This is a genomic window from Xanthomonas sp. NCPPB 1128, from assembly GCF_001043115.1.
In the GTDB taxonomy this organism is placed as follows: Bacteria; Pseudomonadota; Gammaproteobacteria; order Xanthomonadales; family Xanthomonadaceae; genus Xanthomonas_A.
In genome coordinates this window covers 1-55216 of sequence record NZ_LFME01000025.1, presented here as the reverse complement: position 1 = coordinate 55216, position 55216 = coordinate 1, and the positions used below count along the sequence as shown (strand labels likewise).

Annotated in this window: 54 protein-coding genes and 1 riboswitch (1 of these 55 cut by a window edge); of the genes, 20 read left to right on the top strand and 34 right to left on the bottom strand. The window is 69.7% G+C overall.

The window, feature by feature from the left end; genetic code table 11:
* Both ACP93_RS15135 and gcvP read right to left on the bottom strand, forming a co-directional pair.
* Positions 1 to 1334: the 5' portion of a catalase gene (locus tag ACP93_RS15135; protein WP_048491501.1), read on the bottom strand. 781 nt of this gene lie to the left of the window's left edge; the window shows 1334 of its 2115 coding nt (coding positions 1–1334); the start codon lies at positions 1332 to 1334; its stop codon lies beyond the left edge, outside the window.
* A 230-nt stretch (positions 1335 to 1564) separates the two neighbouring features.
* On the bottom strand, positions 1565 to 4489 hold the full coding sequence (gcvP, locus tag ACP93_RS15130) for an aminomethyl-transferring glycine dehydrogenase (protein ID WP_048491500.1): 2925 nt from the start codon (positions 4487 to 4489) through the stop codon (positions 1565 to 1567).
* A 102-nt stretch (positions 4490 to 4591) separates the two neighbouring features.
* Positions 4592 to 4696, bottom strand: a riboswitch (glycine riboswitch).
* 287 nt (positions 4697 to 4983) lie between these two features.
* On the opposite strand from gcvP, the gene ACP93_RS15125 reads away from it, so the two are divergent.
* Genes ACP93_RS15125 through ACP93_RS15115 form a run of 3 tightly spaced genes read left to right on the top strand, consistent with a single transcriptional unit; the run spans position 4984 to position 7230 of the window.
* Positions 4984 to 6234 carry a multidrug effflux MFS transporter gene (locus ACP93_RS15125; RefSeq protein WP_048491499.1) on the top strand — a complete coding sequence of 417 codons (1251 nt, stop codon included), beginning with the start codon at positions 4984 to 4986 and terminating at the stop codon, positions 6232 to 6234.
* Between the two features lie 50 nt (positions 6235 to 6284).
* A complete protein-coding gene (locus tag ACP93_RS15120; RefSeq protein WP_048491498.1) occupies positions 6285 to 6695 on the top strand; it encodes a hypothetical protein in 411 nt (136 codons plus the stop codon).
* A 4-nt stretch (positions 6696 to 6699) separates the two neighbouring features.
* Entirely contained in the window at positions 6700 to 7230 is a 531-nt protein-coding gene (locus ACP93_RS15115) for a GNAT family N-acetyltransferase (RefSeq protein WP_048491497.1), read from the top strand.
* A gap of 30 nt (positions 7231 to 7260) precedes the next feature.
* Here ACP93_RS15115 and ACP93_RS15110 read toward each other — a convergent pair whose 3' ends face one another.
* The 3 genes from ACP93_RS15110 to ACP93_RS15100 form a co-directional block, all read right to left on the bottom strand.
* Entirely contained in the window at positions 7261 to 9279 is a 2019-nt protein-coding gene (locus ACP93_RS15110) for a M2 family metallopeptidase (RefSeq protein WP_048491496.1), read from the bottom strand.
* Positions 9280 to 9403: 124 nt separating this feature from the next.
* Complete coding sequence (locus ACP93_RS15105) at positions 9404 to 11065, bottom strand: phosphoethanolamine transferase (protein ID WP_048491495.1); 1662 nt, start codon at positions 11063 to 11065, stop codon at positions 9404 to 9406.
* Complete coding sequence (locus ACP93_RS15100; protein ID WP_048491494.1) at positions 11062 to 11841, bottom strand: phosphatase PAP2 family protein; 780 nt, start codon at positions 11839 to 11841, stop codon at positions 11062 to 11064. Before ACP93_RS15100 ends, ACP93_RS15105 begins: the two co-directional genes overlap by 4 nt.
* A gap of 348 nt (positions 11842 to 12189) precedes the next feature.
* On the opposite strand from ACP93_RS15100, the gene ACP93_RS15095 reads away from it, so the two are divergent.
* Both ACP93_RS15095 and ACP93_RS15090 read left to right on the top strand, forming a co-directional pair.
* Entirely contained in the window at positions 12190 to 12891 is a 702-nt protein-coding gene (locus ACP93_RS15095; RefSeq protein ID WP_010340248.1) for a response regulator transcription factor, read from the top strand.
* Entirely contained in the window at positions 12881 to 14176 is a 1296-nt protein-coding gene (locus ACP93_RS15090) for a sensor histidine kinase (RefSeq protein ID WP_048491493.1), read from the top strand. Before ACP93_RS15095 ends, ACP93_RS15090 begins: the two co-directional genes overlap by 11 nt.
* A 292-nt stretch (positions 14177 to 14468) precedes the next feature.
* On the opposite strand, the gene ACP93_RS15085 is transcribed toward ACP93_RS15090, so the two are convergent.
* The 5 genes from ACP93_RS15085 to ACP93_RS15065 form a co-directional block, all read right to left on the bottom strand.
* On the bottom strand, positions 14469 to 14966 hold the full coding sequence (locus ACP93_RS15085) for a hypothetical protein (protein WP_048491492.1): 498 nt from the start codon (positions 14964 to 14966) through the stop codon (positions 14469 to 14471).
* A 126-nt stretch (positions 14967 to 15092) separates the two neighbouring features.
* A complete protein-coding gene (gene minE, locus ACP93_RS15080; RefSeq protein WP_010340245.1) occupies positions 15093 to 15350 on the bottom strand; it encodes a cell division topological specificity factor MinE in 258 nt (85 codons plus the stop codon).
* Between the two features lie 2 nt (positions 15351 to 15352).
* Positions 15353 to 16162: a septum site-determining protein MinD gene (minD, locus tag ACP93_RS15075; protein WP_048491491.1), complete on the bottom strand. Its 810-nt coding sequence runs from the start codon at positions 16160 to 16162 to the stop codon at positions 15353 to 15355.
* A 36-nt stretch (positions 16163 to 16198) separates the two neighbouring features.
* Entirely contained in the window at positions 16199 to 16960 is a 762-nt protein-coding gene (gene minC, locus ACP93_RS15070) for a septum site-determining protein MinC (RefSeq protein ID WP_048491490.1), read from the bottom strand.
* Between the two features lie 2 nt (positions 16961 to 16962).
* On the bottom strand, positions 16963 to 17556 hold the full coding sequence (locus ACP93_RS15065) for a GNAT family N-acetyltransferase (protein ID WP_010341204.1): 594 nt from the start codon (positions 17554 to 17556) through the stop codon (positions 16963 to 16965).
* A 140-nt stretch (positions 17557 to 17696) separates the two neighbouring features.
* Between ACP93_RS15065 and ACP93_RS15060 the strand changes: the two genes are divergently transcribed.
* From ACP93_RS15060 to ACP93_RS15045, 4 genes are all read left to right on the top strand, one after another.
* Positions 17697 to 18887: a sensor histidine kinase gene (locus ACP93_RS15060; protein WP_048491489.1), complete on the top strand. Its 1191-nt coding sequence runs from the start codon at positions 17697 to 17699 to the stop codon at positions 18885 to 18887.
* Positions 18887 to 19528, top strand: a complete 642-nt coding sequence (locus ACP93_RS15055) for a response regulator (RefSeq protein ID WP_048491488.1) — start codon at positions 18887 to 18889, stop codon at positions 19526 to 19528. Before ACP93_RS15060 ends, ACP93_RS15055 begins: the two co-directional genes overlap by 1 nt.
* Before the next feature lie 456 nt (positions 19529 to 19984).
* Entirely contained in the window at positions 19985 to 21154 is a 1170-nt protein-coding gene (locus tag ACP93_RS15050) for a polyketide cyclase (protein ID WP_048491487.1), read from the top strand.
* A gap of 101 nt (positions 21155 to 21255) precedes the next feature.
* Positions 21256 to 21627 (top strand): DUF423 domain-containing protein, encoded by a 372-nt coding sequence (locus ACP93_RS15045; protein WP_048491486.1) that lies wholly within the window; start codon positions 21256 to 21258, stop codon positions 21625 to 21627.
* 198 nt (positions 21628 to 21825) lie between these two features.
* Here the strand turns inward: ACP93_RS15045 and ACP93_RS15040 are convergent, their stop codons facing one another.
* The 11 genes from ACP93_RS15040 to ACP93_RS14995 all read right to left on the bottom strand — a co-directional run bounded on the left by ACP93_RS15040 (position 21826) and on the right by ACP93_RS14995 (position 30000).
* Positions 21826 to 22422 carry a hypothetical protein gene (locus ACP93_RS15040; RefSeq protein WP_048491485.1) on the bottom strand — a complete coding sequence of 199 codons (597 nt, stop codon included), beginning with the start codon at positions 22420 to 22422 and terminating at the stop codon, positions 21826 to 21828.
* Positions 22419 to 23228, bottom strand: a complete 810-nt coding sequence (locus ACP93_RS15035) for a M15 family metallopeptidase (protein WP_048491484.1) — start codon at positions 23226 to 23228, stop codon at positions 22419 to 22421. Before ACP93_RS15035 ends, ACP93_RS15040 begins: the two co-directional genes overlap by 4 nt.
* An 83-nt stretch (positions 23229 to 23311) precedes the next feature.
* Entirely contained in the window at positions 23312 to 24130 is an 819-nt protein-coding gene (locus ACP93_RS15030) for an APH(3') family aminoglycoside O-phosphotransferase (protein ID WP_048491483.1), read from the bottom strand.
* Positions 24131 to 24380: 250 nt separating this feature from the next.
* The gene (locus tag ACP93_RS15025; protein WP_228136061.1) at positions 24381 to 24974 is read right to left on the bottom strand and encodes a hypothetical protein; all 594 of its coding nucleotides are present in this window, start codon (positions 24972 to 24974) and stop codon (positions 24381 to 24383) included.
* Positions 24971 to 26296 carry an alpha/beta hydrolase gene (locus ACP93_RS15020; protein ID WP_048491481.1) on the bottom strand — a complete coding sequence of 442 codons (1326 nt, stop codon included), beginning with the start codon at positions 26294 to 26296 and terminating at the stop codon, positions 24971 to 24973. The genes ACP93_RS15025 and ACP93_RS15020 overlap by 4 nt, the downstream gene beginning before the upstream one ends.
* 1 nt (position 26297) lies before the next feature.
* Positions 26298 to 26474, bottom strand: a complete 177-nt coding sequence (locus ACP93_RS21285; protein ID WP_082143501.1) for a DUF4177 domain-containing protein — start codon at positions 26472 to 26474, stop codon at positions 26298 to 26300.
* On the bottom strand, positions 26471 to 26650 hold the full coding sequence (locus ACP93_RS15015; RefSeq protein ID WP_010341193.1) for a type II toxin-antitoxin system antitoxin: 180 nt from the start codon (positions 26648 to 26650) through the stop codon (positions 26471 to 26473). The genes ACP93_RS21285 and ACP93_RS15015 overlap by 4 nt, the downstream gene beginning before the upstream one ends.
* Complete coding sequence (locus ACP93_RS15010) at positions 26647 to 26937, bottom strand: hypothetical protein (protein WP_048491515.1); 291 nt, start codon at positions 26935 to 26937, stop codon at positions 26647 to 26649. The genes ACP93_RS15015 and ACP93_RS15010 overlap by 4 nt, the downstream gene beginning before the upstream one ends.
* A 13-nt stretch (positions 26938 to 26950) precedes the next feature.
* Positions 26951 to 27823 carry an SPFH domain-containing protein gene (locus tag ACP93_RS15005; protein WP_048491480.1) on the bottom strand — a complete coding sequence of 291 codons (873 nt, stop codon included), beginning with the start codon at positions 27821 to 27823 and terminating at the stop codon, positions 26951 to 26953.
* A 409-nt stretch (positions 27824 to 28232) separates the two neighbouring features.
* Positions 28233 to 28859: a DapH/DapD/GlmU-related protein gene (locus ACP93_RS15000; protein WP_048491479.1), complete on the bottom strand. Its 627-nt coding sequence runs from the start codon at positions 28857 to 28859 to the stop codon at positions 28233 to 28235.
* Positions 28849 to 30000, bottom strand: coding sequence for an aromatic ring-hydroxylating oxygenase subunit alpha (locus ACP93_RS14995; protein WP_048491478.1), 1152 nt, complete (start codon positions 29998 to 30000; stop codon positions 28849 to 28851). Before ACP93_RS14995 ends, ACP93_RS15000 begins: the two co-directional genes overlap by 11 nt.
* Positions 30001 to 30194: 194 nt before the next feature.
* Between ACP93_RS14995 and purT the strand changes: the two genes are divergently transcribed.
* Positions 30195 to 31382 carry a formate-dependent phosphoribosylglycinamide formyltransferase gene (gene purT / locus ACP93_RS14990; protein WP_048491477.1) on the top strand — a complete coding sequence of 396 codons (1188 nt, stop codon included), beginning with the start codon at positions 30195 to 30197 and terminating at the stop codon, positions 31380 to 31382.
* A gap of 93 nt (positions 31383 to 31475) precedes the next feature.
* Here purT and ACP93_RS14985 read toward each other — a convergent pair whose 3' ends face one another.
* From ACP93_RS14985 to ACP93_RS14955, 7 genes are all read right to left on the bottom strand, one after another.
* Complete coding sequence (locus tag ACP93_RS14985; RefSeq protein ID WP_048491476.1) at positions 31476 to 32111, bottom strand: hypothetical protein; 636 nt, start codon at positions 32109 to 32111, stop codon at positions 31476 to 31478.
* Entirely contained in the window at positions 32108 to 32749 is a 642-nt protein-coding gene (locus tag ACP93_RS14980; RefSeq protein WP_228136060.1) for a hypothetical protein, read from the bottom strand. The genes ACP93_RS14985 and ACP93_RS14980 overlap by 4 nt, the downstream gene beginning before the upstream one ends.
* Before the next feature lie 7 nt (positions 32750 to 32756).
* Positions 32757 to 33512: a PhnD/SsuA/transferrin family substrate-binding protein gene (locus ACP93_RS14975; protein WP_048491474.1), complete on the bottom strand. Its 756-nt coding sequence runs from the start codon at positions 33510 to 33512 to the stop codon at positions 32757 to 32759.
* Positions 33509 to 34009: a PAS domain-containing protein gene (locus ACP93_RS14970; RefSeq protein ID WP_048491473.1), complete on the bottom strand. Its 501-nt coding sequence runs from the start codon at positions 34007 to 34009 to the stop codon at positions 33509 to 33511. The genes ACP93_RS14975 and ACP93_RS14970 overlap by 4 nt, the downstream gene beginning before the upstream one ends.
* A gap of 9 nt (positions 34010 to 34018) precedes the next feature.
* Positions 34019 to 34402 (bottom strand): roadblock/LC7 domain-containing protein, encoded by a 384-nt coding sequence (locus ACP93_RS14965; protein WP_202405153.1) that lies wholly within the window; start codon positions 34400 to 34402, stop codon positions 34019 to 34021.
* A 336-nt stretch (positions 34403 to 34738) separates the two neighbouring features.
* Complete coding sequence (locus tag ACP93_RS14960) at positions 34739 to 35971, bottom strand: endonuclease/exonuclease/phosphatase family protein (RefSeq protein ID WP_048491472.1); 1233 nt, start codon at positions 35969 to 35971, stop codon at positions 34739 to 34741.
* Between the two features lie 90 nt (positions 35972 to 36061).
* Entirely contained in the window at positions 36062 to 36823 is a 762-nt protein-coding gene (locus ACP93_RS14955; protein WP_048491471.1) for an arginyltransferase, read from the bottom strand.
* Positions 36824 to 37022: 199 nt separating this feature from the next.
* On the opposite strand from ACP93_RS14955, the gene ACP93_RS14950 reads away from it, so the two are divergent.
* Positions 37023 to 37625: an EF-hand domain-containing protein gene (locus ACP93_RS14950; protein ID WP_048491470.1), complete on the top strand. Its 603-nt coding sequence runs from the start codon at positions 37023 to 37025 to the stop codon at positions 37623 to 37625.
* A 253-nt stretch (positions 37626 to 37878) separates the two neighbouring features.
* Here ACP93_RS14950 and ACP93_RS14945 read toward each other — a convergent pair whose 3' ends face one another.
* The 3 genes from ACP93_RS14945 to ACP93_RS14935 all read right to left on the bottom strand — a co-directional run bounded on the left by ACP93_RS14945 (position 37879) and on the right by ACP93_RS14935 (position 40301).
* Positions 37879 to 38400 carry a putative signal transducing protein gene (locus ACP93_RS14945; protein ID WP_048491469.1) on the bottom strand — a complete coding sequence of 174 codons (522 nt, stop codon included), beginning with the start codon at positions 38398 to 38400 and terminating at the stop codon, positions 37879 to 37881.
* Positions 38401 to 38410: 10 nt separating this feature from the next.
* On the bottom strand, positions 38411 to 39319 hold the full coding sequence (tesB, locus tag ACP93_RS14940) for an acyl-CoA thioesterase II (protein WP_010341175.1): 909 nt from the start codon (positions 39317 to 39319) through the stop codon (positions 38411 to 38413).
* A gap of 202 nt (positions 39320 to 39521) precedes the next feature.
* Positions 39522 to 40301, bottom strand: a complete 780-nt coding sequence (locus tag ACP93_RS14935; RefSeq protein ID WP_048491468.1) for an enoyl-CoA hydratase/isomerase family protein — start codon at positions 40299 to 40301, stop codon at positions 39522 to 39524.
* 34 nt (positions 40302 to 40335) lie between these two features.
* On the opposite strand from ACP93_RS14935, the gene ACP93_RS14930 reads away from it, so the two are divergent.
* Positions 40336 to 40782 (top strand): copper chaperone PCu(A)C, encoded by a 447-nt coding sequence (locus tag ACP93_RS14930; RefSeq protein ID WP_048491467.1) that lies wholly within the window; start codon positions 40336 to 40338, stop codon positions 40780 to 40782.
* A 396-nt stretch (positions 40783 to 41178) separates the two neighbouring features.
* On the opposite strand, the gene ACP93_RS14925 is transcribed toward ACP93_RS14930, so the two are convergent.
* Both ACP93_RS14925 and uvrA read right to left on the bottom strand, forming a co-directional pair.
* Positions 41179 to 41586 carry an acyl-CoA thioesterase gene (locus tag ACP93_RS14925; RefSeq protein ID WP_048491466.1) on the bottom strand — a complete coding sequence of 136 codons (408 nt, stop codon included), beginning with the start codon at positions 41584 to 41586 and terminating at the stop codon, positions 41179 to 41181.
* On the bottom strand, positions 41586 to 44591 hold the full coding sequence (gene uvrA / locus ACP93_RS14920; RefSeq protein ID WP_048491465.1) for an excinuclease ABC subunit UvrA: 3006 nt from the start codon (positions 44589 to 44591) through the stop codon (positions 41586 to 41588). The genes ACP93_RS14925 and uvrA overlap by 1 nt, the downstream gene beginning before the upstream one ends.
* Before the next feature lie 296 nt (positions 44592 to 44887).
* Here uvrA and rplU point away from each other — a divergent pair, with 296 nt between their 5' ends.
* The 3 genes from rplU (at position 44888) to cgtA (ending at position 46764) form a co-directional block, all read left to right on the top strand.
* A complete protein-coding gene (gene rplU, locus ACP93_RS14915) occupies positions 44888 to 45211 on the top strand; it encodes a 50S ribosomal protein L21 (protein WP_017912419.1) in 324 nt (107 codons plus the stop codon).
* A 12-nt stretch (positions 45212 to 45223) separates the two neighbouring features.
* Entirely contained in the window at positions 45224 to 45484 is a 261-nt protein-coding gene (gene rpmA / locus ACP93_RS14910) for a 50S ribosomal protein L27 (RefSeq protein ID WP_010341169.1), read from the top strand.
* A 224-nt stretch (positions 45485 to 45708) separates the two neighbouring features.
* Positions 45709 to 46764, top strand: coding sequence for an Obg family GTPase CgtA (gene cgtA, locus ACP93_RS14905; protein ID WP_048491464.1), 1056 nt, complete (start codon positions 45709 to 45711; stop codon positions 46762 to 46764).
* 121 nt (positions 46765 to 46885) lie between these two features.
* Here the strand turns inward: cgtA and rpsT are convergent, their stop codons facing one another.
* Positions 46886 to 47158, bottom strand: coding sequence for a 30S ribosomal protein S20 (gene rpsT, locus ACP93_RS14900; RefSeq protein WP_010341167.1), 273 nt, complete (start codon positions 47156 to 47158; stop codon positions 46886 to 46888).
* A 116-nt stretch (positions 47159 to 47274) separates the two neighbouring features.
* Here rpsT and murJ point away from each other — a divergent pair, with 116 nt between their 5' ends.
* The 5 genes from murJ (at position 47275) to ispH (ending at position 54879) form a co-directional block, all read left to right on the top strand.
* Positions 47275 to 48867 (top strand): murein biosynthesis integral membrane protein MurJ, encoded by a 1593-nt coding sequence (gene murJ, locus ACP93_RS14895; protein WP_106407116.1) that lies wholly within the window; start codon positions 47275 to 47277, stop codon positions 48865 to 48867.
* A 556-nt stretch (positions 48868 to 49423) separates the two neighbouring features.
* Complete coding sequence (locus ACP93_RS14890) at positions 49424 to 50422, top strand: bifunctional riboflavin kinase/FAD synthetase (protein WP_048491462.1); 999 nt, start codon at positions 49424 to 49426, stop codon at positions 50420 to 50422.
* A gap of 6 nt (positions 50423 to 50428) precedes the next feature.
* Positions 50429 to 53260 (top strand): isoleucine--tRNA ligase, encoded by a 2832-nt coding sequence (gene ileS, locus ACP93_RS14885; RefSeq protein ID WP_048491461.1) that lies wholly within the window; start codon positions 50429 to 50431, stop codon positions 53258 to 53260.
* Between the two features lie 108 nt (positions 53261 to 53368).
* A complete protein-coding gene (gene lspA / locus ACP93_RS14880) occupies positions 53369 to 53872 on the top strand; it encodes a signal peptidase II (protein ID WP_048491460.1) in 504 nt (167 codons plus the stop codon).
* Between the two features lie 56 nt (positions 53873 to 53928).
* The gene (gene ispH, locus ACP93_RS14875) at positions 53929 to 54879 is read left to right on the top strand and encodes a 4-hydroxy-3-methylbut-2-enyl diphosphate reductase (RefSeq protein ID WP_048491459.1); all 951 of its coding nucleotides are present in this window, start codon (positions 53929 to 53931) and stop codon (positions 54877 to 54879) included.
* Positions 54880 to 55216: the final 337 nt, after the last annotated feature.

Here is a 55216-nt window from a genome sequence, read left to right as displayed (position 1 = left end):
CGGTGGCTGACGAAGCCGCGCGCGGTCTCGCGCGGGCTGTCGGCCTGCAGCGAGCTGGGCTCGTAGGCGACGCGGCCCTTGGGCACGCCCATCTGCATGTGGCCGTCGCGCTGCATGTTGGCGAACGGGCACTTCGGCGCGTTGATCGGCAACTGGTGGAAGTTCGGCCCGCCCAGGCGGCTGAGCTGGGTGTCCAGGTACGAGAACAGGCGGCCCTGCAGCAGCGGGTCGTTGGAGAAATCGATGCCGGGCACGATGTTGGCCGGGCAGTACGCCACCTGCTCGGTCTCGGCGAAGAAGTTGTCCGGCCAGCGGTCCAGCACCATGCGCCCGACGATCTGCAGCGGCACCAGTTCTTCGGGAATCAGCTTGGTGGCGTCCAGGTGATCGAACGGGAAGCTGTCGGCCTGCTCCTCGGTGAACAACTGCACGGCCAGTTCCCATTCCGGGAAGTCGCCGCGTTCGATCGCCTCGAACAGGTCGCGGCGGTGGAAGTCCGGATCGGCACCGGCCAGCTTCATCGCTTCGTCCCAGATCGTGGACTGCAGACCGAGCTTGGGTCGCCAATGGAACTTGACGAAGGTGCTGCGGCCTTCCGCGTCGAGCAGGCGGAAGCTGTGGATGCCGAAACCTTCCATCATGCGCAGCGAACGCGGGATGGTGCGGTCGCTCATCGCCCACATGATCATGTGCAGCGACTCGGGCATCAGCGAGACGAAATCCCAGAACGTGTCGTGCGCGCTGGCCGCCTGCGGGAAACCGCGGTCCGGCTCCATCTTCACCGCGTGGATCAGGTCGGGGAACTTCAGCGCGTCCTGGATGAAGAACACTGGGATGTTGTTGCCCACCAGGTCCCAGTTGCCTTGCTTGGTGTAGAACTTGACCGCGAAGCCGCGCACGTCGCGCGGCGTGTCCACCGAACCGGCGCCGCCTGCCACGGTGGAGAAGCGGGTGAACACCGGGGTCTTCACCCCAACCTCGGTGAGCAGCGCGGCGGTGGTGTACTTGGCCAGCGAGGCGGTCAGTTCGAAGTAGCCATGCGCGGCGCTGCCGCGCGCGTGCACGATGCGCTCGGGAATGCGCTCGTGGTCGAAATGGGTGATCTTCTCGCGCAGGATGAAGTCTTCCAGCAGCGTCGGCCCGCGCGGGGTGGCGCGCAGCGAATTCTGGTTGTCGGCGACCGGAATGCCCTGGTTGGTGGTCAGCGGCGGATGTGTGCCGCCGGCGTGCTGGTGCAACTCATCGCCGTGGCCGCGCTGGTCGGCGGGTGCGGCGGTGGAGGCGAGGGCGGTGGACGATGCGGGATCGCTGGGCGTGCGCTTGCGGCTGGCCATGGGGGATCGCGTTGCGTGGCGGAAGAAGGCGTCGCGGTGGGGTGCCCGGTGCGTGAAGGTGCGGGCGTGGCGGAAGCCCCGATCCTGGGCGGCGTGGCGTGAACGAGCCGTGCAACGCGCCGCAGCGCGCGCACTTGTCTACTGCAGTGCGCGCGTTGCGCACGCATAAAAAAACCCAGCCTCGCGCACGAGGCTGGGTCTCGGAGACACCGTCGAACGGTAAACGCGGCTCAGACCACCGCGTCTTCCTTGTACGCATCCACCGGGATGCACGCGCACATCACGTTCTTGTCGCCGTACACGTTGTCCACGCGCGCCACCGGCGGCCAGTACTTCTGCTGCTTCAGCGTCGGCAGCGGGAACGCGGCCAGCTCGCGCGGGTAGGCGTGGGTCCACTCGCTGGCGGTGACCTGCGCGGCGGTGTGCGGGGCATGCTTGAGCGGATTGTCCTCGCGATCCAGGCGGCCGTCCTCGATCGCGGCGATCTCCTCGCGGATCTGGATCATCGCGTCGATGAAGCGGTCCAGCTCGTGCTGCGATTCGCTCTCGGTCGGCTCCACCATCAGCGTGCCGGCGACCGGGAAGCTCAGCGTCGGCGCATGGAAGCCGAAGTCGATCAGGCGCTTGGCGATGTCCTCGGCGCCGATGCCGCTGGTCTTCTCCAGCGGGCGCACGTCGAGGATGCACTCGTGCGCGACCAGGCCGTTGCGGCCGGTGTACAGCGTCTTGTAGTACGGCGCCAGCCGCTTGGCGATGTAGTTGGCGTTGAGCAGCGCGACCTGGGTGGCCTTGCGCAGCCCGCTGTTGCCCATCATGGTGATGTACATCCAACTGATCGGCAGGATCGAGGCCGAACCGAAGCTGGCCGCCGAGACCATGCCGACGTCGCCGTCACCAGAGTTGAATCCGCCGCCATGGATGGCGGCTTTTTGATTTTCGCCGGCATGGATGCCGGCACGGGGAAGTGTCCGCGGCAGGTACGGCGCCAGATGCGCCTTCACCGCGCACGGGCCGACGCCGGGGCCGCCGCCGCCGTGCGGGATGCAGAAGGTCTTGTGCAGGTTCAGGTGCGACACGTCCGAGCCCCACTTGCCGGGCTTGGCCAGGCCGACCAGCGCGTTCATGTTGGCGCCGTCGGTGTAGACCTGGCCGCCGTGCGCGTGCACCGCTTCGCAGATCGCCACCACGTCTTCCTCGAACACGCCGTGGGTGGACGGGTAGGTGATCATCAGCGCGGCCAGGCGGTCCGAGTACTTCTCGGCCTTGGCGCGGATGTCGGCGACGTCAACGTTGCCGTTGCCGTCGCATTTGGTCACCACCACGGTCATGCCGCACATCTGCGCCGAGGCCGGGTTGGTGCCGTGCGCCGATTCGGGGATCAGGCAGATGTCGCGATGGCCTTCGCCGCGGGCGCGGTGGTAGGCGCGGATCGCCAGCAGGCCGGCGTACTCGCCCTGCGCGCCGGAGTTGGGCTGCAGGCTGACCGCGTCGTAGCCGGTGCACTCGACCAGCATCGCTTCCAGTTCGTCGATCAGCTGCTTGTAGCCCACGCTCTGCTCGGCCGGGGCCAGCGGATGGATCGCACCGAACTGCGGCCAGGTCACCGGGATCATCTCGGCGGTGGCGTTGAGCTTCATGGTGCAACTGCCCAGCGGGATCATGGTGCGATCCATCGCCAGATCCTTGTCGGCCAGCGCGCGCATGTAGCGCAGCAGTTCGTGCTCGCTGTGGTGGGTGTTGAACACCGGGTGCTGCAGGAACGCGCTGTGGCGCAGCAGCTGCGGCGGCAGCGCATCGGCAGTGGCGGCGTCGAGCGCGTCCACGTCGGCCTGGGCGCCGAACAGTTGCGCCAGCGCGACCACGTCGGCGCGGGTGGCGGTCTCGTCCAGGCTGATGCCCAGCGCGGTGCTGTCGATCGCGCGCAGGTTGATGCCGGCCGCGCGCGCCTTGGCGTGAATCGCGTCGGCGTCGACGCCGGTGACGTGCAGAGTGTCGAAGAAGCGCTCGCCGACGGCGACGCCGGCGCCGCGCAGCGCCGCGGCCAGGATCGCGGCCAGGCGGTGGGTGCGACGGGCGATGCGCACCAGGCCCTCGGGGCCGTGGTACACCGCGTACATCGAGGCCATCACCGCCAGCAGCACCTGCGCGGTGCAGATGTTGGAGGTAGCCTTCTCGCGGCGGATGTGCTGTTCGCGGGTCTGCAGGGTGAGGCGGTAGGCGGGGTTGCCGGCGGCGTCGATCGACACGCCGATCAGACGGCCCGGCATCGAACGCTTGTAGGCGTCGCGGCAGGCCATGAACGCCGCGTGCGGGCCGCCGAAGCCGAACGGCACGCCGAAGCGCTGGGAGTTGCCGACCACGATGTCCGCGCCCCATTCGCCGGGCGCGGCGATCAGGGTCAGCGCGAGCAGGTCGGTGGCGACCGCGACCAGGCCGCCTTGCGCGTGCACCGCGTCGGCCAGCGCCTTGTGGTCGCCGATGTGGCCGAAGCTATCGGGATATTGCAGCAGCACGCCGAAGCACTCGGCCTGCAGCGCTTCTTCCGGCGTGCCCACGCGCAGCACGATGCCCAGCGGCTCGGCGCGGGTGCGCAGCAGTTCCAGGGTCTGCGGATGCACCGCGTCGTGCACGAAGAAGGTGTCGGACCTGGACTTGGCCGAGCGCTTGGCCAGGGTCATCGCCTCGGCCGCGGCGGTGGCTTCGTCCAGCAGCGAGGCGTTGGCGATCTCCATGCCGGTGAGGTCGGCGCACATGGTCTGGAAGTTGATCAGCGCTTCCATGCGGCCCTGCGAGATCTCCGCCTGGTACGGGGTGTAGGCGGTGTACCAGGCCGGGTTCTCGAGGATGTTGCGCAGGATCACCTTCGGCGTGTGGGTGCCGTAGTAACCCTGGCCGATGAAGCTGCGCAGCACCGTGTTCCTGTCGGCGATGGCGCGGATCTTGGTCAGCGCCTCCTCCTCGGTGATGGCGTCGGGCAGCGCCAGCGCGGCGGGCGACTTGATGTTGCCGGGCACGATGGCGTCGGTCATCGCCTCCAGCGAGTCGTGGCCGACGGTGCGCAGCATGTGCGCGATCTCGGCGTCGTTCGGGCCGATGTGGCGCTCGATGAAAGCCGAGTGGTGTTCGAGGTCGCGCAGCGAAGAGGTGTGAGACATGGCAGTCGTCCGGCAGAGGAAGGCACGAGGAGGCGGGGACGCGCGCAAGGCCGTCGTCGGACCGCGGTGGCGGGCACGATCGACGGGAAGCGCGGGTCCTCCCAATGCCCCTCTGTCCTTTTGCCTGAGAGTTTGGAAGCGGCGGCTGGCGCTGCGCTTCGTGCCCCTTCGGCGCCGGGTTTGACCGGTCTCTCCAGAGTCTTGGTGCGGGTGGTATCGGGCCTGAGCGATTACGGGCGTTTGCGCCTTCGGCAGCGGGTCGCCCCGCTTCTCCCACCATGCTGCGCGGCGATTATAGCGTGGCCGGCGGCGCCCACGGCGGGCCGCTCGCACCCACGCCAGGCTGAATGGGCAAGCCGCGGCGGATGCGCGCATGCGGCCGCAGCGCGTATCATGGCGCCACTCCCTCTCTTGCGCCCGTCCATGCCGGACGGCGTTGTCGCGTGTGCGCCCGTCCCGTGGCCGCCGCGGCCGGCTTTCAGGATGATGTCCCCATGACGCTCCCGTCCGTGTCCACGCGCCGCATGGCCCTGTTGCTGGCCGGGCTGGCGATGTTCGGCCCGTTCTCCATCGACACCATCTTCCCGGCGTTCCCGCAGCTGGCGCAGCGCCTGCATGCCGATCCGGTGGCGATCCAGCAGACGGTGAGCGTGTACCTGCTGGCCTACGCGCTGATGGGTCTGGCCCACGGGCCGCTGTCCGACGCGCTGGCGCGGCGGCGGGTGATCGTTGTCGGGCTGGTCGTGTTCATCCTGGCCTCGGCCGGCTGCGCGCTGTCGCGCGACCTGCCGACCCTGCTGGCGTTCCGCGCGCTGCAGGGCGTGTCGGCCGGGGTCGGCATGATCGTCGGCCGTGCGGTGATCCGCGATCTGTTCCACGGCGACGATGCGCAGCGGCTGATGAGCCAGGTGTCGATGATCTTCGGCATCGCCCCGGCGATCGCGCCGGTCATCGGCGGCTGGATCCTGGGCAGCGGCCGTGGCTGGCCGACGATCTTCTGGTTCCTGGTCGGCTTCTCCTCGCTGCTGCTGGTGGCGACGCTGCGCTGGATGCCGGAGACGCATCCGCCGCAGGCGCGCACGCCGCTGGCGCCGCGCACGCTGCTGCGCGACTACATCGGCATCGCGCTCAATCCGCGCTTCCAGCGCCTGGCCGCGGCCGGCGCGTTCAATTTCGGCGGGGTGTTCCTGTATATCGCCTCGGCGCCGGTATTCATGATCGACCTGCTGGGCAAGACCGAGCGCGACTTCGCCTGGCTGTTCCTGCCCACCATCGGCGGCATGACCCTGGGCGCGTTCCTGTCCGGGCGCATGGCCGGGCGGCTCGGGCCGATGCGGCAGGTGCGCATCGGCTTCGTCTGCTGCGGCCTGTCGATGGCCGGCAACATCGCCTACACCGCGCTGGCGCCAGCCATCGCGCTGCCGTGGGCGGTGCTGCCGATCTTCTTCGCCGGCCTGGGCACCGCGCTGATCTTCCCGATCCTGGCACTGGCGGTGCTGGACATGTATCCGCGCCAGCGCGGGCTGGCCTCGTCGCTGCAGGCCTTCACCCAGTTGATGGTCACCGTGCTGGTGGCCGGGGTGCTGTCGCCACTGCTCAGCGGCCATGCCCTGCACCTGGCGCTGGGCTCGGGCGCGTTCTTCCTGCTCGGTTGGGGCTTCTGGCGCTGGGAGCGGCGCAGCGGCAAGCGCCTGCCGCGGCCGGACGCGCAGGTGCCGCGGCTGGAACCGGCCGACCCGCTGTGAGCATGGCCGCGGTTGGGCTATCGTCGTCGGGTCATCGTTGAGGAAACCGCATGTCCATCCAGTCCAAGCAGCGCCGCGATCTGCGCAAGAAGCTGGCCGAACGCCTGCGCCACCGCGCCGAGGGCGCCGCGCCGGCCGCGCCCATCGAACCGCACGCGGAACTGCGCGACCAGCAGCGCACGCTGCTGGCCGGCATCGTGCGCCGCGACGGCGAGTGGGTGCTGGGCATGGACGGGCGCATCGCCGGGCAGAGCGAGAGCGCTGCGCAGGTGCTGTCGCTGATCATGCAGGCGGCGGAGTTGCACGAGCGCGCCGGCACGCCGGTGCGGCTGATGTACTCGGACGCGCTGAAGGACGCCGCGCACGCCGATGCGCAGGCGCAGGGCCTGAGTTTCGACGAGTTCAAGACGCGCCATGCCCAGGTCATGCGCCGCGACGACGGCGCGGCGGCCCCGGCCTGAGGCCATGGGCCAGAGCGCCGGCCAGGCTGCACAGGAGGCCGTGTCGCTGGCGCGGGTGCGGCGCCGCGACGGCATCGCGCTGATCCAGGCGCACCGCGCCAGCGTCGCCCTGCATCACCCCTGGACCTATCCGTTCACCGATGTGCCCGGCTTCGAGGCCTGGTACGCGCAGACGCTGGACGGCAGCAACATCGCGCTGCTCGCGCGCGAACGCAGCAGCGGCGCGCTCGCCGGCCTGTTCACCTTCAGCCAGTTGGTCGGCGGCTGCTTCCAGAGCGCCTATCTCGGCTACCACGCCATGGCCGGCTGCGAAGGCCGCGGACTGATGACGCATGCGCTGCGCCTGTGCGTGGCCTACGCCTTCGCCGAGCTGGGCCTGCACCGGGTGGAAGCCAACATCCAGCCAGACAACACCCGCTCGCTGGCGCTGGCGCAGCGCGCCGGCTTCCGCCGCGAGGGCTATTCGCCGCGCTACCTGCGCATCGGCGGGGTGTGGCGCGACCACGAGCGCTGGGCGCGACTGGCCGACGACTGAGCTGGCGGTGACCTATGCGGCTGGCAGCGCTCAGCGCCGAGATGGTGGCGTCGTCGGGGCCGGCGTAGGGGATGCGGGCGAGGTGGTTTGCGCCGATACAGGCGCCGCCGGATCCCATCCGCACATCCGCCCCTGGTTCTGTTGCTTGAGCCACTCCTGCATCGGCGCGAAGTATTCCAGCAGCGGGCCGGCGTCGATGCGCTCGCTGCCGGTCAGTTCCTTCAGCGTCGCCTGCCACGGCTGGCTGGCGCCGCGCTGCAGCATCGACCAGAACTTCTGCCCGGCTTCCTTGTTGCCGTAGAAGGTGCACTCGTACAGCGGGCCCTTGTAGCCGGCGGCGTCGCACAGGCTCTTGTAGAACTGGAACTGCAGGATGTGCGAGAGGAAGTAACGCGTGTACGGCGTGTTGGCCGGCACGTGGTACTTGGCGCCGGGGTCGAAGAAGTCCTCGCCGCGCGGCGTCGCCGGCGCCACGCCCTGGTACTTGGCCTTCAGCTCCCACCAGGCCTGGTTGTAGCGGTCCGGGGCGATCGAGCCGTCGAACACGCCCCAGCGCCAGCGATCGATCATCAGCCCGAACGGCAGGAACGCGACCTTGCTCAACGCCATGCGCATCTGTGCATTGATCAGCGCCTCGCGGCCGACTTGCGGTGCGTCGACCAGGCCGATCGAATGCAGGTATTGCGGGGTCACTGCCAGCACCACGGTGTCGCCGATCGCTTCGTGGAAGCCGTCGTTGGCGCCGCCCTGGAACAGCGGTGGCAGCGGGTTGTAGGCCAGGTCGTAATAGAGGTGGCCGAGCTCGTGGTAGATGGTGGTGAAGTCTTCTTCGTTCGGCTTGACGCACATCTTGGTGCGCACGTCGCCGGCCATGTCCATGTCCCAGGCGCTGGCGTGGCAGACCACGTCGCGGTCCAGCGGCTTGATGAACTGGCTGCGCGACCAGTAGCTGTCCGGCAGCTTGGGCATCGCCAGCGAGGTGTAGAAATCCTGCGCGCGCTCGGTCATCTGCCGTGCGCTGAGCAATTGCGCCTCGCGCTGGGCCATGAACCGCGCCTCCGGCGAGGTGTCGCCGTTGCGCCGCGCCAGCGCCGCGCTCAGGTTGCCCTGGTATTGCCGCTCCAGCGCGTCGGTGATGTCCAGGCTGCCGGCGCCGGGGTAGGGCTGCAGCAGGTCCCACAGGTTACTCCAGTCCTGCTGCCACATGTTGCCGAGCAGGTGCGCCGGCAGCAGACCGCCGGCGAGTTCGCCCTTGTCCTTGCCGTATTCGGCGTCGAGCTTGCCGCGCGCGTAGCAGTGCAACTGTTCGTACAGCGGCTTGACCTGGGTCCACAGCCGGTCGGTCTCGGCCGCGAGCTGTGCGGGCGGCATGTCGTAGCCGCTGCGCCACAGCGCGCCGGTGTCGGCGTAGCCCATGTCGCGCGCGCCTTCGTTGACCAGTTCGACGAAGCGTTGATAGTCCTTGCGCATCGGTTGCACGGCGGCGTGCCAGCCCTGCCACGCGTCCAGTTGCTGGTCGTAGTCGCGGCTGCGGCGCAGCACGTCCTCCAGTTCGCCCAACTGCCGGCAGCGGCGCATGTCGCCCTCGCCGGTGCAGTAGGAGGCGGCGCCGTAGGCGCCTTCCATCTTGGTCGCCAGCGCGGCCAGTTCGCCCAGCCGCGCCGGATCGCGCGGCGCCGGCATCGCGGTCATCTGCTGCAGCAGGCGCAGTTCGCGCGCGCTGTCGGCCGACATCGGCTTGCCGTCGTAGCGCCGCGCCTGCGCGATCCAGCCGTTGAGGGTGGTCAGCCAGCGCGCGTTGGCCCTGGCCGCCAGCCGCTCGCTGTCGCCATTGATGTAGGTCGCCGACAGCCACTGCGCCGCGGTCAGTTCCGGCAGCAGCGCGCGGTACTCCTCGTTGATGCGGGCGACGAACTGGTCGGCGCTCTCGCCCTGGGGCTGGGCCGCGGCGGGGGCGGCGGTCTCGGCCGCGGGTTCCTTGCGGCAGGCGGACAGCGTCAGCAGGCCCGCGCCGAGGCACAGCGCGAGCAACGGAGAGCGGAGGGTCACGGCGAATCCTTGCAGGGCGATTGCCCGGAAGGCTAGTGGCCCGCCCGCACCGCCGCAAGTTCGGGCGGCGCAGCCTTGGCCGCGCCGCCGCGTCCCGTCACGCCATGACCGTGCGTGGACGGGGTTACTGCGGCTTGGCGCACTGCGCGAACAGGTCGCGCGCGTGGTCGTAGACGCCGGTCCTGACCTGCATCAGGCCCAGCACCGACGGGAACAGGTTGTCCTGGTCGGCGTACTTGCGCGAGCGCGCCTGCAGGCAGGCCAGGTCCAGGCCGCGCGCGCTGGCGAAGCCGGGCGAGAACCACATCACCATTGGTACGTGGGTCTGCTCCTGCGGCGCGATCGCATACGGCACGCCGTGCAGGTACAGGCCCTTCTCGCCCAGCGACTCGCCGTGGTCGGAGAGGTAGATCATCGCCGTGTCGTAGTCGGGCATGGCCTGCAGCGTGTCGATGGTGCGCGCCAGCAGGTGGTCGGTGTACAGCAGCGAGTTGTCGTAGGCGTTGGTGATCAGCTCGCGGCTGCAGTTGCCCAGGTCGGCGGTGTCGCAGGTCGGGGTGAAGCGGCGGAACGCGGCCGGGTAGCGCTCGAAATAGCTGGGGCCGTGGCTGCCGAGCTGGTGCAGCACCACCACGCGGTCGCCGGGCTTGGCGCGCACCTGCGCGGCCAGGTCCTGCAGCAGGATCTCGTCCATGCAGCGTCCGTCCTTGCACAGCTGCGGATCCTTGGCGTCGTCCAGGTGCTGGATCTGCAGGCCATCGCACACGCCCTTGCAGCCGGACTGGTTGTCGCGCCACAGCGTGGCGATGCCGGCATGCTCGAGCACGTGCAGCAGCGACTGGTGCTTGCGGATGTTGCTCTCGTTGTAGTCGTGGCGGCCGAACGGCGAGAACATGCACGGCACCGAGACCTCGGTGCTGGTGCCGCAGGAGTGCATGTCGGGGAAGTTGATCACGTCGCGCTTGGCCAGCTCCGGCGTGGTCTGCCGCGCATAGCCGTTGAGGCCCCAGTTCTGCGCGCGGGCGGTTTCGCCCAGCACCACCACCAGCAGCCGCGGCTTGCCGCCCGGTGCACGCGCGGTGGCCTTGGCGTCGTGTTCCAGCGGCAGCTTCGGCGCCTTGCGCGTGGGGCTGTCGGACTTGAAGTTCTGCCGCAGCGCGACCAGGTAGTTGATCGGCGTGGCCAGGTAGCGGATCTCGCGATGGTTGCGCATCATCGCCGACAGATCCTGGAACGAGAGCATCGCGGCGACGCCGCCCAGCGCCAGCATGCCGACCAGGAAGCCGGCGCGGATCGCCAGCGCCTTCAGCGGCGAACGCCGGATCAGCCGTACCCGCCACAGCACCAGGATCGGCACTACCGCGTAGAACAGCAGCGGCGCAATCAGCGCCGGTGTCATCAGCTCGCGCGATTCCTTGTGGTCGGTGGCCAGCACGTTGCGCAGCATGTCCGCGTCCAGGTAGACGCTGTAGCTGTTCATGTAGTGCGCGGCGAACGCGGTGGTGATCAGCAGCACCGTCAGCACCGGCTTGGCGATGCCGCGCCACAGCAGCAGGCCGAGCAGCAGGCCGTGCACCGCCAGCAGCAGCAGGAACAGCGACAGCGCCAGCTTGACGTCGCCGGCGTGGCCGCTCATCGCGCTGCGCCAGAACATGCCGTTGCAGGCCAGGGCGAAGAACGCGCTGGCCGCCAGCGCCAGCATCTCGTTGCTCAGTTGCGGGCGCCAGGCCCACCAGCGGGCACGGGACACGGTGGACGGCGAGGGCGGGGCGACGGAACGGCTCATGCGGCGGCATCGTTGTTGGTGGAGGGGCGTCGGTCGGCCCGCGACGCCATCGCGTCCGGCCACAGCATCGCCCGGTACAGGCCCAGTGCCACGCCCCAGCACAGGGCCAGCGTCCACAGGTCGTGCGACATGAAATGCGCGCCGCGCAGCTGTTGGCCGAGACCGAACAGCAGGCCTCCCCCGAGGCCGATCGCCAGTGCTGGCCAGCGCCAAGCCGGCTTGAGCGCCAGCGCGACGAAGTACAGCCCCACCCAGGCATAGCCGGCACTGGAATGACCGGCGGGGAAGCATACCCCGCGCGGCATGCCGGCCGGGCGGGTCTCGAACAGGCCCACGAAGATCCGCTCGCCGCCGTAGCGGGCCAGATCCCAGGGGCAGTCCATGTGGGTGACCGACTTCAGCAGCGACACCACGCCCGTGCTCAGCCCCACCGCCAGCAGCAGATACAGCAGCGGCAGCCGGTAGCGGCGGCCGTCGGGACGGCGCCAGGCCCACACCGCCAGCGCGGCGGTCACCGCCCACGCCGCGGCGCTCAGCAGCTTGCCGTCGTGGTGGATCAGGCTACGGGTCAGCGCCGCATCCTTCAGCGCCCACTGCCCGCCTTCCCAGCGGTACAGCAGGTCGGCGATCCAGAAGTCGCCGCCCAGGCCCATCAGCACGGTGCTGGCCAGCAGCACCAGGGCCAGCGGCACCCACAGATGGGAGAGATAGAAGTGCCGGCGTGCGCCGAGGTGGGGCGCCGCCGCAGCGGACAATCGCAGAGGCGTACTGAGCATGGTCGACGAAGGCGGCCAGGGACGGCGGGAAAGTGGGGGCATGGTCGGGTTGCAGGTGTCGGATAGCTGTCGGAACTGCGGAATGAGAGAGCCGAGGCTTCAGCAAAGGTTGCGCACGGCCGCGGTGATGCAAGCGCCGGGCCACCGGCGTCGCAGATGTGGCGAGTGGCGAGAAACGGTGCGGTCGGGTCTCGGTGGCGGCGTGCGGGGAGGGCAGCCTGACGCGGTCGTGTTGGGATCCTTTCCAGGTTTTGTCGAGATTCGATCAAGACGCGTCGCCGTTCTGACGGCGTTCCGACATGGTTCCGCTAGCATGGGCGGGTCCGTCCCCCGAATTCGAGCGCCCCCATGCGGCTGCTGGTCATAGAAGACAACCGGAACCTGGTCGCCAACCTGTTCGACTACTTCGAGGTGCGTGGCCACACCCTGGATGCGGCGCCGGACGGCGTCACCGGGCTGCACCTGGCCACCACCCAGCGCTACGACGCGCTGATCCTGGACTGGATGCTGCCGCGCCTGGACGGGCAGCAGGTGCTGCGCGCGCTGCGCGAGGAGCACCATGCCGACGTGCCGGTGATCATGCTGACCGCGCGCGACGAGCTGCCGGACAAGATCGCGGGCTTCCGCGCCGGCGCCGACGACTACCTGACCAAGCCGTTCGCGCTGCCCGAGCTGGAAGTGCGGCTGGAGGCGCTGCTGGTGCGCGCCAGTGGCCGCGGCCGCAGCAAGCTGCTGCGCGTGGGCGACCTGCAGCTGGACCTGTCCACGCTGGAGGTGACCCGTGGCGGGCGCACGCTGCACCTGTATCCGGCCTGCCGCAAGCTGCTGGAGGTGCTGATGCAGGCCAGCCCGGCCGCGGTCACCCGCGATCGGCTGGAGCAGGCGCTGTGGGGCGACGAGCCGCCGGACGGGGACATGCTGCGCTCGCACATCTACGACCTGCGCCGCAGCGTCGATGGCCCGTTCGCGGCCAAGCTGATCCACACCCTGCCGCGCATCGGCTACCGCCTGGCGGTGGTCGGCCCCCACGAGGGCGAGCATGCCGACTAGGGCCGGGCTGCGGCAGCGGCTGACCCTGTGGCTGGTGGGCTACGCGGCGCTGCTGTCGCTGGCGGTGTTCGTGCATGGCTACATCGTCAACGACCAGGCCGAGCAGCTTACCTGGCGCTCGCTGCTGACCTCCGAGCTGGACCACTTCCTGGCGCGCAGCGCGGCCGACCCGGACTACCGCTGGATCGACACCCGCACCGTGAGCCTGTACGGCGACGAGGGCGGTGCGCCGCTGCCGCCGGCGGTGGCGGCGCTGGGCCCCGGCCTGCACGACGAAGTGCAACTGGAAGGCAGCGAGAAGGTGGTGCTGGTGCAGGACGTGCGCGGGCGCCGCCTGGCGCTGGCGCTGGATATCACCGAACTGCACGACCACGAGGACAACCTGGCACTGTGGATGCTGGTGTCCAACGCGGTGGCGGTGCTGCTGCTCGGCGCGCTGGTGGCCTGGGGCATGGGCCGCGTGGTGCAGCCGCTGATCGACATGGCCCAGCGCATCGGCAGCCTGCGCCCGGACCGGCCCGGGCAGCGCATCGAGGTGCACCCGCGCGCCAGCGCCGAGCAGGTGGTGATCGCCGAAGCGTTGAACGATTACCTGGCGCGCAACGACCTGTTCGTGGAGCGCGAGCGCGCCTTCATCGACAGCACCAGCCACGAGCTGCGCACGCCGGTGGCGGTGATCGGCGGCGCCGCCGAGCTGGCGCTGGAACAGCACGACGTGCCGCCGAGCGTGCGCAACCAGTTGCTGCGCATCCGCCGCACCGCCAGCGGCGTCGGCCAGCTCATCTCGCTGCTGCTGGTGCTGGCCAAGGACCCGGCGCGGCTGGCGCGCAGCAGCGACCTGGTGCGCCTGGACCAGTTGCTGCCGGAAATCGTCGAGGACCACCGCCACCTGTGTGCGGACAAGCGCCTGGAACTTGCCCTGGCGCCGTTGCCGCCGTGCGAGGTGGAGACCCCGCTGGCGATCCTGCAAGTGGCCATCGGCAACCTGCTGCGCAACGCCATCGAGAATAGCGACAAAGGCCAGATCCAGATCACGCTTCTGGCGCCGGGCGTGGTCTGCATCGACGATCCCGGCCACGGCATGAGCCCGGAAGAGATCAGCGCCATCTACATGCGCATGGCGCGCGGCGGCGGCAGCCGCGAGGGCAGCGGCATCGGCCTGGACCTGATCGCGCGGCTGTGCGAACACCTGGGCTGGGCGCTGCACCTGGATTCGCTGGCTGGCAGCGGCACCCGCGCGACGTTGGACCTGAGCAGCGCGTTGAAGGGCGCGGGCGGCGATTGAGCCTGCTGCCGCGTCGGACACGAGCAGCCGCGCATCGTTATCTGGAAGGTCCCTGCCGCCGCACGCATGGCTGGGAATGCGTGTCGCGACCGATCCCAAAGGGAACCAGGCGCCGTTCCTGCCGCGACTGGCGGCGCGTCGACTGGATGCACTATGGGAGCGACTTCAGTCCCGACGCCGTGCAAGGTCGGGCATCCGGCGGGCGTCGTTCGCCGCTGCCGCAGGCAGTCGGCTCCTGCAAGGGCAACGCCGCGACTCGCCGAGCGGTGCCAAGGCGTGCGACGCGGCGTCCTCAGTCCGCTGCCGGCAGCAGCCCGCGTTGCGCCAGCCAGGCGCGCGCGTCGTCGGCGTCCTGTTCGAACCAGGCACGGGTGGAGCCGAGCCGGTAGGTGTAGCCCCAGGCGTCCATGTCCGCCATCAGCCGCGCACGGCCCACGCCGGGCAGGGCGTCGGCCAGCACGATCTGCAGGTAGCAGGTGGCGTCTTCCTCTTCCACCGAGTCGGTGGCGTCGGTATGCACCTGCGCGCGCCGCTGCGGCGGCAGCACGATCAGGTGGCAGGCTTCGTGCAGCAGCGAATGCACCGGCGTGTCGTCGCGCACGTAGACGTCGCTGGCGATCACTCCGGCTTCCGGCTCGCCCCAGTAGCTGCCGGGAATGGCGGCGCCGTCGGCGACGCGGTGCAGGGCCAGCCCGTAGCCGGCCAGCAGCGCGCGCCGCGCGTCCAGGCCGATCGCACCCACGGTCAGCACCTGAGCGGCGGCAGCGGGGAGGGCGGTGTCGCTCTGCATCGTATGGAGTTCGTTGGGACGGAAAAGGCGCGGCGGGCGCGCCCGATCATGGCAGGCGCGTCGCGGCGCGGCGCCGGCCCGAATCGACACGTCAGCCGCGGCACCGGCCACGGCCGACGCGCGGCCTCAGGGCGTCGGCCCTTCCGGCAGGGCGACGGAGATGTCGAGCACGTCGTGCTCGCCGTCCTTGACCAGGTCCACCTTGACTGCGTCGGCGTCGATGTTGACGTACTTCTTGATCACTTCCAGCAGCTCGCGCTGCAGCAGCGGCAGGTAGTCGGGGCCGCCGCGGTGGCTGCGTTCCTGCGCGATGATGATCTGCAGGCGGTTCTTCGCGGTTTCGGCGGTGTTCTTCTTGGTCTTGAGGAAATCGAATAGTCCCATGCTCACCCTCCGAACAACTTGGTGAAGAAGCCCTTCTTCTCCACGGAGATGAAACGCATCGGACGCTCCTCGCCGAGGATGCGCGCCACGGCGTCCTCGTAGGCCTGGCCGGCCGGGGATTCGCCGTCCAGAATTACCGGCTCGCCCTTGTTGGAGGCGTTGAGCACGTCGCCGGATTCGGGGATCACGCCGATCGCCTTCAGGCCGAGCACTTCCTCCACGTCGGTGATGCTGAGCATCTCGCCGGTTTCCACGCGCGCCGGGCTGTAGCGGGTCAGCAGCAGGAACGCGGGCAGGCTCTTGCCGCTCTCGGCCTTGTGGGTCTTGGAGTCGAGCAGGCCGAGGATTCGGTCGGAGTCGCGCACCGAGGACACTTCCGGATTGACCACCACCACCGCGCGGTCGGCGAAGTACATCGCCAGGAACGCGCCCTTCTCGATGCCGGCCGGCGAATCGCAGACGATGTAGTCGAAGCCGTCGGCGGCCAGGTCCTTGAGCACCTTCTCCACGCCTTCCTGGGTCAGCGCGTCCTTGTCGCGGGTCTGCGAGGCGGCCAGCACGAACAGGTTGTCGAAGCGCTTGTCCTTGATCAGCGCCTGCTTCAGCGTGGCTTCGTTGTGCACCACGTTGACGAAGTCGTACACCACGCGGCGCTCGCAGCCCATGATCAGGTCGAGGTTGCGCAGGCCCACGTCGAAGTCGATCACCGCGACCTTCTTGCCGCGTCGCGCCAGCCCGCAGGCCAGGCTCGCGCTGGTGGTGGTCTTGCCGACGCCGCCCTTGCCGGAGGTGACAACGATAATTTCAGCCAAAGGACTATCTCCTGATACGTTCGTGGTTGGGCCGCGTCAGTCTTGCGCGGCGATCATGATCTGGTCCTGCTCCAGCCAGACCTGGACGGCCTTGCCACGCAGTTCCTTGGGAATATCGTCCAGCACCTTGTAGTGGCCGGCAATGGCGACCAGTTCGGCGTGGAAGTCGCGGCAGAAGATCCGCGCCTCGGTGTTGCCCTGCGCGCCGGCCAGGGCGCGGCCGCGCAGGCTGCCGTAGATGTGGATGCTGCCGTCGGAGATCACCTCGGCGCCAGCACCGACGGTGGCCACCACGGTCAGGTCGCAATTCTCCGCATACAGCTGTTGCCCGGAGCGCACCGCGCTCTTCTGCATGCGCCCGGGTTGCGGCCGTGCCGCCGGCGCGGGGGGCGGCGGAGGCGGTGGCGGCGGCGAGACCGGCGCCGGCGCGGTGGCTGGCGCGCCGCCATCGAAACGCTCGTACTGCGCGCGGAACTTGGCCAGCAGCGGCAGGCCCAGCGCCACCGACAGCTCCTCGATCTCGCGGGTGCCGTAGGCCAGCGCCACCGGCAGCACGCCGGCGTCGCGCAGACCATCCAGCAGCGCCTGCGCGGTGGCCGTGTCCGGGGTCTGCGCCAGGCCGCCGAAATCGATGATCACCGCGGCACGGCCGAACAGCTTGGGCGCGCGCTGCACCCGCTCGCGCATCTCCTGGCTCAGCCGCGCCACGTCCAGCGTGCGCACGCGCAGGTTGGCGATGCCGACCTGGCCGATCTTCAGTTCGCCGGCCTGCTCGAAATCCAGATTCACCGACGACACGCTCAGGTCCCGGTCGGGCGCTGCGCCCGCTGCAGACGGTGGGCGTGGCCGGCCCAGGGCAGGTCGGGCAGGGTGTCGCCATAGGTTTCGCGCACCCAGGCGTAACTGCACAGATCCTTCAACAGCATGCTCGCACGCACCTCCACTTCGTTCATCGTGTTCTGGCCAACTTCGCGAAAGCCGAAGCTGCCATGGAACAGCAGCGCCGCATCGGCGCCGTGATCCAGAAAAACCTCGCACGCCAGTTGCGGGTAGCGCAACTCGGCGTAGCTCTGCACATCGGCGTAGAACGCCCGGCCGACGCCACCGCCGCGGCGGCGGCTGGCCACCACGATGCGGTCGATATAGAAAAACTGCGGGTAGCGCTCGCGGAACCAGGCGAAATTGCTACTGTCGTGGTCGCTGTCGCTGCCGAAGCCGACCAGGAAGCCGGCCAGGTTGCCGTCGCGCTCGGCGACGCGGAAGTACTCTGCGGTTTCGTAGAAGCGGTGCAGCTTGGCCGAATCCAGCGGCAGGATCGCCAGTCCGGCGTTGTTGTTCAGGGCCAGGACCGAATCGAGCTCGTGCTCGCGCACGTCGCGGATGACGATCGACATTGAGACTCCATTGCTGATGCGCGCGCGGCCCCGTGCGGGCCGCCGGGCCGGATTATCGCACGCGCGACCCGGGGCGGCGAGCCGCGCCGGCATGACTTCCGTGGGAGTGCAATGCGCGCCGTTCATCCTAAGATGGCGGCATGTTGGGATATCTCAGCCATACCCGCGTTCTGCGCTATGCCGGCCTGTTCACCTGGGCGGTCATCTGCATGCCGTTGCTGTACCTGTACTGGGAGCCGGTCGAGGAATCGGGGCGGATGCCCAGCGGCGAGGTGTGGCTGCTGCTGGCCAGCTACCTGGGCTTCGGCGTGGTGTATTTCCTGCTGACCCGGCGCCTGCACAGCGGCGACGGCGTGCGCTGGTACGACCGCGGCATGCTGGTGCTGCTGACCATCTGCGCGCTGGCGGTCGGCTACCTGCATCGCTCCGGGCTGGGCAGCATCCTGATGATGGTGGCGGCCGGGGTGATCCCGTGGCTGCTGCCGGTGCGCGCCGGCGTGGCCTGGCTGCTGCTGAGCCAGCTGGCGGTGCTGCCGGTGTACCTGACCATCGGCTTCCCGCCGTTCGAGGCGCTGATGCAGTCGCTGCTGTACGGCGGCTTCTCCATGTTCATCTTCGTCACCAGCCTGGTCGCGCGCCAGCAGACCCAGGCGCGCGAGGAGCAGCGCCAGCTCAACGCCGAACTGCGCGCCACCCGCGCGCTGCTGGCCGAGAGCGCCCGGGTCAACGAGCGCACCCGCATCTCGCGCGAACTGCACGACCTGCTCGGCCACCACCTGACCGCGCTGAGCCTGAACCTGGAAGTGGCCGGCCACATCACCGAGGGCCGCGCCCAGGAGCACGTGCAGCAGGCGCATACCCTGGCCAAGCTGCTGCTGACCGATGTGCGCGAGGCGGTGAGCCAGTTGCGCGACAGCGGTGCGATCGACCTGGCGGCGGCGCTGCGGCCGCTGGCCGAGCGGGTGCCGTCGCTGCACATCCACCTGCAGGTGGAGGAGCCGCTGACCGTGGAGGATCCCGAGCGCGCACACGTGTTGCTGCGCTGCACCCAGGAGATCATCACCAATGCGGTACGCCACGCCCAGGCCGACAATCTGTGGATCGAGGTGCGCCGCGACGGTCCGCAGGTGGTGATCCAGGCGCGCGACGACGGCCGCGGTTGCGAGACCCTGGCCCCCGGCAACGGCCTGCGCGGCATGCGCGAGCGCCTGAGCCAGTACGGCGGCAGCCTGGACGTGGCCGCCGCGCCCGGCGCCGGCTTCCGCCTGCGCGCCGCCGTCCCCGGCGCCGCCACCCTGCTGCCGCCCGCCGTTCCCCAAGGAGTGTTGTGATGATCCGTGTCTGCCTGGTCGACGATCAAACCCTGGTGCGGCAGGGCATCCGCTCGCTGCTGGCGCTGGACGGCGGCATCGAGGTGGTGGCCGAGGCCAGCGATGGCCGCCAGGCGGTCGACCTGATCCCGCAGGTGCTGCCCGACGTGGTGCTGATGGACATGCGCATGCCGTCGATGTCGGGGCTGGAGGCGCTGCAGACGCTGTCGCGCGCCGCCGCGCTGCCGCCGACCATCATCCTGACCACCTTCGACGACGACCAACTGGTGCTGGCCGGGCTCAAGGCCGGGGCCAAGGGCTATCTGCTCAAGGACGTGTCGCTGGAGCAACTGGTCGGCGCGATCCGCACCGTGGCCGCCGGCGGTTCGCTGGTGCAGCCGGCGGTGACCCAGCGCCTGCTCTCGGGCCTGGAACACATGCGCAACGACTTCGTCAGCCTGGACCGGCCCGACCCGCTGACCGATCGCGAGACCGAGATCCTGCGGCTGATGGCCAGCGGCTTCTCCAACAAGGAGATCGCCAACTCGCTGGGCGTGGCCGAGGGCACGATCAAGAACCACGTCTCCAACATCCTCTCCAAGCTGGGGGTGCGCGACCGCACCCGGGCGGTACTGAAGGCGTTCGAGCTGCAGCTGGTCTGACGGGACGGGAGGCCCGGCCCGGCGCTGCAGGCGGTCTGAACGAGACAGAATGACGGCCCGCGGCGGCAGGAATCGCGCACGCCGGGCGGGTCCGGTGCAACCGGGTGCCATGCAATCGGTGCCGGCAACGGGTTGTCGATCGTGTCCCGTGCAGGGGAGTGGTCTGGCCTGGGGCGCGCCCGCTGCGGGCACATCCACCCGCCCGATGGGGCCGCCATTGCTCGCTCCGATGCGCTCGGAGCGCCGGTGCGCGCGCCTGTCCGGTGCGGTCGCCAGGACAATGGTCTGGTCACCCTCGTTGCCGCTCCCCAGGCCGCTGCCGCCACCGCGCCAGGCCGTTGCGGCAGGGCGCGCAGCGGCATTCCGTGATGTGCTGACCACGGACAGCGAAGCCTGCTAGGATGGGCGCTTCGCTTCATCAACCCGGCCGTGGGATCGGCCCCGGAGACCTCCTGAATGACCCGTATTATCGAGTTCCTGATCGCCCTGGGGATCGTGGCTGGCCTGTTCGTCATTGTCGGCGTGGTGCTGCCCTCGGAGCGTCACATGTCCGAAAGCGTCGAGACCAATCGGCGCATGACCATCGTCTATGACACGGTCAACAGCCTGCGTCGGTTCAAGGACTGGAACCCCCTGGTGCTGCGCGACCCGCGCATCGAGCTGAAGCTCTCCGGCCCGGAATCCGGCGTCGGCGCGCGCCTGGACTACAGCTCCAAGGAGGGCTACATCGGCAAGGGTAGCTGGACCATCACCTCGACCGAGAAGAACAAGGACGTGGTCATCGCCATCGAGGACGAGACCAAGGGCAAGGACAAGACCACCACGTTCAAGCTCGAGTCGACCGGCAAGAACGGCCGCAACGTGAAGATCACCCAGGACTACACCGTCAAGTACGGTTGGGACCTGCTGGGTCGCTACGCCGGCCTGTACGTCAGCCGCCATGTCGGCGACGACATCAAGCTGGGCCTGTCGCGCCTGAGCAACGTGCTGGCCACCGTGCCGAACGTGGACTACCGCTCCGACGACACCCCGCTGAAGGACCTGAAGGTCGTCGACGTTCCGGCCGAGGATCTGCTGGTGGTCAACGCCGGCAACATCGACCGCGACAACGACTCCATCAAGAAGTCCATCAAGGACAACCAGGAGTGGATCAAGCGGGTGATGGACGCCAACGGCCTTGAAGCGGCCGGTCCGGTGCGCATCGTCACCACCGACTTCGGCGCCGACAAGTACGCCTTCGACGTCGCCCAGCCGGTGCGCAAGCGTGCCGGTGGCGCGCCGAAGGACGACGCCAAGAAGGAGGAGAAGAAGGACGACAAGCAGGATGCTGCCGCCGCCGCCGCGCCGGTCGATGCCACCCCGGTTGCCGCCTCCGGCGAGCCGCTGAAGGTGACCATCCCGCAGGGCGCCCCGGTGACCTACCTGCGCACCGAAGCGCACCGTTCCGCCTTCGCCAGCTACACCGGCCACATGGCGGGCCTGGATGCGGCGCGCAATGCGCTGCGTGCCTGGGCCGCGACCAGCGGCTACGACGTGACCGACCGTCCGTACGAAGCCTGGAAGGGCGGGGTGGACAAGTCGTTCACGCCGGAAGGCACCTACGACATCTACTGGGCGATCAAGTAAGTCCTGCCCTGGTGGACGAGTGAACCGGAACGCGCCGCATCTTGCGGCGCGTTCTGTTTATGGGGACGGCAAACGTTGCCGCGCCCCCGGAGGAAACGCACATGCTGACGTTCGATCGCCGTACGCGCGGGCCGTTCTGGCTGTGCAGCGCCGGCGCGCTGCTCGCGGCGGTGGCCATCGGCCTGTCCGCCTATGCCTCGCACGGCGTTGCCGAGCCCCTGGCGCAATCGCACCTGCAGACCGCGGCGCTGTACGCCTTCGGCCACGGCGTGGCGCTGGCGGCGCTGGGCCGCCGCAGCGAACGCCTGCTCGGCCGCAGTGCGCTGTGCCTGTTGCTGCTCGGCACCTTGCTGTTCTCCGGCAGCCTGGCCGGCAACGCGCTGGCGCAGTGGCCGACCCGGCTGGCGCCGATCGGCGGCACCACGCTGATGCTGGGCTGGCTGCTGTGGGCGGTGGACGCGCTGCGGCGCTGAGCCGGATGCGCTTCGGCACAGGGTGAGGCAAGCCACGCGCAGTGGCGGGTCGATGCGCAAAGAAGCGTTTGAAACCTTGCGCTTGCGAAGCTGAAGCGGTGCGGCGCGATGCTGTCGCCGCGGGGAGGCAAGGTGCCGGTGCGACACGCGTGCCAGAGGGCGTGTCCGCGCTGGTCGGCTTGGGGTGCCGCGCCGCGCTCAGCGGTCCCCGACCAGTTCCACCTGCGCCTTCAACCGCACCCACGCGTCCTGGTTGGGGTCGTTGACCGTGACCTGCACGGTGTAGGTGCCGAGCGGGTCGCTGTCCTCGAAGCGCAACTGCACCGACAGCGGCGCCAGTTCCAGCAGGCCGGCGGCGGCCGGTGGACCGCCCATGCCCAGCGGGCGCATCGGGTCCTGCAGGGTGGTACTGCCATCGGGGCCGAGCATGCGCAGGCTCATCTGCGCATCGCAGGCGCCGCCGTTGTTGGGGCTGGGCGCGCAGCCGGAGTACAGCAGTGCCACCCGCAGCAACTGCCCGCGATGCACCCGCGCGATCGTGCGCAGCTGCGGCGCATGCGCGGCCTCGGTTTGCCCCCATTCCTGTGCGAACGCGGCGAAGTCGGCGTCGTCGGCGATCTGCAGCGCGGCGGCGAAGGCCTTGTCGTGGCCGCGCTCGGCGCTGTCCGGCAGGGCCTGGCCCTGCCGGTCGTGCCATTGCGCGGCGGCGCAGGTGGGCAGCGCCAGCGCCAGCAGGGTCAATGCCCGCCAGGCGGCGGTGCCGGCGCGCGGCCGGCGGGTGTCGGAACGGATCATGCGCAAGCGGCCTCCTGCCAGCACCAGTGCCAGGGTTCGTAGACGATGCCATGTGGGTTGTCGCGCGGATAGCTCATCCGGTAGCCGAAGGCGCCGGCATGTTTGCGCAGCCAGGCGAAAGCCGGCGTGCGCTCGAAGCTTTCCTCGGCCGGCGGTTCGCCGGGCGTGCCGATGTCCAGCGCGTGCCCGCTGTGGTGCTCGCTGAAGCCCGGCGCGGCATTGACCGCGAGGATCTGCTCCAGGGTCTGCCCACGGGCGAACTTGCGCGCGAAGATGCCCAGTTGATACGCGTGGCTGCGATAACCGGAAATGGCCTCGAGCACCACGCCATCGCGCGCAGCGGCATGGTGCAGCGCGTGCCAGGCGCGCGCTGCGCCCGCGCTCAGCCACAGCGGGCGTCGGTAGCGGTCGTTGCCGGCCGCGTGCAGGCTGGCCGGTTCCGGCTGCAGCGGCAGGCCGGTGCGCTGCGCATAGGCGTCGGCGGCCAGGCCCAATCGGTCCAGCCGCTGCTGCAGAGCGTGCAGTGGTAACCAGGCGTCGGCCGCGATCGTCGCGCCGCGTATGGGCAGCGCGTCGAGACGATCCAGCGCCGCGTCGATGCCAGGCTCGTGCATCAGCCGCGGCACCAGCGCGTGCAGCCCGTGTGCGTTCGCGGTCGCCAGGTAGCGCCCGTCGTGCTTGCGCCGCAGCAGCCAGGTCGCCTGCGCGAGCTGGCGCGCGTCGGCGTTGCTGCGCGCGCGTAGCCGCGCGGCCGGCAGCAGTTCGATGGCTTCGGTGTTGAGCAGCAGATTGGGAACGGTGCGCATCGGCACAGGGTAGAGCCAAGCATCGCGGGCGGCCAGTCGCGGGAGCGATCCTGCCGCGCCGCGCACGATGCGGCAGGCGCGGCTCAGAAGAACTCGTCGAGCAACTGGTGGAACTGCAGCCGCTGCGGGTCCGGCGTAGCGATGCCGTACGCGGCGAAAAAGTGATCGGCGAGCTGCGGGTCGAATTCGTCCAGGCAGTTGGCCAGGATCGCCAGGTCCTGGTAGGGATCGGCAACGCCGGCGCGGCCGAGATCGATCACCCCGACGACGCGGTCCGGCGCGTCGAGCAGGATGTTGTCCAGCGAATAGTCGCCGTGGCACAGCACGCGCTCGCTGGCCAGCGGCAACAGCGCGGTCATCGCCTGCCACACCGCGTCCGCCGACCAGCCGGCACGCGCCTCGTTGAAATCCTCGGTGTCGACCAGGCCTGCCTGCAGGCGGCGCTGCGCGGCGGCCAGGCGCAGCGGGTGGCCTGCCTCGAACGGGCAGGTGTCGATCGGCGTGGCGTGGAAGCGGCGCAGGAACTCGGCCAGCGCCTGCACGATGCGCTGCGCTTGCGCGGGTGTGTCCTGCAGCCACTGGTAGGCGGTCTTGCCCGGCAGGGCTTCGCTCAGCAGCCAGGCGCCGGCGGCGTCGGCCTCGAAATGCAGCACGCGCGGCACGCAGCCCGTGCCACGCAGCCAGTGCAGGCGGGCGAACTCGTCCACCACGTCGTCGTGCGTCGTGCTGGTGCCGCGCTTGAGGTACAGGTCCGGCGTGCCGGCGCCGCCGAGCCGATAGACCTGGGTGCCGGCTTCGCCGACCAGATTGCGGTGCCACAGCAGGCCGTGCAGCCGTGCCGACAGCGTCGGCGGCAGGGCCGGTGCGGTGGCGGGAATCTCGCGTGGGGCCGCGTCGTCCATCGGGCTGATCCTGGAGTGTCATGGTGGAGGGCGAAGTCGCCACCACCGTCGCGATGCCTGCGGCTGCGACGAGGGCGAACGTTGCTGGTGTTCCAGCATATCGCCTCGGGTACATCGGGACGCTCGACCTGGCGTCCTCGACGTAGCGGGCGCGTGCCAACCGCGAGCAATGATCGCACCGCGCGCAGCGTGTCGTGCCCTGCACCAAGGCCGGTCGCAGCGGCAACCGACGCGGCAATGTGCGCCGCACTCACGCCAGGCGGCGGGCCGTGCCGCGAGTGTCTTCGCCACCACGCGCCTGCGCCGCGCGCGTCTGCCATTCCTGCAGCACCTGCCGGGGCTGTTCGACGCTGAGCAGTAGCCAGCCGCCATCGTGCAACGGAACGGCCAGGACGCGATCGCTGGTGATCAGGCAGAACGCCTTGTGCCCGTCGCGGGTGCGGTAATGGCCGGCGTGGAAGCCGGGATAGCCGAAACCGAACAACTTCAGTGCCGGCTTGAAGCCGGTGTGCTCGGACAGCGCGACCACGCGCGCGGCCTGCAGGCGCAGCGCGGCCAACGGTAGGCGCCGGGTCAGGAAGGTCGCGCGTACCTCCACCAGGCCGTCGTGCAGCAGCACGCGCTGCCGCGCGAAGGTGGCGGTGCCGGCCACGCCGATCAGTGCCAGCAGCCCGAAATGCCACCACAGCGCGCCGGGCCGCGTGGCGTGCAGCGCGACGCCGCCGATCACCGCGGCCACGACCAGCAGCGGCAGCCACAGCCACAAGACCAGCCCCAGCCGATGCGCCGGCGATACCGGATACCGTCGTGTCGGCGAGGGCGACGTGGATCGCAGCCGGCTCATGGCGCGGCGCCGTGGCTGGCGCGCAGGGCGCGTACCCAGGTGGCGACATCGGCGATCAGGGCCGGGTCGACATGGCCGGGCGTCGCGTACTCGCCCGGTCCGGGTGCGCCGGTGCCGGCGATGCCCAGGTGGTTCAGTGCGGCGTAGCGGTGCAGGGTAGCGTGCGGATCGTGCGCCAGCGCCTGCTGCCAACGCTGCCAGTCCGGCGCGGTGACCTGGAAATCGCGCTCGCCCTGCAGCCACAGCACCGGCATCGGCCCGAGCGCGCGGACGTCGGCGACCGGATCGACCTGTTCGATCGCGCGCCAATAGGTGGCAGGCACGTCCAATGGCGAATCGCTGCGCGCGACCTCGCCACTGCCGCGGACCTTGGCCACGCGGCGCTCGATCTCGGCCAGCGCCGCCTGTCGCTGCGGCGACGGTGGATGTTCCTGGCTCAGCAGGTAGCGGTTCTGCTCGATCAACAGGTCCAGCAGCGGTCGCGCCGGCGCCGCCCACAGCACGATGCCGGCGGTCTTGCCGGAGCGGCGTGCGATGCGGGCGGCGAGCATGCCGCCCTGACTGTGGCCCATCACCACGATGCGCGCAGGGTCGATGCCGGGCGGCCGCGCCAGCGCCGCCGCCGCGGCGACGGCGTCGTCGGTGGTCTCCTCGTCCATGGTGAAACCCTGGTTGATGCGCCCGGCAAAGCTCTCCGGCAAGGCGAAGGTTCGCTTGTCGTAGCGCAGCACCGCGATGCCCTGCGCAGCGAGCCCGCGGGCGACGTCGAGGAACGGACGGTTCGGGCCGATGGTCTCGTCACGGTCCTGCGGGCCCGAGCCGTGCACCAGGACCACCGCCGGGAACGGCCCCTTGCCTGCCGGCAGGGCCAGCGTGCCCGGCAGCGGACCGACCGCGAACGCCTGTTCGCTGAAACCGGCGTCGGCGGCGGGCGGCGCCGGCGCCGGCGGTGGTGCGGGAGTGAACAGCAGGCCGGCGATCTTGCCGTCCGCGTCGATCGACACATGCGCCAGCAGTGCGCCGCGCTCGAACTGCAGGCGCTGTTCGATCACCCGCAGCCCGTGCTGCTCGCGTTCGCTGGCCGGCCCGCGCTGCTGCAGCGCGCCCAGTTGTGTGGACAGCATGCGCCAGGCCTCGGCCAGCTTGTCGGATGGCACCGCCTTGGCCATCGCCGGGGTGAACTCGGCCTCGACCGCGGCCAGGTCGCCGGCCTGCAGGCGATCCAGCAGCGCGCTGGCGGTCTGTTGCGGTGCCGCCGCCAGCGCCGTGAGCGGCGCCAGCAGCGCCGCCAGTGCAGGCGCGAGGACCCGATGCCGGCGCATGTCAGCCCTCCCGCTTGAACAACAGCAGCGGCTTGGTGCCAGGTAGCGCGATGACGTTGACCAGTTCCCAGCCGAGCTTGCCGTGCTTGTTCAGGTCGGCCTGCAACTCGTCCAGTTTCAGCCCCAGCATCAGGGTGGTCTTGGCCTCCACGGTGAGATACTCCCAGCGCTTGCTCATGCTTCTGGCTCCTTGTCGTCACGCGGCTTGGGCAGCCGCCCGGCCTTGCGCAGCGCGTCGCGCAACACGTATTCGATCTGCGCGTTGAGGCTGCGCAGTTCGTCGTCGGCCCAGCGCTGCGCCGCCGCCAGCACGTCGGCGTTGATGCGCAGCGGATAGGCCTTCTTCTCGCTCATGACCGCCCCTGCCGCGCGGCGTCGCCGCGCCGCAGATGCAGCAGCATCGACACGATCAGCGCGTTCACCGCCAGCAGCAGCGCGATCGCCACCACGTAGACGCCGACGCGCTGGCCGCCTGCCCAGTACAGCGCCGCGGCGCCGACCAGGATCGCCAGGCCGATCAGCGCCCAACGCAGGCCCAGCCCGCGCGCGCGGTCGTCGCCCTTGCCGCCGATCCAGGCGGCGATGACCAGGGCCGGCAGGCCGGAGAGGGCGAGCGCCAGCGGCGCGATGGCGGCATGCATATCCATCGGCACCTCAGTACAGCGAGCCGGCGTTGACGATCGGCTGGGTGCCGCGGTCCGAGCACAGCACGGTCAGCAGGTTGCTGACCATGTGCGCCTTGCGCTCCTCGTCCAGCTCGACCACGCCGTTCTTCTGCAGTTCGGCCAGGGCCATCTCGACCATGCCCACCGCGCCGGCGACGATGCGGGTGCGCGCGGCGATCACCGCGTTGGCCTGCTGCCGCTGCAGCATCGCCTGGGCGATTTCCGGGGCGTAGGCGAGGTGGCTGATGCGCGCTTCGATCACGTCCACGCCGGCCTGGGTCAGGCGTTCGTCGAGGTGGCGCTTGAGCTGCTCGCTGATCTCGTTGGGATGGCTGCGCAGCGAGATCTGCCCATCCTCGTGCTGGTCGTAGGGATAGCTGGTGGCCATCGCGCGCAGTGCCGCCTCGGACTGGATGTGCACGAAGCTCTCGTAGTCGTCGACGTTGTAGACCGCTTCGGACGCGTCCATCACCTGCCACACGATCACCGCGGCGATCTCGATCGGGCTGCCGTCCAGTTCGTTGACCTTGAGCCGGCCGCTCTCGAAGTTGCGCACGCGCTGGCTGACCTTGCGCTTGCTGAAGAAGGGGTTGTTCCAGCGCAGGCCCGGGTCCTTGACCGTGCCCACGTAGCGGCCGAACAGGCTCAGCACCGCCGCCTGATTCGGTTCCAGCGCGTACAGGCCGACCACCAGGAACAGCGCGACGGTCAGCACCGGGATCGCGACCAGCAGGGTCCACGGCATCGCCGACGGCTGCAGCACGCCGGTGGCGATGATCGCGCCGGCGCCGGCCACGAACACCAAGACCAGGCCCAGGATCATCGGAATGCCGGGCAGGGAGGAACGGGGCTGCTCTTTCATGGTGGACGTCCTTGGGTGGTTGGACGAGAAGATATCAAATTGATATCAGATTGCAAGGGGTCGGGATTTGGGAGTCGGGATTGGGGATTGGTGGAGAAGCCGGGATTCGGGAGTAGGGATTGGTAGAAGCTAGGCACGCGACGGGCAAAGGGGTTTGCTTGCGCGAATCCCTGATCTGGTTGTTTCAAAGTGGAAAGTCACTGCGATAGCGAGCCGGTCGTGGCTTGGCCGCGTTCGTCGAGTGCATGTTGGAGGAGGGGCGATGTCCCCAGTTGGCCGAGGGCAGTCGGCGCGGTGCCAGGCTGTCGTTGACCCGCTCTTACCAATCCCCAATCCCAAATCCCCAATCCCGGCTTTGCAGCGAATCCCGAATCCCGAATCCCGATTCCCGGCCGCCGCAGGCGGCCACTCACCCGCCGAGGATCAATACCGGCGTGCGGAAACCGCTGAGGTGATGGGTGCCGCTGGCGATGTCGCTGCGGTAGCGGCCGGGGATCTCGATCTGGCAGCGTTTGCCGATGCGCACGCCGGGGCCGATGTCCACTTGCCGGCCGAGCGTGGCCTGGGCGCCGATCTGCGCTTCCGCACCGAGCGTCGCGCCGGCCTCGATCCACGCCGAGGCGCCGACCTTGACCGCCGATTCCAGCACCGCCGCCGCGCCGATCCAGGCGTTGAAGCCGATGTCGCAGTGCGCATCGACGATGGCGCCGGTGCCGATCGCGCAGTTCTCGCCGACGCGCGCGCTGGCCGCCACCTGCGCGCCGCGGCAGATCAGCGGCGGCATCTTGAAGCCGCGCGCCTTGAGTTCGCCCATCAGCTCCTGGCGGCGGAAATTGAGGAACTGCGCGCCCCAGGCGACGAAGGCGGTGGCCCCGGTATCGGCCAGCGCGTGCAGGGCATCCAGGTCGAAGCGGTAGTCCTTGCCCTGCGCCACGTCCATCGGGTGCAGCACGCAGTCCGGCGCCGCCTCGGCCCAGGCGGCCAGCGCCCAGCGCAGCAGCGCGCCGCTGCCGACCACGTATTTCTCAGAGGTCATGGCGGCCCTCCATGACGTCCATGTACCAGCGTTCGATCTGCATGTTGGCGTGCTCGTAGTCGCCCAGCACCGCGCGCGGGGCGCCGGCGCGCAATCCCGACTGCACCTGTTCCATGATCTCGATGTCCTCGCGCAGCACCTTCTCGGCGCCATGCAGGTGCCCCAGCAGCACCGCGTCGGAACCCGGATAGCGCTGCTTCTTGCGCGCGGTGACGTAGTAGACCAGCAGGTCGGTGCGCTGCGCCGACACCGGCTGGTGGTGCTCGATGATGAAGGAGTAGCCGCCCGAGCCCGAGGCGATGTGCAGGTTCGGATACAGCAGCCAGTTCAGATACCAGTCGTCGTTGCCGAAGCGTTCGACGTGCGCGTGCCAGGGGTAGTGCGCCATCGCCACCAAGGGCTCGTTGAGGCCGCCGCTGCTGAACGTGCGCAGCCGCGCCAGATGCGCCTCGCGCGAGGCGCTGCCCTCGGCGTGGTAGCGGCGCGCCTCGGCGACGCCGGCGTCGTCCATCTGCACCTGGAACTTCACCTGCTGCGCCAGCGTGCGCGCGTGCACGAAGCGCGGGTGCAGCGCATCGCGCAGGTTCTCGTAGGCCAGTTTCCAGTTGAAGTCGGCTTCGAAGGTCGCCACCAGCACCTCGTCGTCGAACTGCTCGGAAGCGGCGCGCAGCATCTCCAGCGCCTCCAGCGAGAACTGCGCCTCCAGCGGCATCGGCTCGGCCGACAGGTTCACGAACACCAGCTTGCCGATGCAGGCCACCGCGAAGCGGCGCAGCCGCAGGCAGGCGCGCGCCTCCGGGGCCAGGCGGTAGGCATCGTCCTGGAACGGGATGTTGTCCACGCCGCCGTCGGCGCCGTAGCGCCAACCGTGGTAGCTGCAGACCAGCGGGCGCACGCCCTGCGGTTGCTGTTGCAGCGGGTTCTGCCGGTGCAGGCACAGATTGTCGAAGGCGCGCAGCTCGCCGTCGATGTTCTGCACCACCACGTCCACCCCGCACACCGACCGGCGCACGAAGGCATTGGGCTTGTCGAGCAGCATGCGGGGCGCCACGAACTGCCACAGCGGCTTCATCAGCCGCTCGCGTTCGCGGGCGAACCAGGCCTCGTCGATGTAGGCCTCGGCCGGCATCAACGACTGCATGGGCGCTCCTCGGCGGTGCGGCAGGGCGTGCCGTGGCGGTGTTCGGCGCTGTGTGCGTGCATGGCGACATCCCCGGTGACGCTGCGGAAGATAGCACCCCGCTGCACGCCGGCGCTGGCGCAGCCGTTCCGACGCCGGCGTGGGGCGCCGGCCCGGTAGAATACGCTTCCCCTCTTCGCGCAGGCGCCGCCGTCATGGTCACTCTGGGAACCCCGTTGTCCGCTTCCGCCACCCGCGTGCTGCTGCTCGGCTCCGGCGAACTGGGCAAGGAAGTGGCGATCGAACTGCAGCGTTTCGGCGTGGAGGTGATCGCGGTGGATCGTTACGCCGATGCGCCGGCGATGCAGGTCGCGCACCGCAGCCACGTGGTCGACATGCTCGATGCGATGGCGCTGCGCGAGGTGATCGCGCGCGAGCAGCCGCATCTGATCGTGCCGGAGATCGAGGCGATCCACACCGAGACCCTGGTGGCGCTGGAGCGCGACCACGGCCAGCGGGTGATCCCCACCGCGCGCGCGGCACGGTTGACCATGGACCGCGAAGGCATCCGCCGCCTGGCCGCCGAGACGCTCGGCCTGCCGACCTCGCCGTACCGCTTCGTGGACACGCCCGAGCAGTACCGCGAGGCGATCGCCGCGGTGGGCCTGCCGTGCGTGGTCAAGCCGGTGATGTCGTCCTCCGGCAAGGGCCAGAGCACCCTGCGCAGCGCCGACGACATCGACGCGGCCTGGGAATACGCGCAGACCGGCGGCCGCGCCGGCGCCGGCCGCTGCATCGTCGAAGGCTTCATCGACTTCGACTACGAGATCACCCTGCTGACCGTGCGCCACGCTGGCGGCACCGCGTTCTGCGATCCGATCGGGCACTGGCAGAAGGACGGCGACTACCGCGAGAGCTGGCAGCCGCAGCCGATGTCGGCGCTGGCCCTGCAGCGCGCGCAGGACATCGCCCGCGCGGTCACCGACGATCTCGGCGGCTGGGGGCTGTTCGGCGTGGAATTGTTCGTCAAGGGCGACGAGGTCTGGTTCAGCGAAGTATCGCCGCGGCCGCACGACACCGGCCTGGTCACCCTGGTGTCGCAGGAACTGAGCGAGTTCGCCCTGCATGCGCGCGCGATCCTCGGCCTGCCGATTCCGGCGATCCGCCAGAGCGGCCCGTCGGCCTCGTGTGCGCTGCTGGCGCACGGCGAAGGCGTGCCGCGCTTCGGCAACGTCGGCGCCGCCCTGCAGGCGCCGGACACGGCCCTGCGCCTGTTCGGCAAGCCCAGCGTGCACGGCCACCGCCGCGTCGGCGTGACCCTGGCCCGCGGCGCGAGCATCGACGAAGCACGCCAGACCGCCCGCGACGCCGCCGCCGCCCTCACCATCGATCTAGACGCATAAGACTACGAGCGCACGGAAAGCGGGGCCAAAGGGGACCCGCTTTCCCATTCCCCACTCCCGATTCCCCACTCCCGAATCCCCAATCCCGGCCCCTCAGGCCGGCGGCGCAAACCGTGCCGCCGCCAGGCGGATGCTCCAGACCAGTTCCACCATCGCCAGGTTGTTGAGCAGCGCCTCGCCGCCCAGCACCAGCCAGTAGCCGGCGCCGTCGACCCAGAACGGCACGAACGACCAGTCCGGCAGCAGCAACTGCGGCTCGCTGTAGAACGCTACGTAGCGGTGCGCGCCGTGCCAGCCGCGCGCGCTCTGGCGCTGGGCGAAGCCGGAGAAGTCGGCCGCGGCCACGCTCAGCGTCTCGGCCTGTTCCTGGTCCAGGCCGGCATGGCCCAGGCAGAAGCCGCTGTCGGAGGCCAGCACCGCGCGGCGTTCGGCCGACAGCGGGGCGATCACGTGCTGGGCGAAATCGTCCAGGCGGATTTCCGGGCCAGGCACCGCACGCCGCAGCAACTGCACCCATTGCTGTTCGCGCGCGTCCTGCAGCAGCCGCTGCGCGTCGCCGCCAACGCGCTGGCGCCATTCCTGCAGCGACAGCGCGCCGTGCGCGCCGAGCAGCAGTTGCAGCGCGCGCTGCATGCGGTCTGGGGTGGCGCTGGCGAAGCCGTGCAGCACGCCGTGGGGGGTGGGCATCAGCCAGGTCGGTTCGGAGTTGCTCGGTTCGGAGGCGGTCATCGCGGCGCACTCGCGCTGGAAAAGGACAGGGCGTCGACGCTGCGGCCGCCCAGCGGCTCGCGCTGCTGCAGCCAGCGCGCGGTGCTGTCCCAGCGGTCGCCCAGGGCCAGCGCATGGCGGCGCAGTTCGCGCGTGGCCAGCATGAAGGCGAGCTTGTCCTGGCAACTGATGCAGTAGTCCAGGAACTCGCGTTCGCAGCGCGCCGCGGCGATCGGTGCGCCGTCGCACAGCGCGTCCACCACCTCGCGCACCATCCGTCGCGAATGGTCCGGGCTGGCCCGGCGCACCCGCGCCGGCACGTCGGCGGACGGCCGCGCCAGCACGCTCCAGCGCGTGGCCAGGGCGTTGATCGGCAGCAGCGCGTGGTCCTGGCTGTGGCGCTGGAAGGCCTCGGCCACGTGCGGCGCCAGATGCGCCGCGGCCATCTGCAGCGCCAACTGGCGCAAGGCGACGTCGTGTCGCGGCAAGGCCACGAACAGGTCGGCGAGCACGCCCTGGGTCGGTTCGTTGTCGTGCAGTTGCAACGCGGCGTGCAGCCGCGCCAGGTGCGCGGCGGCGTCGCGCGGGTCGCGCAGCAGGGCGCGGGCGTGGGTGCGCATCACCAGGCGTGCGGGATCGCGAGCGGGAAGAGTGGGCATGGGCGCCTCAGTCCAGCAAGGTGTCGATCAGGTCGATCATGAATTCGGCGTCCTCCGCGGACATCGCCTCGAAGCCGCGCTCCAGGCCCAGCGCGTCGAGCACCGCCTGGTCGTTGCGATGCGCGGCATCGCCGAGCGTGAGCAATGCGTCACGCAGCACCGGCAGTTGCGGGCCCAGGCGAGGATGCGCCAGCAGTACGTGGCCGATGTCGCACAGCGCGCTTTCCACCAGCGGACGCAGCCGCGCGCGGGTCATCCGCGACAGGCCGTGATAGGCGGTGGCCAGGAACAGGCCGGCATCGGCCTCGCCTTCCAGCAGCAGCCGCGCCACCGCGGCATAGCTGCTGGCCGGGCGCCAGGCGATGCGCTCCGGCTCCAGGTCGGCCGGTTCCAGCAGGCGCAGGCCGAGCAGGCGCACGTCGTGGTTGGCGGTCAGCGCGATGCGGCAGCCGTAGGGCAGGTCTTCCACGCAGCGCGCGGGCGCTTCGGTCGCGGTCGCGATCACCACCTCGTCGGCGTGTCCGCGCGGCCGCACCAGCGGCAGGTAGCCGCGCTCGCGGATCAACGCGCTGGCGTCGAACGGGCTGGCGTACACCAGGTCGACGACGCTGCTGTCCAGCAATTGCCGCTGTTCGGCGGCATCGGCCGGCATCAGCAGGCGCAGGCCGATGCCGGCGCGGCGCTGCAGCACCGTGCTGAGCAGATACCAGCCACCGAAATATTCGGGCGCGAAGTCCGGCGCGACGAGGAAGGTGCAGCTCATGCCGGCGCCTGCGCGCGTTCGTCCTGCAGCCATTGCGCGTATAGCGGCTGCAGCGCGTCGATGCGCCGCCGCGAGGGCTTGCGCCGCACGGAGGTGAAGCCGACCACGCGGCCGTCGCGCACGTTCGGCAAGGCGGTGGCGTAGACCCAGTAGCAGGCGCCGTCGCGGCGCAGGTTCTTGACGTAGCCGTGCCACTTTTCGCCGGCCAGCACGGTGTCCCACAACTCACGGAACGCGCGCCGCGGCATCTCCGGGTGGCGCAGGATGCAGTGCGGCGCGCCGATCAGCAGCGCGCGCGGCCAGCCGCTGAGTTCGACGAAGGCGTCGTTGGCGTGAGTGATGACGCCGTCCAGATCGGTGCGCGAGACGATCAGGCGCCCGTCCGGGTAGGCCACCTCGCGTTCGCTCCAGTACACCGTGCGGCGGCTGCCGTCGTGATAGCGCAGTTCGGCGCTGCGGTGCGGCTCGTGCGGCGGATCCATCGGCGGCAGCGGCATGGCGGCCCCCTACAGGATCTGCTGCAGCGCCTGCGCGGCGCGCTTGATGTCCAGGAACACCAGGCCGAGCCTGGCACTGGGCTTGGCCAGCACGGTGAGCACCGCCTCGCGGCCGGCCGCACTCATGATCACGTAGCCCGATTCGCCCTGGATCAGCACCCGCTCCAGCGCGCCGCGCGCCAGTTCGCGCGCGCTGCGCTCGCCCAGCGCGAGCAGCGCCGCGGACATCGCGCCGACGCGGTCCTCGTCCATGCCCTGCGGCATCGCCGAGGCGATCATCAGCCCGTCCAGGGAGATCAGCGCCGAGGCCTCGATATCGGCGGTGGCGCCGTTGAGTCCCTCCAGCGCCTGTTGCAACTGTTGCGTTCGCATGCTCGCCTTCCGCTTGCGCATCCCGACCGGGTGCGGGAGGCATTGGACCGCGTCGGTGCGCTGTTGCCCTTGATCTGGATCAAGGCCGATGGCGGTGCTCGGCGCGGCAGTCGGGCGAACGCCGCGGGCTGGCCGTGGAAAGGCGTCGGTGCCGAAGGTTGTGAGTCACGCGTGTCGGGGCTGAAGCCCCTCCCGCAATGGCGCCGGCCGGTACGACGACGGTCGCGTGCCGCGCGGCAGGCGGTCCGCGCGCAAAGCGGGCCATGCTCTGCCAGAAACAACGCGGCGGCCCATGGAGCCGCCGGTGGTGTGCTGTACGGCCGCGTCGCGACCTGGGTTGTGTTCTGTCGCCTGTGCTTACTGTCCGGCGGCGACGTCGACCCAGACCAGATGGTGGTCGCTGCCGTCGGCGATGGCCGCGGCGGGATCGCTGGACGCCGGCCAGAACACGCCGCTGTCCAGATAGCGGAAGGTGCGCGACGGCAGCACGTAGTCCAGGCGCATGGTGCCGGCCTTGGGGCCGAAATCGCCGGTGACCTGCTGCGGCGGGCCGCTGTGCGCAATGCCGGTGGTTGCGTAGGCACGCGTGGTCTCTTCGCCGCCGGCGCTGTGCGGGGTGGGGTACTGCAGCACGCGCGGGTGCGTCACCAAGGCGCGGATCGCGTCGTGGCGGCCGTCGCCGTCGATCACGTCGTTGTTGAGGTCGCCGAGCATCACGAAATGCGCATCGGCGGCCAATCCGCCGCAGCGGCCGGCGTCGGCGCACAGCCAGCGCGCCTTGCCGCTGCCGGCATCGTCCAGGTACTCACGCCACAGCCGCAGCTCGTCGTGGTTGCGTGCCGCGTTGCGCTTCTCCGCGCCGTCGAATACCGGCGGGGTCGGATGCGACACCAGCGCATGCAGCACGCCCAGCGGGGTGCGCACCGGCACGTCCCAGTGCGACTTCGACGACAGCCGCAGCTGCGCCCACACCGCGTCGCTGTGGAAGAAGTGGCCAGTGGCGGGATCGACCGGGCGCAGCGCGTCGGGCATCGCGCTCCACTTCAGCAGGCGGAAGCTGCGCACCGCCGCGGCGTCGATCGGGTACCTGGACAGCAGCAACATGCCGTACTGGCCGGGATGCAGGCCGTAGCCCCAGGCGTCGTTGCCGCGCGCACGCCCTTCGCCGCCGACGTGGCCGTCGTTGTCCAGGTCCAGGCCGCTGGGAACGCCGGTGTTGACCGGTGCCAGGTAGCGGTACGGATAACGCAGCGCCGCGCCGCCGTGCGGTTGCGGCACCGCCAGGTAGCGCTGCTCGAACAGGTCGGCGGCGCGGTGCGCATCGTCGTAGTCGAACTCGTTGAGCAGCACGATGTCTGGGCGCACCTGCTGCAGCACCGCGGCGATCTTGCGCGCCTGCGCGCTGTCGCCTTGCAGTGCGGCGATCAGCCCTCCGGGTTCGTCGGCATTGAGCGAGGTGTTGTAAGTGGCCAGCCGCAGTGTCGTGGCGGCTGGCGCGGCGGCGTCGGTCATCGGGCGGGTGGCAGGAGCGGTGCGCGCGCAGGCGCCGCACAGCAGGATCAGGGCGAGCAGGAGGAGGCGTGATGTCATGCGCCAAGTTTCGCATGCGCTGCATGTCCGCACGATGGCGCGACGACGGGCGGCGGCACGGCTCGGCAACGCGATGCCAGTCGCCGTCGGCTAGCCGCCGAGCTGGCGCAGGTAGTCGTCGAAGTCGCGCCAGTGGCGGCCATCGTAGGCCTGCAGCGGCCGGAAGCGGCGCTTGTAGTCCATTTTCTGGTGACCGCGGATCCAGTAACCCAAATACAGGTGGCGCTGGCCCTCGCGTCGCGCCCAGGCGATCTGCTGCAGGATCGCCAGCGTGCCCAGGCCGCGTGCGCCGGCGTCCGGGTCGTAGAAGGTGTAGACCGCCGACAGCGCCTGCGCGGCGATATCGGTGACCGCTACCGCCAGCAGCGGTCCACGCCGTCCGTCCGGCATGCGTTGCCGCAGCTCCAGGAAGCGCCCATGCGACCAGCAGCCGATCAGGAACTGGTCGAACTCGTGCGCGCCGTGATCGTCCATGCCGCCGCCGGGATGGCGATGACGCAGATAGCGCTGATACAGCGCCAGTTGTTCCTCGCTGCGCTCGGCGGCGACGATGCGCACCTCGACATCGGCATTGCGCGCCAGGCAGCGGCGCTGGCTGCGATCGGGCACGAAGTCCTCGATCGGGATGCGCACCGCAACGCAAGCGCGGCAGTGGTCGCAGTGCGGGCGATAGACCAGATCGCCGGAGCGGCGGAAGCCCCAGCTCAACGCCAGCGGATACAGCGCGCCCAGACGCGGATCGTGTGGGTCCAGCACCAGATCGCGTGCCTGCCGCTCCGGCCAGTAGCCGCACGCGTGCTGGCCGGTCTGGAACAGCCGCAGGTCGTCGCTGGCGTCGGAATGGATGGCCATGTGTCGAGCATAGCGCTTCGCCATCGCAGAGGCCGCGACTGTCCCGTCCATGAATGCGCCCGGTGACGGGTCAACCGCGGCGACGACGGGGCGTTGTCTGCAGGGAAGGCGCCACGGTGCCGGTCCGCTGCACGGACCGCTCGCGACGCCGGACGCCTGCCGTCCCGGCAGGTGCCTCATCATCCTCAGGGAGTGACCCATGAAGTCTCGCAACCCGCTGCTCGCCCTGGCCGTGCTGGCCGTCCTGTCCGGTGCCGCCTACGCCTTTCCACCGCCGCCGGCCGATCCCGCCGCGCCCGCCGATGCCGGCGGCGTCGCCGCGCTCGACAAGAACGGCGATGGCGTCATCGACCGTAGCGAGGCCGCTGCCGATCCGCGTCTGGCCGAACATTTCGACGCGATGGACAAGAATCACGACGGCAAGCTCAGCCGCGACGAGTGGCCGCGGCACGGCCGCCACGGCGGCCCGGGTGGACACGGCGTGCCCGGCGCGATGATGGCCAAGCTGGACACCAACAAGGATGGCCGCATCAGCCGCGCCGAAGCGCAGGCCGATCCGAAGCTCGCCGCGCGCTTCGACAAGATGGACGTGAACAAGGACGGCTACATCGACCGTGCCGACTTCGAGCTGCGCGCCAAGCAGCATCGCGATGCCTGGTTCACCGCCGCCGACACCAACAAGGACGGCATGCTCAGCCGCGCCGAGTTCGATGCGGCGCAGGCCAAGCGTTGGGCGCATCGCCCGGGCGGGCAACGCGGCGGCGACGCACCGGCGCCGATGCCGACCCCGGACAGCAACTGAGCCATCCGCCGCGGCGGTGGCCGCGGCGTCACTGCACCAAGGCGCCGATCGACCGCGCCCCTGCGCCCGCGCAGGGGCGCTTTTGTTTTGGGAACCGTTTTGCTGCCGCGCGCCGGGCAGTACAGCGGCAGGTGCAGCGCGGTAGGTGCATGGCCGTGCGGCGCGCCGCGCCGTCAGGCAAGGGCGATCCTCGGCAGAACGTCATCGCCACAGGCGGTGTCCGCCGCATGCGCGGACGAGCGGTCGGCGTGACTCAGTTGTCGCGCGGTGCCGGCTGCACCCGCACCCGCACTTCGTCGTCGCCGGCTTCTGCCGGTGGCGCGGTGGTCGGCCTGGTCGCTGGCGCTGCAGCCGGCGTGGGGGCCTGCTTCTGCTGGCCGAGATAGCGCAGCGCGATGACCATCGCCACCGCACCGATCGCCAGCAACAGGGCGATGCGGATGCGCCAGGCCCAGCGCTGGCCGCTGTCCGCTTCCACCTGCGAGCGGAACTCGTTCAGATAGGGGGCACGGCCCTGTTCCGGATCGCGGCGGGTGCTGTCGAGCAGGCCAGCGTCGCGCAGCAGTTCGCGCGCGCGCGGCTGGTCGTCGGCATGCACCACCCACACCGTGGGCTGGGCCTGCGCCGCCACCGGGTCGAGATAGCTGAACTGGCCGCTGCGGCGGGTCCTGTAGGAGCGGCCGTTGCTCAGCCGCACGTCGATGCCGGCATCGCGCAGCAGCGCGGCGACGCCCTCGGCGGTTTCCACACGTTGGCTGCTGAAGATCTGACGCATATTCGTGTCCTCAGCGTTTGGCCGGCACCTGCGCCGCGGCGTCGGCGTCGGGAACCACGCGGATCAGGCCTTCCTGCGCGGTGCTGGCCACCAGGGTGCCGTCGCGGGTGAAGAACTGCCCGCGTGCCAGACCGCGCGCGCCCTGCGCGCTGGGACTGTCCAGCGAATACAGCAGCCAGTCGTCGGCGCGGAACGGGCGGTGGAACCACAGCGCGTGGTCGAGCGAGGCCATCTGCACGTTCGGCGTGTAGTAGCTGATGCCGTGCGGAAAGGTGGCGGTGCCGAGCAGGTGGAAGTCGGAGGCGTAGGCGAGCAGCGCCTGGTGCAGCTCCGGCGCATCGCCGACCGGCTCGCTCAGGCGCAGCCACATCTGCTGGAACGGCGGACGCTTGGGCGGGTTCAGTTCGTCGCGCGGATACACGTGGCGGAATTCGAACGGGCCGCCGCGCGAGAGCCAGCGCTGCACCTTGGTCGGCAGCGTCGCCAGCACTTCCGGACGCGCTGCCGGGGTCGGTTCGATGTCTTCCGGCTGCGGCACTTCCGGCATCTTCAACTGGTGGGTGGCGCCGTCCTCCTGTTCCTGGAACGAGGCCGCGCAGAAGAAGATCACCTTGCCGTGCTGGATCGCGGTGACCCGGCGCACCGAGAAGCTGCCGCCGTCGCGGGTGCGGTCCACGTCGTAGACGATGGGGTGCTCGATGTCGCCGGCGCGCAAGAAGTAGGCGTGCAGCGAATGCACGCGGCGCGCGTTCTCCACCGTGGCCTGCGCCGCCGACAGCGCCTGGCCCAGCACCTGGCCGCCGAACACGTACTTGGTGCCGATGTCGCGGCTCTGGCCGCGGAACAGGTTGTCCTCCAGCCGCTCCAGCGACAGCAGCTCGATCAGTTCGGAGACGACGGGGGCGGGCTTGGCGGACAAGAGGCGGGGCCTGGCGACGGACGTGCGCCGATTATAGCGGGCCGTCCGCGCCCGCCCGCGAGGTCCAAGCCTAAGGGCTGTGGCTGCGCGTGCCGGTGGCCGCGTCAACGCTCGGGCGTGGACGGGCGTCCACTTCCCCGCGCTTCCTTGCCACAGGTATGCGCGACCGCGGCGCCGCATGCTCGGGGATGGAGGACGCGTCCTAGCCCTTGCCCAGCCGCGCCGCCAGCGCGCGCAGCGCGGCCTGGGTATCCGGTGCCTGCCAGTCGTCGATCAGCCGCTCCAGCCCGATGTGCTCGTCGGCCAGGGCCATGCCCAGGTCGGCGCGGGCGATGGCACGGGTCTGCAGCATCGGCTGCCGCGGCCGCTTCAGCAATTCCAGCAGCCAGGCCAGCGCACGTGCCACCACCAGGTCGGCGTCGACCAGTTCGTCGACCAGGCCGATCTCCAGCGCGCGCTCGGCGCTGACCAGGTCGCCGCCGACCAGCAGGCGCTCGGCGCGGTGCGCGCCGACCACCCGCCGCAGCAGGCGCTGGATGCCCTCCGGGGCGACCAGGCCGACCTGGGTCTCGTTCAGGCCGATCTGCAGCGGATGCGCCGCATCGGGGCTGCGCGCCATTACCCGGTAGTCGCAGCACAGCGCCAGCACGCAGCCGCCGGCCGGGGCGTGGCCGGTCAGCGCCGCGACCACCGGGATCGGGCTGGTGGCCAAGGCGCGCGCCGCGCCGAAGAACTGCTGCCAGCTGCCGAGCAGCTTGGCGCGGTCGTCGCCATGGCTGAGCAGGTGCGGCACGTCCATGCCGGCGGAGAACAGGCGTTCGTTGCCCGACAGCACGATGCCGTGCGCGCCGTCGGCCGCGGCCTGTTCGATCGCCTGGATCAGCTGCTGGCACAGCGCGGTGTCCAGCGCATTGACCGGCGGCCGCGCCAGGCGCAGTTCGCGGATGGGGCCGTGGTTGATCACGTCGATGAGCGTCGTCATGCTGCGGTCTGCTTTCGAAGAAGGAAACTCGGCGATGATAACCAAACCATTCGCTGGCGTATTGTTCGTGCTGTGCGCGGCCGCCACCTCGGCGTCGGCCGCGGAACCGGCGTGCCTCACCCTGGAGCAGGGCTGGGCGCGGCTGCCGCCGAATCCGGCGATGCCGATGACGGCCGGCTACGGCGTGCTCCACAACGGCTGCGGCAAGCCGGTGACGGTCGTCGGCGCCAGCAGTGCCAGCTTCGGCGATGTGTCGCTGCACGAGACCACGGTCGTGGCTGGCGTCAGCCGGATGCGCGCGGTCGAGCGCGTACCGCTGGCTGCAGGCGCGCGCGTCGAACTCAAGCCCGGCGGCATGCACCTGATGCTGATGCAGGGCAAGGGCGCGCTGACCGAAGGCCAGGCCGTGCCGCTGCAATTGCAACTGGAAGGCGGCGGCAAGGCCGATGCGACGCTGACGGTGCGCAAGCAGGCGATGTAAGGAAGAGTTCCTTCGTACCTCGTAGGAGCGGCTTCAGCCGCGACAGGCATTCACTGCAGGCGCGTCGCGGCTGAAGCCGCTCCTACAGGCGCTTGCGGCGAGCCCGCCGGGTGCACTGTGGGAGGGACTTCAGTCCCGACGCATTGCGCCATCGGAAAGCGCACACCGTCTCGCGCGTCGCGCGCTGCACGACAGTTGACTCCTACAAGGGCTGCGGCGCTGCAAAAAGCGGGCTATGGGAGGTGCCTGTAACGCGGACGTGCAGCGCGCGCAGGTGCTTGACTAGGTGCGCGCCGCGGGGCGGTCGCGCACTGCGCCGGCGAATTCAAGCGCGAACGCCGCCGGTATCGCGATGGTTTGCCTTGCGCCGGGCCATGCCCGGCGCAAGCGCAGGCGTCAGCTCGACGCCTTGCGCACGGCCTCCGGCAGCGGCGCGCTCTTGCCGGTCTGGGTGTCCATCCACACCACCACCACGTTGCCGTCGGAGTACAGCCGGCTCTCGTCCTGCTGGTCGACGATGCGGTGGCCGATGGTCACGCTGCTGGTGCCCAGGCGCTCGACGAACAGTTCGACCAGGATGTCGTTGGGCCACACGATCGGCGCGCGGTAGTTGACGTTGGTCGCCGCCACCACCGGGGCGATGCGGTCGCTCATGGACACGCCCTCCACGCCCAGCATCCAGCGCACGCGCGCCTCTTCCAGGTAGGAGATGTACTTGGCGTTGTTGACGTGGCCCATGCTGTCCATGTCGCGCCAGCGCACGCTGATCGGGATGCGCGCCAGGATCTTGTGTTCGCTGCTCATCAAACGTCCTTCTTCTTCTTCTTGGTGCCGGTACTGGTGGTGCTCTTGCTGGCCTTGCCGCCGCTCTTGGCCGCCACGGCCTGCTTCTTCGCCGGCTTTTCCGGCTTGACCTTGCGCGGCGGGCGCGCATCGGGCTTGTTGGCCATCGCCGCCGGCTGCTCCGGGCGCGCGCTGGTGGAGGGCAGCATCCGCGCCAGGAACTGGCCGGTGTACGACTGCGGGCAGGCCGCCACGTCTTCCGGCGTGCCGGTGACCAGGATGATGCCGCCGCGGTGGCCGCCTTCCGGGCCCAGGTCGACGATCCAGTCAGCAGTCTTGATCACGTCCAGGTTGTGTTCGATCACCACCACGGTGTTGCCTTCGTCGCGCAGCTTGTGCAGCACGCCCAGCAGCGCCTCGATGTCGTGGAAGTGCAGGCCGGTGGTCGGCTCGTCGAGGATGTACAGCGTGCGCCCGGTATCGCGCCGCGACAGTTCCTTGGACAGCTTCACGCGCTGCGCTTCGCCGCCGGACAGGGTGGTCGCGCTCTGCCCGAGCTTGATGTAGCTCAGGCCCACGTCGACCAGGGTCTCCAGCTTGCGCGCGATCGACGGCACCGGCTCGAACAGCTTCAGCGCATCCTCGACGGTCATCTCCAGCACGTCGTTGATGTTGAAGCCCTTGTACAGGATCTCCAGCGTCTCGCGGTTGTAGCGCTTGCCGTGGCAGACGTCGCAGGGCACGTACACGTCCGGCAGGAAGTGCATCTCCACCTTGATCAGGCCATCGCCCTGGCAGGGCTCGCAGCGGCCGCCGCGCACGTTGAAGCTGAAGCGGCCCGGCGAGTAGCCGCGCGAGCGCGCTTCCGGCACCTGTGCGAACAGTTCGCGCAGCGGCGTGAACAAGCCGGTGTAGGTGGCCGGGTTGGAGCGCGGGGTGCGCCCGATCGGCGACTGGTCGATGTCCACGACCTTGTCGAACAGGTCCAGGTGCTCGATCTCGCGGTACGGCGCCACGCTGTGCGAGGCGCCGTTGATCTCGTTCGCCGCCAGGGTGAACAGCGTGTCGTTGATCAGGGTCGACTTGCCCGAGCCGGACACGCCGGTGATGCAGGTCAGCAGGCCGGCCGGGATGTCCAGGTCGACGTTCTTGAGGTTGTTGCCGGTGGCCCCGCGCAGGTGCAGGGTCATCTTCGGGTTGGCCTTGTGGCGCTTGGCCGGGATCTCGATGCGGCGTTTGCCCGACAGGTATTGCCCGGTCAGCGAGCGCGGTGCCTTGAGCAGGTCCTGCACGCTGCCGTGGCCGACCACCTCGCCGCCGTGCACGCCGGCGCCCGGGCCGATGTCCAGCACGTAGTCGGCCAGGCGGATCGCATCCTCGTCGTGCTCGACCACGATCACCGTGTTGCCGAGGTCGCGCAGGCGGGTGAGGGTGCCGAGCAGGCGCTCGTTGTCGCGCTGGTGCAGGCCGATCGAGGGCTCGTCGAGCACGTACATCACGCCGACCAGGCCGGCGCCGATCTGGCTGGCCAGGCGGATGCGCTGCGCCTCGCCGCCGGACAGGGTGTCGGCCTTGCGCTCGAGGGTCAGGTAATCCAGGCCGACGTCGACCAGGAAGCCCAGCCGCTCGGCGATCTCCTTGACGATCTTGCTGGCGATCTCGCCGCGCCAGCCGGGCAGGTCGAGCTGACGGAAGAAGCTCAGCGCGTCGTCGATCGGCAGCACCACCAGGTCCGGCAGCGGACGGTCGGCGACGAACACGTTGCGCGCGGCCTTGTTCAGGCGCGCGCCCTTGCAGTCCGGGCACGGCCGTTCGCTGATGTACTTGGCCAGTTCCTCGCGCACCGCCGGCGATTCGGTCTCGCGGTAGCGGCGTTCCAGGTTGGGGATGATGCCTTCGAAGCGATGCTTGCGCTGGGTGCGGCCGCCGGCGTCGGTGAAATAGGTGAAGGTGATGGTCTCGTCGCCGCTGCCGTACAGCACGGCCTGGCGCACGCTCGCCGGCAGCGACTGCCACGGCGCGTCGACGTCGAACTTGTAGTGCTTGGCCAGCGAGGCGATCAACTGGAAGTAGTACGCGTTGCGCCGGTCCCAGCCGCGCACCGCGCCGGCCGACAGCGACAGCTCCGGATGCACCACGACCCGATCGGGATCGAAGAATTCGGCCACGCCCAGGCCGTCGCAGCTCGGGCAGGCGCCCATCGGCGCATTGAACGAGAACAGGCGCGGTTCCAGCTCCGGCAGCGAGTAGTCGCAGACCGGGCAGCTGTACTTGGAGGAGAACAGGTGCGGCGCGGCGGCGGTGTCGTCCAGCGACTGCACCGACACCATGCCGTCGGCCAGCTTCAGTGCGGTCTCGAAGCTCTCGGCCAGGCGCTGCTTGATGTCCTCGCGCGGGCGGAAGCGGTCGATCACCGCCTCGATGGTGTGCTTCTGGCGCAGCGCCAGCGCCGGCACCGCGTCGATCTCGTACAGCTCGCCGTCCACGCGCACGCGCACGAAACCCTGCGCGCGCAGTTGTTCGAACACCTGGGCATGCTCGCCCTTGCGCTCGCGGATCACCGGCGCCAGCAGCATGTAGCGCTGCTCCGGGTCCAGGGTCAGCACGTGGTCGACCATCTGGCTGACCGTCTGCGCCTCCAGCGGGTAGCCGTGGTCGGGGCAGCGCGGCTGGCCGACGCGTGCGTACAGCAGGCGCAGGTAGTCGTAGATCTCGGTGATGGTGCCGACGGTGGAGCGCGGGTTGTGCGAAGTCGACTTCTGCTCGATCGCGATCGCCGGCGACAGGCCTTCGATGTGATCGATGTCGGGCTTCTCCATCACGCTGAGGAACTGCCGCGCGTACGCCGACAGCGACTCCACGTAGCGGCGCTGGCCTTCGGCGTAGATGGTGTCGAACGCCAGCGAGGACTTGCCGGACCCGGACAGGCCGGTGATCACGATCAGCTTGTCGCGCGGCAGGTCGAGGTCGAGGTTCTTGAGGTTGTGCGTCCGCGCGCCGCGGATGCGGATGTAATCCATCGCCATGAAGAGATTCCGGAGTGTGCCGGCCGCGGCGGTGCCGCTGGCCAGTGTGGGGGCGGAAAGGGGACGGCAATCGATCAGCGTACCCAGCTTGTCAGGTGGGGGCAATTGCCGCAGATCCCAGCGCCGCCGGGCGCCAGCGGCTGGCTGGTTCAGGCAGCCGTGCCGGCCCGCGGGGCTTGACAGTCCGGGCCTGGGTGGGCTTGACCCTGCCGCGCGCGGCGGCTTACAATTCCGCTCCTGTCTGCCCGAAACGGCACGGCGGGAACGACCACAATAACTACAGAGGAAGTCTGGTCATGTACGCAGTACTGGTCACCGGCGGTAAGCAATACCGCGTCGCGCAGGGCGAAACGCTCCGCGTGGAAAAGCTCGAAGTCGAAGCCGGCAACGAGATCACGTTCGACAACATCCTGATGCTGGGCGACAGCGACGGCATCAAGATCGGCGACGCGCTGAAGGGCGCCGCCGTCACCGCCAAGGTCGTGGCCCATGGCCGCGCCGACAAGGTGCGCATCATCAAGTTCCGCCGCCGCAAGCACCACATGAAGCGTCAGGGTCATCGGCAGCACTACACCGAAATCGAGATCACCGGGATCGCTGGTTCCGGCGACAATAAGTAAGGAGCAGCAGTCATGGCACACAAAAAAGGCGTAGGTTCCTCGCGCAACGGCCGCGACTCCAACCCGAAGTACCTGGGCGTGAAGATGTTCGGCGGCCAGGCCATCGAAGCCGGCAACATCATCGTGCGTCAGCGCGGCACCCAGTTCCACCCGGGCGCCGGCGTCGGCCTGGGCCGCGACCACACCCTGTTCGCGCTGGTCGACGGCAAGGTCGAGTTCTCGGTGAAGGGCGCCAAGAAGCGCCGCACCGTGAGCGTGGTCACCGAGGCGTAAGTCGCCGGTGTCCAGGGCCTGCGCCATGGCGCAGGCTTGCTGACGAAAGCCCCGCTTCGGCGGGGTTTTTCGTTGGTGGCGGGGATGGCGGGATTGGGGATTGGGGATTCGCCAAAGCGGATTCCATCGCGTCCTGCGATTCCTGCCTCCGTTCTTTTGCCGGGGCCGCTAAACTGCGGCGTCCGGTGGTTTTTCCCAATCCCGAATCGCGAATCCCGAATCCCATGAAGTTGGTAGACGAAGCGGAAATCCAGGTCACGGCCGGCAATGGCGGCAATGGCTGCATCGGCTTTCGCCGCGAGAAGTTCATCCCGCTGGGTGGGCCTGACGGCGGCGATGGCGGCAATGGCGGCAGCGTGTGGCTGGTCGCCGACGAGAACCTCAACACCCTGGTCGACTTCCGCCACCAGCGTGCGTTCCGTGCGCAGCGCGGCGAGAACGGCATGGGCCGGCAGATGTACGGCAAGGCCGGCGAGGATCTGACCATCACCGTGCCGGTCGGCACCGTGGTGATCAACGTCGAGACCGACGAGGTCATCGGCGACCTCGTCGCGCACGGCGACCGCCTGCTGGTCGCGCAGGGCGGCAAGGGCGGCCTGGGCAACATGCACTTCAAGAGTTCGGTGACCCGCGCGCCGCGCAAGGCGACGCCGGGCGAGGAGGGCGAGGAGCGCACGCTCAAGCTGGAGCTGAAGCTGCTGGCCGACGTGGGCCTGCTGGGCTTTCCCAATGCCGGCAAGAGCACTTTCATCCGCGCCGTGTCCGCGGCCACGCCGAAGGTCGCCGACTATCCGTTCACCACGCTGTACCCGAACCTGGGCGTGGTCAGCGTCGAGGCCTACCGCAGCTTCGTGATCGCCGACATTCCCGGGCTGATCGAGGGCGCCGCCGATGGCGCTGGCCTCGGTGCGCAGTTCCTGCGCCACCTGCAGCGCACCCGCTTGCTGCTGCACCTGGTGGATCTGGCGCCGATGGAGGGTGGCGTGGATGGGGTGTCGCCGACCGAGCAGGTGCGCGCGATCGAACGCGAGCTGCAGAAGCACGACCCGGAGCTGCTGGCCAAGCCGCGCTGGCTGGTGCTGAACAAGGCCGACCTGATGTTCGAGGACGAGGCGCGTGCGCTGGCCGAACAGGTCGTCGCCGAGCTGGGCTGGACCCAGCCCTGGTACCTGGTGTCGGCGCTGGGTCGCGAAGGCACCTGGCCGATCATGAAGGACGTGATGGCGTTCTTCGACCGCCAGCGCGAGGAGGCGCTGGAGGCCGCCGCCAATGGCGCCTGAGCGCTGCGCCGTACCGCGGCGCGCATGGCGGGATGATGCGCACACGAAAAACCCGGCCGAGGCCGGGCTTTTTCGTGGTGCTGCCGGAAGCGCGGGCGCTCCCGGCGTCGACGGCAGCCGATCAGGCGGCGGTCTTGATCGCCTTGATGCGGGCGCTCAGGCGGCTCTTGTGACGGGCAGCCTTGTTCTTGTGGATCAGGCCACGCGAGCTGAAACGGTCGAGGATCGGCTGGGCGATGGCGAAAGCGGCTTCGGCGCCGGCTGCGTCGTTGGCGTCCAGGGCCTTGATGACCTTCTTGACGGCGGTGCGCAGCATCGAACGCTGAGCCGTGTTGCGCGCGTTGCGCACGACGGTCTGCTTGGCGCGCTTCTTGGCGGACTTGATATTGGCCACGGTGGTGGTTTCCTGGAAAGCTGTGTGGTGGATAAAAACAAGCGGGAGAGTATGAAGCGTCCGAATATTCGCGTCAAGTCAATTGTCAAGAGGGCCGCCGCATGAGTGCGCCGCGCATGCTCCGCGGGCTGCTCTCCTTCAGCAGCATGACCATGGTCTCGCGCGTGCTGGGTCTGGTGCGCGACCAGGCCATCACCATTTCCTTCGGCGCCAACGCCACCACCGACGCGTTCTGGGTGGCGTTCCGCATTCCCAACTTCCTGCGCCGGCTGTTCGCGGAGGGCTCGTTCGCCACGGCCTTCGTGCCGGTGTTCACCGAAGTGAAGGAGACCCGCCCGCACGCCGACCTGCGCGCGCTGATGTCGCGGGTGTCCGGCACCCTGGGCGGGGTGCTGCTGCTGGTCACCGCACTGGGGCTGATCTTCACCCCGCAGGTGGCGCTGCTGTTCAATCCCGGCGCCAGCGACGATCCGGCCAAGTTCGGGCTGATCGTCGACCTGCTGCGGCTGACCTTTCCGTTCCTGCTGTTCGTGTCGCTGACCGCGTTGGCTGGCGGTGCGCTCAACAGTTTCCACCGTTTCGGCCTGCCGGCGTTGACCCCGGTGATCCTCAACCTGTGCATGATCGCCGGCGCGCTGTGGCTGGCGCCGCGGCTGCAGGTGCCGATCCTGGCGATGGGCTGGGCGGTGCTGGTGGCCGGCGTGCTGCAGCTGCTGTTCCAGCTGCCGGCCTTGCGCGGCATCGACCTGCTGACCCTGCCGCGCTGGGGCTGGCAGCACCCGGACGTACGCCGGGTGCTGACCCTGATGGTGCCGACCCTGTTCGGCTCCTCGATCGCGCAGATCAACCTGCTGCTGGATACGGTGATCGCCTCGTTCCTGTACGCCGGCTCGCAGAGCTGGCTGTCGCAGGCCGACCGCTTCCTGGAGCTGCCGCTGGGCGTGTTCGGCGTGGCCCTGGGCACGGTGATCCTGCCGGCGCTGTCGCGGCACCACGTCAAGACCGACCGCGCCGGGTTCTCCAGTGCGCTGGACTGGGGCTTGCGTACCACCTTGCTGATCGCGGTGCCGGCGATGCTGGGGCTGATGCTGCTGAGCCAGCCGCTGGTGGCGACCCTGTTCCAGTACGGCAAGTTCACCGCCTTCGACACGCGCATGGCGGCGATGTCGGTGTTCGGGCTGAGCTTCGGCCTGCCGGCGTTCGCCCTGCTCAAGGTGCTGCTGCCGGCGTTCTACTCGCGCCAGGACACGCGCACGCCGGTGCGCGCCGGCGTCGCCGCGCTGGTCGCCAACATGGTGCTGAACCTGTTGTTCCTGGCGATCCTGTACCAGTTGTGGGTGCCGGCGGAACTGCGCGCCCAGGGCGTGCGCGCGGCGCTGGAGGCGGTGCCGGGCCTGCACCTGGCGCTGGGTTTGGCCAGCGCGGTCGCCAGCTACCTCAACCTGTCGCTGCTGTGGCGCTGGCTGCGCCGCGACCAGGTCTATCAGCCCAAGCCGGGCTGGGGCGGCTATCTGCTGCGGCTGGGCGTGGCCTGCGCGGCGATGGCCGCGGTGCTGGCGCTGGGCCTGCACTGGCTGCCGGCGTTCACCACCATGGACAAGTGGCACCGCATCGGCAGCCTGCTGTTGCTGGTGGGCGGCGGCGGCGCGGTGTACCTGGTTGCCTTGCTGGCGCTGGGCTTCCGGCCGCGGGATCTGCGCGAGAGTTGAGAAGGGCCGGGACCCGGGACCCGGGATGTTCCGCGAGTGCGCGGCGGTTGCGATTGCACTGTGGGAGGGACTTCAGTCCCGACGGGCTTTCCCGGGAAGGCCCGTCGGGGCTGAAGCCCCTCCCACAAAAAACGACCACTCTGTTTTTTGCCGGATCGTTTGCCAGCGGTTTGGCTCCGGACGCCAATGCTGCAGTCCCGAATCCCGAATCCCGAATCCCGAATCCCGGGATGTTCCGCGAGTGCACGGCGGTTGCGACTGCACTGTGGGAGGGACTTCAGTCCCGACGGGCTTTCCCGGGAAAGCCCGTCGGGGCTGAAGCCCCTCCCGCAAAAAACGACCACTCTGTTTTTTGCCGGATCGCTTGGCAGCGATTTGGCTTCGGACGCCGATGCTGCCGTCCCGGGTCCCGGGTCCCGGGTCCCGGGTCCCGGGTCCCGAGGGCGGGAGCGGGCCGGGGGCCGAACCCGAGTCCCGGGCTGTGGCCCCACCCGCTATACTCGACGGTTACGCATCACCGACCGGCGCCTCCTGCGTCGGCGCTTCGGACCGAGGAATGAGCAGGCTGTTTAGAGACGTCGAGGGCGGGACCCTGTTCCCGCAGGGAAGCGTGGTCTGCATCGGCGCCTTCGATGGCCTGCACCTGGGCCACCGCGCGCTGGTGCGGCAGGCGATCGCGCGCGCGCGCGCCGCAGACGTGCCGGCGGTGGCGCTGAGCTTCGAGCCGCTGCCGCGCGAGTTCTTCGCCCCGGTCGCGCCGCCGCCGCGGCTGACCCTGGCCCGCGCCAAGGTGCAAGGCCTGCATCGGCTCGGCATCGACAGCGTCGGCCTGCTGCGCTTCGACCGGCGCATGGCCTCGATGAGCGCGGAGGACTTCGTGCAGCGCGTGCTGGTCGAGCGCCTGCGTGCGCGCGAGGTCTGGATCGGCCCGGCGTTCCGCTTCGGCCACAAGCGTGGCGGCGACATCGCGCTGCTGCGCGCGCTGGGCGGCCAGTACGGCTTCGCCGCCGACGAGATCGCGCCGGTGCACCTGCGCGAGGAACGCATCTCCAGCACCCGCATCCGCGAGCTGCTGGTGGCCGGCGAGTTCGCCCATGCGGCGGAACTGCTCGGCCGCCCCTATGCGAGCGGCGGCCGCGTGGTGCGCGGCAAGCAGCTCGGGCGCACGCTCGGCTATCCCACCGCCAACCTGCGCTTCGCCCGCACCCCGGCGCTGTCCGGCATCTATGCCACCTGGGTGCACGGGGTGGCGGCGCAGCCGTGGCCGTCGGTGTCCAGCTTCGGCACCCGCCCGACCGTGCAGGGCGTGGAGCCGCTGCTGGAAGCGCACCTGTTCGATTTCCAGGGCGACCTGTACGGTCGCCACATCGAGGTGGAGTTCGTCGCCAAGCTGCGCGACGAGGAAACCTTTGCCGATCTGCCGGCGCTGACCGCGCAGATGCACCGCGACGCCGCGCTGGCGCGGCAACTGCTCGCCGCGCCGGCCGCCACGGGTCTGCCGCCCGTGTCCGCCGCCCTGCGCGCGGACCTCCCCCTGAAGACCACCGACCGGTAACTGCCCGTGACCCAGGACTACAAAGCCACCCTCCATCTGCCGGCGACCGAGTTCCCGATGCGCGGCGACCTGCCCAAGCGCGAGCCGGACATCCTGGCGCGCTGGGAGAACGAGGGCCTGTATACGAAGCTGCGCGACAACGCCCAGGGCCGGCCGCTGTTCGTGCTGCACGACGGCCCGCCGTATGCCAACGGCGCGATCCACCTCGGGCATGCGGTCAACAAGATCCTCAAGGACATCATCGTCAAGTCCAAGTACCTGTCCGGCTACGATGCGCCGTACATCCCGGGCTGGGACTGCCACGGCCTGCCGATCGAGATCGCGATCGAGAAGAAGTTCGGCAAGGTCGGGGTCAAGCTGGACGCGGAGCAGTTCCGGCAGAAGTGCCGCGAGTACGCCAACGAACAGATCGACATCCAGCGCCGCGACTTCAAGCGCCTGGGCGTGATCGGCGACTGGGACAACCCGTACCGCACGCTGGACTTCCATTTCGAGGCCAACGAGATCCGCGCGCTGGCCAGGATCGTCGAGAATGGCCACCTGACCCGCGGCGTGAAGCCGGTGCACTGGTGCTTCGACTGCGGCTCGGCGCTGGCCGAGGCCGAGATCGAGTACGCCGACAAGCAGTCGCCGACGGTGGACGTGGCCTATCCGGCGCGCGACGGCGCGGCGCTGGCCGCTGCGTTCGGCGCGACCCTGCCGGAGGGCGCCGACGTGGCGGTGCCGATCTGGACCACCACGCCGTGGACGTTGCCGGCCTCGCTGGCGGTGTCGCTGGGGCCAGAACTGGTCTATGCGCTGGTCGAAGGCCCGGCCCGCGACGGCCGCCGCCGCTGGCTGGTGCTGGCCGATGCGCTGGCCGAGCGCGCGCTGCAGCGCTACGGCGTCGATGAGGTGGTGGTGCACGGCCGCGTCGCCGGCGCGGCGCTGGAACACCAGGTGCTGGCGCATCCGTTCTATGCCGAGCGCGACGTGCCGGTGATCCTCGGCGACCACGTCTCCGACACCGACGGCACCGGCGCGGTGCACACCGCGCCCGGCCACGGCCAGGAGGACTACGCGGCGGTCAAGCCATACGGGCTGCTGGAGCGCTACGGCGCCGCGCAGATCAACCCGGTGGATGCGCGCGGCGTGTACCTGCCGTCGACCCCCGCGGTCGACGGCACCGAACTGGCCGGCCTGCACATCTGGAAGGCCAACGACGTCATCGCCGACCTGCTGGCCGCGCGCGGGCTGCTGCTGGCGCGCGCCAGCATGGTCCACAGCTACCCGCATTGCTGGCGGCACAAGACCCCGATCGCGTTCCGCGCCACGCCGCAGTGGTTCATCTCGATGGAGCAGGCCAACCTGCGCGCCGACGCGCTCAAGGCGATCGAGGGCGTGCACTGGTACCCGGCCTGGGGCCAGGCGCGCATCGCCGGCATGGTCGCCGGGCGCCCGGACTGGACGATCTCGCGCCAGCGCACCTGGGGCGTGCCGATCGCGCTGTTCGTGCATCGCGAGACCGGCGAGCCGCATCCGCGCAGCACCGAGCTGATGCGCCAGGTCGCCGACCGGGTCGAGGAGGGCGGGGTGGACGTGTGGTACACGCTCGACGCTGCCGACCTGCTCGGCGAGGAGGCCGCCGACTACGACAAGATCACCGACATCCTCGATGTCTGGTTCGATTCCGGCGTCACCCACGAGGCGGTCCTGACCGAGCGCGGCCTGCCCAAGCCGGCCGACCTGTACCTGGAAGGCTCCGACCAGCACCGCGGCTGGTTCCAGTCCTCGCTGCTGACCGGCGTGGCGCTGGACCATGCGGCGCCCTACCGGCAGTGCCTGACCCACGGCTTCACCGTGGACGAGCACGGCCGCAAGATGTCCAAGTCGCTGGGCAACGGCATCGAGCCGCAGGACATCATGAAGACGCTGGGCGCGGACATCCTGCGCCTGTGGATCGCCTCGGCCGACTACAGCAACGAGATGTCGCTGTCGCAGGAGATCCTCAAGCGCAATGCCGACGCCTACCGGCGCCTGCGCAACACCGCGCGCTTCCTGCTCGGCAACCTGCACGGCTTCAACCCGGCCGTGCACCTGCGGCCGCTGCCGGAGCTGGTGGCGCTGGACCGCTGGATCGTGCACCGCGCCTACGAGGTGCAGGAGCAGATCAAGGCCGCCTACGCGCGCTACGACTTCGCCGCCATCGTGCAGGCGCTGCTGAACTTCTGCAGCGTGGACCTGGGTTCGCTGTACCTGGACGTGACCAAGGACCGGCTGTACACGATGGCCGAGGACTCGCTCGGCCGGCGTTCGGCGCAGACCGCGATGTTCCATGTGGCCGAGGCCTTCGTGCGCTGGATCGCGCCGATCCTGAGCTTCACCGCCGACGAACTGTGGGGCTACCTGCCGGGCGCGCACCTGGGCAACGTGCTGTTCGCGACCTGGTATGAAGGCCTGGCGCCGCTGCCGGAGGACGCGGCGCTGAGCGCGGCCGACTTCGAGCAGCTGCTGGCGCTGCGCGAGCAGGTGGCCAAGGTGCTGGAGCCGATGCGCGGCAACGGCGTGATCGGCGCGGCGCTGGAGGCGGAGATCACCGTCGCCGCCGACGCCGCCACCGCGGCGAAGCTGCAGCCGCTGCAGGAGGAACTGCGCTTCCTGTTCATCAGCGGCGACGTGGTGGTGCGAGAGGCCACGACCGACGAGATCTTCGTCAGCGCCCAGGCCACCGAGAAGCCGAAGTGCGTGCGTTGCTGGCACTACCGCGCCGATGTCGGCGCCGACCCGGCGCACCCGGAGCTGTGCGGCCGCTGCGTCAGCAACATCGAAGGACCGGGCGAGGAGCGCCGCTGGTTCTGAGTTTCGTCCCCGGCAGCGCGGCCTGCGCGTCGCCGGGGCCAGCGGCGGCGCCGTGACTGCGGCGCCGGCCGTCCTTCTTTCTTCCTTCGCCCAAGGCGGATTTCCCGCATGACCGCACGACCCAACCCCTCCGCCCTGATCTGGCTGCTGCTGTCGGCCGTGGTGATCGGCCTGGACCAGTGGAGCAAGGCCTGGGTGCTGTCCAGCCTGCCCGAGTTCACCGCGGTGCCGGTGATTCCCGGTTTCTGGAACTGGTACCGGACCTACAACACCGGTGCGGCGTTCAGTTTCCTGAGCCAGGCGGGCGGCTGGCAGCTCTGGTTCTTCACCGCGTTGGCGGTGGGCATCAGCGGTCTGCTGGCCTGGTGGCTGGCGCGTACTCCGCGCGGCGAGTGGCGTAGCGCGCTGCCGTACGCGCTGGTAATCGGCGGGGCGATCGGCAACGTGATCGACCGGCTGATGCACGGCCACGTGGTCGATTTCATCCAGTGGTACGTGGGCGAGCACTACTGGCCCTCGTTCAACATCGCCGACTCGGCGATCGTCGCCGGCGCCATCGGCATCGCCCTGTTCGGCGTGTTCGACGGCAAGGCGAAGCGAAAAGCGGGATAATCGGTGCCACTCTCCCTGTCGAAGCGCTTGGCCCCCCGCGGCCGGCGGATCTAGTTATGGATGTCCTGCTCGCCAACCCCCGCGGCTTCTGCGCCGGCGTCGATCGCGCGATCGAGATCGTCAAGCGCGCCATCGAAACCCTGGGCGCGCCGATCTACGTGCGCCACGAGGTGGTGCACAACCGCTTCGTGGTCGACGACCTCAAGCAGCGCGGCGCGATCTTCGTCGAGGAACTGGACGAGGTGCCCGACGGCAATACGGTGATCTTCAGCGCCCACGGCGTGGCCCAGGCGGTGCGCCAGGAAGCCGAGCGGCGTGGCTTGAAGGTGTTCGACGCGACCTGCCCGCTTGTGACCAAGGTGCATTTCGAGGTGGCCCGGCACTGCCGCGCCGGCCGCGACGTGGTGCTGATCGGCCACGCCGGCCATCCCGAGGTGGAAGGCACGATGGGGCAGTGGGACCGCGAGTGCGGCACCGGCCGCATCTACCTGGTCGAGGACATCGAGCAGGTCGCCACGCTGGACGTGAAGCAGCCGGAGAACCTGGCCTACACCACCCAGACCACGCTGTCGGTGGACGACACCCGCGGCATCATCGAGGCGCTGCGCGCGCGCTACCCGGCGATGCAAGGGCCGAAGAACGACGATATCTGCTACGCCACCCAGAACCGTCAGGACGCGGTGCGCGACCTGGCCAAGGAGTGCGACCTGGTGCTGGTGGTCGGCTCGCCGAACAGCTCCAATTCCAACCGGCTCAGCGAGCTGGCGCGGCGCGACGGCGTGGAGTCCTACCTGATCGACGGCGCCGACGAGATCGACCCGGCCTGGATCGCCGGCAAGCGCCGCGTCGGCCTGACCGCCGGCGCCTCGGCGCCGCAGGTGCTGGTGGACGGGGTGATCGCGCGGCTGCGCGAACTCGGCGCCGATGGCGTGTCCGAACTGGCCGGCGAACCGGAATCGATGGTGTTCGCGCTGCCCAAGGAACTGCGGCTGCGCCTGGTCGACTAACAGGCGCGTCTGACAGGCGTGTCTGATCAGGTATTCCTGCAATGGAGTTGCTGGAGCTTTCGTCGCAATCGTAGGAACTGCTCGCGCCTTCCCGGCAAGCCTGTCGAGGCTGACGGGCACCGCAACGATTCGCTTTCGCCACGATCAAGCCGGATGCAGATCGTCCTGTAGGAGCGGCTTCAGCCGCGACGGGCGTTCTCGGTAACGCCCGTCGCGGCTGAAGCCGCTCCTTGTATCTGGACGTGACGCCCCTAAACAGGTGTCATGTCTTCCGACTGATCATCGGAGGAGGTGCGGGAAGTCCAGTCGCTCCTAAAGCTTCGAGCTTGCATCGTAG

Bases quoted from the DNA above. Each gene is read 5' to 3' on its own strand.
- lspA (WP_048491460.1), top strand. From the start codon at position 53,369: ATGACCGCACGACCCAACCCCTCCGCCCTGATCTGGCTGCTGCTGTCG.
- ACP93_RS21285 (WP_082143501.1), bottom strand. From the start codon at position 26,474: ATGAGCAAGCGCTGGGAGTATCTCACCGTGGAGGCCAAGACCACCCTG.
- ACP93_RS14935 (WP_048491468.1), bottom strand. From the start codon at position 40,301: ATGACGACGCTCATCGACGTGATCAACCACGGCCCCATCCGCGAACTG.
- ACP93_RS14975 (WP_048491474.1), bottom strand. From the start codon at position 33,512: ATGAGCTGCACCTTCCTCGTCGCGCCGGACTTCGCGCCCGAATATTTC.
- ACP93_RS14930 (WP_048491467.1), top strand. From the start codon at position 40,336: ATGATAACCAAACCATTCGCTGGCGTATTGTTCGTGCTGTGCGCGGCC.
- ACP93_RS15015 (WP_010341193.1), bottom strand. From the start codon at position 26,650: ATGAGCGAGAAGAAGGCCTATCCGCTGCGCATCAACGCCGACGTGCTG.
- uvrA (WP_048491465.1), bottom strand. From the start codon at position 44,591: ATGGCGATGGATTACATCCGCATCCGCGGCGCGCGGACGCACAACCTC.
- ACP93_RS15095 (WP_010340248.1), top strand. From the start codon at position 12,190: ATGCGGCTGCTGGTCATAGAAGACAACCGGAACCTGGTCGCCAACCTG.
- ACP93_RS15050 (WP_048491487.1), top strand. From the start codon at position 19,985: ATGACCCGTATTATCGAGTTCCTGATCGCCCTGGGGATCGTGGCTGGC.
- ACP93_RS15040 (WP_048491485.1), bottom strand. From the start codon at position 22,422: ATGATCCGTTCCGACACCCGCCGGCCGCGCGCCGGCACCGCCGCCTGG.
- ACP93_RS14960 (WP_048491472.1), bottom strand. From the start codon at position 35,971: ATGACATCACGCCTCCTCCTGCTCGCCCTGATCCTGCTGTGCGGCGCC.
- minE (WP_010340245.1), bottom strand. From the start codon at position 15,350: ATGGGACTATTCGATTTCCTCAAGACCAAGAAGAACACCGCCGAAACC.
- rplU (WP_017912419.1), top strand. From the start codon at position 44,888: ATGTACGCAGTACTGGTCACCGGCGGTAAGCAATACCGCGTCGCGCAG.
- rpmA (WP_010341169.1), top strand. From the start codon at position 45,224: ATGGCACACAAAAAAGGCGTAGGTTCCTCGCGCAACGGCCGCGACTCC.
- gcvP (WP_048491500.1), bottom strand. From the start codon at position 4,489: ATGTCTCACACCTCTTCGCTGCGCGACCTCGAACACCACTCGGCTTTC.
- ACP93_RS15045 (WP_048491486.1), top strand. From the start codon at position 21,256: ATGCTGACGTTCGATCGCCGTACGCGCGGGCCGTTCTGGCTGTGCAGC.
- ACP93_RS15030 (WP_048491483.1), bottom strand. From the start codon at position 24,130: ATGGACGACGCGGCCCCACGCGAGATTCCCGCCACCGCACCGGCCCTG.
- ACP93_RS15100 (WP_048491494.1), bottom strand. From the start codon at position 11,841: ATGCTCAGTACGCCTCTGCGATTGTCCGCTGCGGCGGCGCCCCACCTC.
- ispH (WP_048491459.1), top strand. From the start codon at position 53,929: ATGGATGTCCTGCTCGCCAACCCCCGCGGCTTCTGCGCCGGCGTCGAT.
- ACP93_RS15125 (WP_048491499.1), top strand. From the start codon at position 4,984: ATGACGCTCCCGTCCGTGTCCACGCGCCGCATGGCCCTGTTGCTGGCC.
- ACP93_RS15090 (WP_048491493.1), top strand. From the start codon at position 12,881: ATGCCGACTAGGGCCGGGCTGCGGCAGCGGCTGACCCTGTGGCTGGTG.
- ACP93_RS14970 (WP_048491473.1), bottom strand. From the start codon at position 34,009: ATGCCGCTGCCGCCGATGGATCCGCCGCACGAGCCGCACCGCAGCGCC.
- ACP93_RS15000 (WP_048491479.1), bottom strand. From the start codon at position 28,859: ATGACCTCTGAGAAATACGTGGTCGGCAGCGGCGCGCTGCTGCGCTGG.
- ACP93_RS14995 (WP_048491478.1), bottom strand. From the start codon at position 30,000: ATGCAGTCGTTGATGCCGGCCGAGGCCTACATCGACGAGGCCTGGTTC.
- ACP93_RS14955 (WP_048491471.1), bottom strand. From the start codon at position 36,823: ATGGCCATCCATTCCGACGCCAGCGACGACCTGCGGCTGTTCCAGACC.
- ACP93_RS14950 (WP_048491470.1), top strand. From the start codon at position 37,023: ATGAAGTCTCGCAACCCGCTGCTCGCCCTGGCCGTGCTGGCCGTCCTG.
- purT (WP_048491477.1), top strand. From the start codon at position 30,195: ATGGTCACTCTGGGAACCCCGTTGTCCGCTTCCGCCACCCGCGTGCTG.
- ACP93_RS15115 (WP_048491497.1), top strand. From the start codon at position 6,700: ATGGGCCAGAGCGCCGGCCAGGCTGCACAGGAGGCCGTGTCGCTGGCG.
- ACP93_RS14985 (WP_048491476.1), bottom strand. From the start codon at position 32,111: ATGACCGCCTCCGAACCGAGCAACTCCGAACCGACCTGGCTGATGCCC.
- ACP93_RS15105 (WP_048491495.1), bottom strand. From the start codon at position 11,065: ATGAGCCGTTCCGTCGCCCCGCCCTCGCCGTCCACCGTGTCCCGTGCC.
- ACP93_RS15120 (WP_048491498.1), top strand. From the start codon at position 6,285: ATGTCCATCCAGTCCAAGCAGCGCCGCGATCTGCGCAAGAAGCTGGCC.
- ACP93_RS15025 (WP_228136061.1), bottom strand. From the start codon at position 24,974: ATGAGCCGGCTGCGATCCACGTCGCCCTCGCCGACACGACGGTATCCG.
- ACP93_RS15020 (WP_048491481.1), bottom strand. From the start codon at position 26,296: ATGCGCCGGCATCGGGTCCTCGCGCCTGCACTGGCGGCGCTGCTGGCG.
- ACP93_RS15055 (WP_048491488.1), top strand. From the start codon at position 18,887: ATGATCCGTGTCTGCCTGGTCGACGATCAAACCCTGGTGCGGCAGGGC.
- ACP93_RS14945 (WP_048491469.1), bottom strand. From the start codon at position 38,400: ATGCGTCAGATCTTCAGCAGCCAACGTGTGGAAACCGCCGAGGGCGTC.
- ACP93_RS15010 (WP_048491515.1), bottom strand. From the start codon at position 26,937: ATGCATGCCGCCATCGCGCCGCTGGCGCTCGCCCTCTCCGGCCTGCCG.
- ACP93_RS15005 (WP_048491480.1), bottom strand. From the start codon at position 27,823: ATGAAAGAGCAGCCCCGTTCCTCCCTGCCCGGCATTCCGATGATCCTG.
- ACP93_RS14965 (WP_202405153.1), bottom strand. From the start codon at position 34,402: ATGCGCAAGCGGAAGGCGAGCATGCGAACGCAACAGTTGCAACAGGCG.
- ACP93_RS14890 (WP_048491462.1), top strand. From the start codon at position 49,424: ATGAGCAGGCTGTTTAGAGACGTCGAGGGCGGGACCCTGTTCCCGCAG.
- murJ (WP_106407116.1), top strand. From the start codon at position 47,275: ATGCTCCGCGGGCTGCTCTCCTTCAGCAGCATGACCATGGTCTCGCGC.
- ACP93_RS14980 (WP_228136060.1), bottom strand. From the start codon at position 32,749: ATGCCCACTCTTCCCGCTCGCGATCCCGCACGCCTGGTGATGCGCACC.
- ACP93_RS15035 (WP_048491484.1), bottom strand. From the start codon at position 23,228: ATGCGCACCGTTCCCAATCTGCTGCTCAACACCGAAGCCATCGAACTG.
- cgtA (WP_048491464.1), top strand. From the start codon at position 45,709: ATGAAGTTGGTAGACGAAGCGGAAATCCAGGTCACGGCCGGCAATGGC.
- ACP93_RS15065 (WP_010341204.1), bottom strand. From the start codon at position 17,556: ATGTCGATCGTCATCCGCGACGTGCGCGAGCACGAGCTCGATTCGGTC.
- ACP93_RS14925 (WP_048491466.1), bottom strand. From the start codon at position 41,586: ATGAGCAGCGAACACAAGATCCTGGCGCGCATCCCGATCAGCGTGCGC.
- ACP93_RS15085 (WP_048491492.1), bottom strand. From the start codon at position 14,966: ATGCAGAGCGACACCGCCCTCCCCGCTGCCGCCGCTCAGGTGCTGACC.
- ACP93_RS15060 (WP_048491489.1), top strand. From the start codon at position 17,697: ATGTTGGGATATCTCAGCCATACCCGCGTTCTGCGCTATGCCGGCCTG.